The sequence below is a fragment of the Amycolatopsis sp. NPDC006131 genome, from assembly GCF_040614175.1.
Lineage (GTDB): Bacteria > Actinomycetota > Actinomycetes > Mycobacteriales > Pseudonocardiaceae > Amycolatopsis_E > Amycolatopsis_E tucumanensis.
Map to the genome: position 1 here is coordinate 1 of NZ_JBEXTX010000061.1, position 47,766 is coordinate 47,766.

At 71.6% G+C, this 47,766-nt stretch carries 45 protein-coding genes; 17 read left to right on the forward strand and 28 right to left on the reverse strand.

The features are described 5' to 3' along the window. Positions 1-91: 91 nt before the first annotated feature. From ABZ215_RS27005 to ABZ215_RS27035, 7 genes are all read right to left on the reverse strand, one after another. A complete protein-coding gene (locus tag ABZ215_RS27005) occupies positions 92-622 on the reverse strand; it encodes an NUDIX domain-containing protein (protein WP_354952574.1) in 531 nt (176 codons plus the stop codon). 10 nt (positions 623-632) lie between these two features. Next, positions 633-932, reverse strand: a complete 300-nt coding sequence (locus ABZ215_RS27010; protein ID WP_354952576.1) for a hypothetical protein — start codon at positions 930-932, stop codon at positions 633-635. A 142-nt stretch (positions 933-1,074) separates the two neighbouring features. Then, positions 1,075-1,866 carry a hypothetical protein gene (locus tag ABZ215_RS27015; protein ID WP_354952631.1) on the reverse strand — a complete coding sequence of 264 codons (792 nt, stop codon included), beginning with the start codon at positions 1,864-1,866 and terminating at the stop codon, positions 1,075-1,077. A 14-nt stretch (positions 1,867-1,880) separates the two neighbouring features. Then, positions 1,881-2,339 (reverse strand): hypothetical protein, encoded by a 459-nt coding sequence (locus tag ABZ215_RS27020; RefSeq protein ID WP_354952578.1) that lies wholly within the window; start codon positions 2,337-2,339, stop codon positions 1,881-1,883. A gap of 292 nt (positions 2,340-2,631) precedes the next feature. Next, positions 2,632-2,880 (reverse strand): YciI family protein, encoded by a 249-nt coding sequence (locus ABZ215_RS27025; protein WP_354952580.1) that lies wholly within the window; start codon positions 2,878-2,880, stop codon positions 2,632-2,634. 146 nt (positions 2,881-3,026) lie between these two features. Continuing rightward, on the reverse strand, positions 3,027-3,365 hold the full coding sequence (locus tag ABZ215_RS27030) for a DUF6204 family protein (protein WP_354952582.1): 339 nt from the start codon (positions 3,363-3,365) through the stop codon (positions 3,027-3,029). After that, entirely contained in the window at positions 3,365-3,982 is a 618-nt protein-coding gene (locus tag ABZ215_RS27035; RefSeq protein ID WP_354952584.1) for a TetR/AcrR family transcriptional regulator, read from the reverse strand. Before ABZ215_RS27035 ends, ABZ215_RS27030 begins: the two co-directional genes overlap by 1 nt. A 113-nt stretch (positions 3,983-4,095) precedes the next feature. Between ABZ215_RS27035 and ABZ215_RS27040 the strand changes: the two genes are divergently transcribed. Beyond that, positions 4,096-5,034, forward strand: coding sequence for an ATP-binding cassette domain-containing protein (locus ABZ215_RS27040; protein ID WP_354952586.1), 939 nt, complete (start codon positions 4,096-4,098; stop codon positions 5,032-5,034). Next, positions 5,031-5,774, forward strand: coding sequence for an ABC transporter permease (locus ABZ215_RS27045; RefSeq protein WP_020421596.1), 744 nt, complete (start codon positions 5,031-5,033; stop codon positions 5,772-5,774). The genes ABZ215_RS27040 and ABZ215_RS27045 overlap by 4 nt, the downstream gene beginning before the upstream one ends. On the opposite strand, the gene ABZ215_RS27050 is transcribed toward ABZ215_RS27045, so the two are convergent. Beyond that, positions 5,758-8,889 carry a BTAD domain-containing putative transcriptional regulator gene (locus ABZ215_RS27050; protein ID WP_354952589.1) on the reverse strand — a complete coding sequence of 1,044 codons (3,132 nt, stop codon included), beginning with the start codon at positions 8,887-8,889 and terminating at the stop codon, positions 5,758-5,760. The two genes, ABZ215_RS27045 and ABZ215_RS27050, sit on opposite strands and share 17 nt — an antisense overlap. 69 nt (positions 8,890-8,958) lie before the next feature. On the opposite strand from ABZ215_RS27050, the gene ABZ215_RS27055 reads away from it, so the two are divergent. The 4 genes from ABZ215_RS27055 to ABZ215_RS27070 are packed head-to-tail and all read left to right on the forward strand — an operon-like array spanning position 8,959 to position 12,182. After that, a complete protein-coding gene (locus tag ABZ215_RS27055; RefSeq protein WP_354952591.1) occupies positions 8,959-9,639 on the forward strand; it encodes an AraC family transcriptional regulator in 681 nt (226 codons plus the stop codon). A gap of 48 nt (positions 9,640-9,687) precedes the next feature. Then, complete coding sequence (locus tag ABZ215_RS27060) at positions 9,688-10,560, forward strand: sterol desaturase family protein (protein ID WP_237339192.1); 873 nt, start codon at positions 9,688-9,690, stop codon at positions 10,558-10,560. Positions 10,561-10,572: 12 nt separating this feature from the next. Continuing rightward, positions 10,573-10,998 (forward strand): MarR family transcriptional regulator, encoded by a 426-nt coding sequence (locus ABZ215_RS27065; RefSeq protein WP_202961471.1) that lies wholly within the window; start codon positions 10,573-10,575, stop codon positions 10,996-10,998. Continuing rightward, positions 10,995-12,182 carry an epoxide hydrolase gene (locus ABZ215_RS27070; RefSeq protein WP_354952593.1) on the forward strand — a complete coding sequence of 396 codons (1,188 nt, stop codon included), beginning with the start codon at positions 10,995-10,997 and terminating at the stop codon, positions 12,180-12,182. The genes ABZ215_RS27065 and ABZ215_RS27070 overlap by 4 nt, the downstream gene beginning before the upstream one ends. Here the strand turns inward: ABZ215_RS27070 and ABZ215_RS27075 are convergent. From ABZ215_RS27075 to ABZ215_RS27090, 4 genes are all read right to left on the reverse strand, one after another. Continuing rightward, entirely contained in the window at positions 12,154-12,834 is a 681-nt protein-coding gene (locus ABZ215_RS27075; protein WP_354952595.1) for a DUF2306 domain-containing protein, read from the reverse strand. The two genes, ABZ215_RS27070 and ABZ215_RS27075, sit on opposite strands and share 29 nt — an antisense overlap. A 70-nt stretch (positions 12,835-12,904) precedes the next feature. Further along, the gene (locus tag ABZ215_RS27080; protein WP_354952597.1) at positions 12,905-14,350 is read right to left on the reverse strand and encodes a PH domain-containing protein; all 1,446 of its coding nucleotides are present in this window, start codon (positions 14,348-14,350) and stop codon (positions 12,905-12,907) included. Continuing rightward, positions 14,347-14,838, reverse strand: coding sequence for a PH domain-containing protein (locus tag ABZ215_RS27085; RefSeq protein WP_235716256.1), 492 nt, complete (start codon positions 14,836-14,838; stop codon positions 14,347-14,349). Before ABZ215_RS27085 ends, ABZ215_RS27080 begins: the two co-directional genes overlap by 4 nt. Positions 14,839-14,854: 16 nt before the next feature. Then, entirely contained in the window at positions 14,855-15,211 is a 357-nt protein-coding gene (locus tag ABZ215_RS27090) for a metalloregulator ArsR/SmtB family transcription factor (RefSeq protein ID WP_020421587.1), read from the reverse strand. A 71-nt stretch (positions 15,212-15,282) separates the two neighbouring features. Here ABZ215_RS27090 and ABZ215_RS27095 point away from each other — a divergent pair, with 71 nt between their 5' ends. Together ABZ215_RS27095 and ABZ215_RS27100 are read left to right on the forward strand one after the other, a co-directional pair. Continuing rightward, positions 15,283-17,082 carry a heavy metal translocating P-type ATPase gene (locus ABZ215_RS27095; protein ID WP_354952633.1) on the forward strand — a complete coding sequence of 600 codons (1,800 nt, stop codon included), beginning with the start codon at positions 15,283-15,285 and terminating at the stop codon, positions 17,080-17,082. A gap of 21 nt (positions 17,083-17,103) precedes the next feature. Beyond that, complete coding sequence (locus tag ABZ215_RS27100; protein WP_354952635.1) at positions 17,104-18,540, forward strand: aminotransferase class V-fold PLP-dependent enzyme; 1,437 nt, start codon at positions 17,104-17,106, stop codon at positions 18,538-18,540. On the opposite strand, the gene ABZ215_RS27105 is transcribed toward ABZ215_RS27100, so the two are convergent. Both ABZ215_RS27105 and ABZ215_RS27110 read right to left on the reverse strand, forming a co-directional pair. Beyond that, positions 18,525-19,091, reverse strand: a complete 567-nt coding sequence (locus ABZ215_RS27105; protein ID WP_237339187.1) for a TetR/AcrR family transcriptional regulator — start codon at positions 19,089-19,091, stop codon at positions 18,525-18,527. The two genes, ABZ215_RS27100 and ABZ215_RS27105, sit on opposite strands and share 16 nt — an antisense overlap. Then, entirely contained in the window at positions 19,064-19,873 is an 810-nt protein-coding gene (locus ABZ215_RS27110) for an SGNH/GDSL hydrolase family protein (RefSeq protein ID WP_354952599.1), read from the reverse strand. Before ABZ215_RS27110 ends, ABZ215_RS27105 begins: the two co-directional genes overlap by 28 nt. Positions 19,874-20,015: 142 nt before the next feature. Between ABZ215_RS27110 and ABZ215_RS27115 the strand changes: the two genes are divergently transcribed. Together ABZ215_RS27115 and ABZ215_RS27120 are read left to right on the forward strand one after the other, a co-directional pair. Next, positions 20,016-20,759 carry an SDR family NAD(P)-dependent oxidoreductase gene (locus ABZ215_RS27115; protein ID WP_354952637.1) on the forward strand — a complete coding sequence of 248 codons (744 nt, stop codon included), beginning with the start codon at positions 20,016-20,018 and terminating at the stop codon, positions 20,757-20,759. Continuing rightward, positions 20,753-21,676 (forward strand): RNA polymerase sigma-70 factor, encoded by a 924-nt coding sequence (locus tag ABZ215_RS27120; protein WP_354952601.1) that lies wholly within the window; start codon positions 20,753-20,755, stop codon positions 21,674-21,676. Before ABZ215_RS27115 ends, ABZ215_RS27120 begins: the two co-directional genes overlap by 7 nt. A 43-nt stretch (positions 21,677-21,719) precedes the next feature. On the opposite strand, the gene ABZ215_RS27125 is transcribed toward ABZ215_RS27120, so the two are convergent. The 5 genes from ABZ215_RS27125 to ABZ215_RS27145 form a co-directional block, all read right to left on the reverse strand. Next, positions 21,720-23,288: a beta-N-acetylhexosaminidase gene (locus ABZ215_RS27125; RefSeq protein ID WP_354952603.1), complete on the reverse strand. Its 1,569-nt coding sequence runs from the start codon at positions 23,286-23,288 to the stop codon at positions 21,720-21,722. Between the two features lie 242 nt (positions 23,289-23,530). Further along, positions 23,531-25,408, reverse strand: coding sequence for a propionyl-CoA synthetase (locus ABZ215_RS27130; protein WP_354952639.1), 1,878 nt, complete (start codon positions 25,406-25,408; stop codon positions 23,531-23,533). A gap of 1,341 nt (positions 25,409-26,749) precedes the next feature. Then, the gene (locus ABZ215_RS27135; protein WP_237339182.1) at positions 26,750-27,112 is read right to left on the reverse strand and encodes a hypothetical protein; all 363 of its coding nucleotides are present in this window, start codon (positions 27,110-27,112) and stop codon (positions 26,750-26,752) included. Positions 27,113-27,116: 4 nt separating this feature from the next. Next, positions 27,117-28,829 (reverse strand): hypothetical protein, encoded by a 1,713-nt coding sequence (locus ABZ215_RS27140; protein WP_354952605.1) that lies wholly within the window; start codon positions 28,827-28,829, stop codon positions 27,117-27,119. Next, positions 28,826-29,494 (reverse strand): hypothetical protein, encoded by a 669-nt coding sequence (locus ABZ215_RS27145; RefSeq protein ID WP_354952607.1) that lies wholly within the window; start codon positions 29,492-29,494, stop codon positions 28,826-28,828. The genes ABZ215_RS27140 and ABZ215_RS27145 overlap by 4 nt, the downstream gene beginning before the upstream one ends. A gap of 90 nt (positions 29,495-29,584) precedes the next feature. Between ABZ215_RS27145 and ABZ215_RS27150 the strand changes: the two genes are divergently transcribed. After that, complete coding sequence (locus tag ABZ215_RS27150; protein ID WP_354952609.1) at positions 29,585-30,091, forward strand: hypothetical protein; 507 nt, start codon at positions 29,585-29,587, stop codon at positions 30,089-30,091. 109 nt (positions 30,092-30,200) lie between these two features. Further along, positions 30,201-31,925, forward strand: coding sequence for a serine/threonine-protein kinase (locus tag ABZ215_RS27155; RefSeq protein WP_354952611.1), 1,725 nt, complete (start codon positions 30,201-30,203; stop codon positions 31,923-31,925). Between the two features lie 524 nt (positions 31,926-32,449). Here ABZ215_RS27155 and ABZ215_RS27160 read toward each other — a convergent pair. Both ABZ215_RS27160 and ABZ215_RS27165 read right to left on the reverse strand, forming a co-directional pair. Then, entirely contained in the window at positions 32,450-33,097 is a 648-nt protein-coding gene (locus ABZ215_RS27160) for a class I SAM-dependent methyltransferase (RefSeq protein ID WP_354952613.1), read from the reverse strand. Next, entirely contained in the window at positions 33,094-34,641 is a 1,548-nt protein-coding gene (locus tag ABZ215_RS27165) for a phospholipid carrier-dependent glycosyltransferase (protein WP_354952615.1), read from the reverse strand. Before ABZ215_RS27165 ends, ABZ215_RS27160 begins: the two co-directional genes overlap by 4 nt. A 64-nt stretch (positions 34,642-34,705) precedes the next feature. Here ABZ215_RS27165 and rsmI point away from each other — a divergent pair, with 64 nt between their 5' ends. Then, positions 34,706-35,533 carry a 16S rRNA (cytidine(1402)-2'-O)-methyltransferase gene (gene rsmI / locus ABZ215_RS27170; protein ID WP_354952617.1) on the forward strand — a complete coding sequence of 276 codons (828 nt, stop codon included), beginning with the start codon at positions 34,706-34,708 and terminating at the stop codon, positions 35,531-35,533. Positions 35,534-35,536: 3 nt separating this feature from the next. Here the strand turns inward: rsmI and ABZ215_RS27175 are convergent, their stop codons facing one another. Both ABZ215_RS27175 and ABZ215_RS27180 read right to left on the reverse strand, forming a co-directional pair. Continuing rightward, positions 35,537-36,151, reverse strand: a complete 615-nt coding sequence (locus tag ABZ215_RS27175) for a GNAT family N-acetyltransferase (RefSeq protein WP_354952619.1) — start codon at positions 36,149-36,151, stop codon at positions 35,537-35,539. After that, a complete protein-coding gene (locus ABZ215_RS27180; protein ID WP_354952620.1) occupies positions 36,109-37,302 on the reverse strand; it encodes an aminodeoxychorismate synthase component I in 1,194 nt (397 codons plus the stop codon). The genes ABZ215_RS27175 and ABZ215_RS27180 overlap by 43 nt, the downstream gene beginning before the upstream one ends. A gap of 75 nt (positions 37,303-37,377) precedes the next feature. Here ABZ215_RS27180 and ABZ215_RS27185 point away from each other — a divergent pair, with 75 nt between their 5' ends. Continuing rightward, positions 37,378-38,364, forward strand: coding sequence for a DUF4185 domain-containing protein (locus tag ABZ215_RS27185; RefSeq protein ID WP_354952622.1), 987 nt, complete (start codon positions 37,378-37,380; stop codon positions 38,362-38,364). On the opposite strand, the gene ABZ215_RS27190 is transcribed toward ABZ215_RS27185, so the two are convergent. The 5 genes from ABZ215_RS27190 to ABZ215_RS27210 form a co-directional block, all read right to left on the reverse strand. Continuing rightward, positions 38,353-38,967, reverse strand: a complete 615-nt coding sequence (locus ABZ215_RS27190; RefSeq protein WP_020419450.1) for a GH25 family lysozyme — start codon at positions 38,965-38,967, stop codon at positions 38,353-38,355. The two genes, ABZ215_RS27185 and ABZ215_RS27190, sit on opposite strands and share 12 nt — an antisense overlap. A gap of 230 nt (positions 38,968-39,197) precedes the next feature. Continuing rightward, positions 39,198-40,676 (reverse strand): alpha/beta hydrolase domain-containing protein, encoded by a 1,479-nt coding sequence (locus ABZ215_RS27195; RefSeq protein WP_354952624.1) that lies wholly within the window; start codon positions 40,674-40,676, stop codon positions 39,198-39,200. A gap of 96 nt (positions 40,677-40,772) precedes the next feature. Beyond that, entirely contained in the window at positions 40,773-41,540 is a 768-nt protein-coding gene (locus ABZ215_RS27200; protein ID WP_020419448.1) for an ABC transporter permease, read from the reverse strand. Further along, complete coding sequence (locus ABZ215_RS27205; RefSeq protein ID WP_020419447.1) at positions 41,530-42,516, reverse strand: daunorubicin resistance protein DrrA family ABC transporter ATP-binding protein; 987 nt, start codon at positions 42,514-42,516, stop codon at positions 41,530-41,532. The genes ABZ215_RS27200 and ABZ215_RS27205 overlap by 11 nt, the downstream gene beginning before the upstream one ends. An 85-nt stretch (positions 42,517-42,601) precedes the next feature. Beyond that, positions 42,602-43,207 (reverse strand): PadR family transcriptional regulator, encoded by a 606-nt coding sequence (locus ABZ215_RS27210; RefSeq protein ID WP_020419446.1) that lies wholly within the window; start codon positions 43,205-43,207, stop codon positions 42,602-42,604. A gap of 62 nt (positions 43,208-43,269) precedes the next feature. Between ABZ215_RS27210 and metG the strand changes: the two genes are divergently transcribed. The 3 genes from metG (at position 43,270) to ABZ215_RS27225 (ending at position 47,564) form a co-directional block, all read left to right on the forward strand. After that, complete coding sequence (gene metG / locus ABZ215_RS27215; RefSeq protein ID WP_354952627.1) at positions 43,270-45,063, forward strand: methionine--tRNA ligase; 1,794 nt, start codon at positions 43,270-43,272, stop codon at positions 45,061-45,063. Continuing rightward, positions 45,060-45,890: a TatD family hydrolase gene (locus ABZ215_RS27220; RefSeq protein WP_354952629.1), complete on the forward strand. Its 831-nt coding sequence runs from the start codon at positions 45,060-45,062 to the stop codon at positions 45,888-45,890. Before metG ends, ABZ215_RS27220 begins: the two co-directional genes overlap by 4 nt. A gap of 273 nt (positions 45,891-46,163) precedes the next feature. Beyond that, a complete protein-coding gene (locus ABZ215_RS27225; protein ID WP_020419443.1) occupies positions 46,164-47,564 on the forward strand; it encodes a resuscitation-promoting factor in 1,401 nt (466 codons plus the stop codon). Positions 47,565-47,766: the final 202 nt, after the last annotated feature.

Genomic DNA, 47,766 nt, shown 5'->3' on the forward strand with positions numbered 1-47,766 from the left:
CTCGATCCTCGTCACTGATCATCAACCCCGACGACGGCACGAACCAATCATCGCAAGCTCACCACCGTAAACTGATTAACGACGCGCGACACTAGGTGGGACTGTCACCGACGTCGCCGTGATCGGTGACGAGTCCGGCTTCGGCGAAGGCGCGCCGGTGCAGCGGGCGTAGCCCGGCCGGGAGCGCCAGGCACGCGAACGCCTCGGCGGCCGGCACGAGCCGCCGGTGCGTGATCTCGAACTGCGGCTCCCAGGGCTCGACCGTCACCTCGGCCCGCCACAGTGACCGGACCAGTACCAGTCCCTGCTCATGCCCGCGCACGCAGGTGCCGCGGCTGAACCCCAGCAAGCGGCAGGACGTCACGGTGGCGCAGGCTTCCTCACGCATCTCGCGTCGCAGCATGTCGATCATGCTTTCGCCCGGTTCGGGACGGCCGCCGGGCAGGCCCCAGGTCTCGCCGTCGGTGCCGACCAGCACGACCCGCTCGCCAGCCACGCAGATCGCCGCAGCCCCGTGCGGGGTTCCCGGCGGCGGGCTCGGTGGCGGGAACCAGGCCACCTTCCAGTCCTGCCCGTTCTGGGAGAACGTGACGTCGACGCCGTCTACGGCGATCTGATCCATGCACGGCCTGCTAGGGAAGGTGGCGGTCGATCCAGCGCAACACCACGCCCAGGGTGCCCCGCTGGTGCCAGCCCTTGCGGATCACCGCGTCCCGGACGGTCTGGATCCCGCCGCGCAGCCGGCCAGCCGGCGAGGGATGCTGTTCGTCGTGGCGCTGGACGGCGCGGCGTTGCAGCCACCGCGCGCACCGCAGGCACACCCCGACCTCCGGATGGCTACCCAGCCGGACCAGTTGTGCCTCCGGGTACTCGCCGCCGCAACACCAGCATCCCGTCTCCGAGACCCGCTCCTGCTCCGGCTGGACCGACACCAGAATCACCTCCACACGACGACCGAGGATGCGTTGCCACCACCATGCCACCCCTGGTCGGGTCAGTCCGCAGCGACGACATCCACACACGGCTTTGACTTCGAGCAACATTGCGACCGCAGCCGATACCCGAGGTTCAGCATCACGCAGCAGCAGGGTCGACTCGCTTCGCATCCCGCGGAACACCGGCCAGCCGCTGACCGCCGTCGGCCCGCACCTGGAACTCGGAGCGCACGGCCTTGACCAGGCGCCGTGCCTGAGCCGCGCCTATTCCCAACCGAACCCGAAGCGTGTCTGCCGAGATCGGCTTCTGGTAAGCAGCACGATGCGCCGCGTCTTCTCCTCGCGCCAGCTCCAGGAGTTTCTCCGGCGAGCGCTTCTGCCGTGTCAATCGAGGTTCGTTCTTGTCATCGGCCTCGTCCAGGTCGATCTCGCGGTCCACCGCGCTGGGTGCCGACTGTTCCCGTACGAGCCCCGGCGACCGCCGTCCGGCAACCGAGCTGTGCGCCGTCGAGGAAGTGCATTCGCCGATCGCCTGTAGGAAGCTGGGGCCGACTTCAGCCCAGCCGATCAAGAGGAGCGGCCCGACGGCGTCGAAGGCTGCTTTTCCGTACTCACCTGCCACTATCGGGTCGGCCACGTTCAACGCCAACGTGACCACGCTCGCGAAGATCAGGAGTCGACGAGCTGGCCGCAGTACGTCCGCCGACGCGCCAGCGAGTGCCAGGTGCCGAGTGCCCAGCAGTAGACCAAGGATCGACAGATCGACCGCAGGTGCGACGAGCGGTGCGACCCAGACCGGGACTCCGAGCCGGAGGGCGAGGTTGAGGACGTTGCCGAAGCCGAAGAGGAAGGTGAGGCCGACGACGACGCCCATGATCACAGTGACGGCATGCACGACAGCGGCCCCGTCGGAAGCTGATCGAGTCGACATCGCTGCACGACGGGTCATCGAGGACCACCTGCTTCGACGCGTGGGCGCCCGTGTGTGTCTCGGGTGGGGATGCCGCGTTCGCGCAGTTTGTTCAGCACGGTGGTGTGGTTGACGCCGAGGTGTTCGCCGACTCGGGCCAGGGACCAGCCGAGGTTGTAGAGGTGGATGGCGTGGTCGACCTGGTCTGGCGTGAGGCCGCGGCGGCGCATCGGCACGCCGTGTCGGTGGAGGATGTTGCTGACCGTTCGCCGTTCGATGCCGAACTGGTCACCGAGTTCGTACACCGTCGCGCCGGACCGGTAGCCGGCGATCAGCTGCTCGATCTGCTCGGCACGGAGTTGCCGGGCCCGGCCGGGGCGGTCGTGCTTGATCGACGACGGCTCGGGGGTATCGAGGCTGGGGAGCTTCTCGCGGAGCTCTTCCAGTGCCCTGACCTGGGCTTTTATGTTCGAGTAAGGTCCCCTAACCTCCACTCGATCGAAGGCGCATCCTGCTCGGCGGGATGCGCCTTCGCTGTTTTCGATCCTCGTATTTTCTTCTGGGGGCGCAGCCCCCAGACCCCGCCCGGGGCGATCCCCGGACCCCCATCGCTGTCGTTCCGTGTTCGAGTAAGGCCACTAACCCCCGCCGTGGTTGCGTTGGTCGGGCGACCGGGCAGTTGGTCTGGTCAACAGTAAAAAGGGCCACCCGTGTCGCGGGTGGCCCTTTTGGTTGTGTGGCGAGAGTTGTGTGACGCTCTCCACTTTGGATGGCTGGGAGGGCGCTCTACTCCGCGGCCTCCTGTAGGGCGCGGACCTCGATTCGTGAGCTCAGGGCGGCGGAGACCTGCTCGGCCCACGTCAGCGCTTTCTCCTCGTCCGGTGCGTCGATGATCCAGAACCCGCCGACGTACTCGGCGGCCTCCACGAACGGCCCCGGTGTGCGCTTAGGCTCCTCGCCGCTGGCGTCGACCGTGATCGCGGTCGACGGTGGCTGCAGGCTGCCTGCGGTGACGAACGCGCCGGCCTCCTTCAAGTCGCTGTTGATTGTCGACGGCGGCCATCACGGCCTCCAGCTCGGCCGGATCGAACTCCTGCATCGACTCCATCGTCGGCTCCTCGACCGACTCGTGCGGAACGGTGAGGAAGTACTGCGGCCTCGGGCAACTCGCTTTCGGTTCGTCATCGTCGGCTCTTGCGGATCTTCACGTCGTCGAGACAGGTCAGGCTGATTTTGACGATCCGGCCCTGCAGGCCCCGTGCGCGCATCCCGGCCTCGGCCAGCTCCTGGGCTTCCAGCTGGGCGGCGAGGTCGGCGTCCTCGGGGCTGTCCTCCTCGACGTGGAGCAGGTAGCGGAACTGGTAGCCGATGAGCTGCGGCGTGTAGAGGAACGTCCCTTCCGGGGTGAAGCGGGAAGCGAAGACGTCGTGGGCTTCCTGCTCGTCGAGCAGCCGCTCCCGTTGCGGGGCGGTGAGGTTCTCGAACCGGCCCCGGACCGTGACCCGATACGTGCGGCTCATCACCGCTCCTTCCGGGTCGCAGCGTCGAACAGCGCCACGATCTCCGGCGTCAGCACCTCGATGTCCGCGTCGCCCCCGAGGAGGTGGGCGGCCGTGTTGTCCAGCACAGTGCGCAGCGCGAACGCCATCGTGGTGGTGTCGAAGGCGCGCATCTCGCCGCGGCGCTGACCGTCTTCGAACAGCTCGATCAGATCACCCAGCGACGCGGCCACCCGATCGCCGTAGTGCCGCCGATCCTCCCGGCTGAGGTACTCGACCACGGCGATCAAGGCGCCGGCCGAGTCCGGGTGCTGGGCGCAGTACTCCAGGAAGGCGCGGATGTACGCGGCCAGCCGTTCGCGGCTCGACCCGGGCCCCGTCAGGATCTGCCCGAGCTGCGGGGCGAGCTCTCCCGCGACCGTCTCGGCGACCGCCGCGACCAGCTCGTCCTTGCCGGAGTAGTTGCCGTGCACTGCTCCCCTGCTGAACCCGGCGTGCTCGGCGACCGCGTTGAGCGAGGTCGCGGACACCCCGGACCGCGCGAACAGCCTGATCGCCGACGCGATCAGCCGTCGGCGGGTCTCCTCCTGGCGCTCCTTGCGCGTCATCCGGACCGCGGGCGCGTCTGCCGTCTCCACGAATTCAGGATACAGGTCGGTATCTGAATGTCGACCTGTATCCGAATCGGTGTCAGGAGTCGTGTCAGTGCGGTGACCGGCCCGTGTCAGGGCGGCCGTCGAAAGTGGTCGTCATGACAGAGGCGATCACGGCTTCCGGGCTCCGGAAGTCCTACCAAGACAAAGTCGTGCTCGACGGGATCGATCTCAGCGTTCCGGCGGGCACGATCTTCTCCCTGCTCGGGCCCAACGGGGCCGGCAAGACCACCACCGTCAACGTCCTGACCACGCTGATCAAGGCCGACGGCGGCACCGTCCGCGTCGCCGGGCACGACATCGCCACCGAGGCCAAGGCGGTGCGCTCGGCGATCGGCGTGACCGGCCAGTTCGCGGCCGTCGACGAGCTGCTCACCGGCCAGGAGAACCTCCAGCTGATGGTGGACCTGAACCGGGTCCCCGCCAAGGACGGCAAGCGCGTCGTCGCCGAGTTGCTCGACCGGTTCGACCTGAGCGGCGCCGCCCAGAAACCCGCGTCGACCTACTCGGGTGGCATGCGCCGGAAGCTCGACCTGGCCATGACGCTCGTCGGCAACCCGCGGGTCATCTTCCTCGACGAGCCGACGACCGGTCTGGACCCGCGCAGCCGCCGCACGATGTGGGACATCATCCGCGACCTGGTGGCCGACGGCGTGACCATCTTCCTCACCACCCAGTACCTCGAGGAAGCCGACCAGCTGGCCGACCGCGTCGCGGTGCTGGACAAGGGCCGCCTGGTCGCGCAGGGCACCCCCGACGAACTCAAGCGCCAGATCCCCGGCACCCACGTGCGGCTCCGGTTCGCCACGGCCACCGAGCTCGACTCGGCTGCCCGGATCCTGCCCGACGCCACCCGCGACGACGACGCGCTGACCCTCCGCATGCCCAGCGACGGCGGCACGAAGTCGTTGCGCGCCTTGCTCGACCGGCTCGACGAGCACTCGCTCAGCGCCGAAACCTTCACCGTCCACACACCCGACCTCGATGACGTCTTCCTCGCCCTCACGGGCCACACCACGGAGGTGGTCGCGAAATGAACAACCAGTCGCTCGTAATGTTGCGCCGCAACTTCAAGCACATCGCGCGGAACCCGGTCACCGTCTTCAACGCGGTCCTGATGCCGATCGTGGTCATGGTGATGTTCGTGTACATGCTCGGCGACGCGTTCAGCGTCGGCGTCGACTACGTCGACTACGCCACACCGGGCCTGATGCTCCTGGCTGTCTGTTATGGACTCGGCGGTGTCGCGACCGCGGTGAGCTCCGACATGACCAAGGGCATCATCAACCGGTTCAAGGTCATGGACGTCTCCCGTGGCGCGGTGCTGAACGGGCACGTCATCGCCAGCGTGCTGACCAACCTGCTCGCCATCGCGGCGCTCGTCGGCGTGGCGTTCCTGCTCGGGTTCAGCCCGTCGGCGGACTTCCTCGACTGGCTGGGCGTGCTCGGCGTGGTCGTGCTGCTCGGTCTCGCGACCGGCTGGCTGACCGTCGCGCTGGGACTGGCGGCCAAGTCGGTGGAATCCGCGGGGATGGCGTCGGTGCCGCTGGTCATGCTGCCGTTCTTCAGCAGCGCGATCGTCCCCGCCGACAAGATGGGGCCGGGCCTGCGCGAGTTCGCGGAGTACCAGCCGTTCACGCCGATCATCGAAACCCTGCGCGGCCTGCTCAACGGCTCGCCTGCCACCGGTGACCTGATCGCCGCCCTCGCCTGGTGCGCCGGCATCGCGCTCGTCGGCTACCTGTGGGCGTCCGCCACGTTCAAGAAGCGAGCGTGACCGCGATCAGCTCGCGCCAGCTCGTCTCCCGCCCCTCCTGAACCGCCTCGGTGAACCGCGTGTCACCGAGGCGGTTCCGCGTTTCCTGCTCGATCCGCGCCACGTCCGGCTGCGAGCGGTCCGGCAGGCCGCGCAGCGCGTCGCTCGCCGCGAGCAACCGGACGGCCTGCTCGGGTTGTCCGCCGCGCAGCGCCAGATCCGCGGCGCCGACCAGCGTCTGGGCGATCATGAGCGGGTGCCCCGCCTCGGCCGCCGCTTCGACGGCCGCCGCGCGGTGCTCCCTGGCCTCGTCGAGGTCCTCGGCGAGGTAGCCCAGCAGATCGTGCGTCATCACGCGGACGGCCGCCCGTTCCGCGTTGTCGCTCAGCATCTCCGTCACGATGCCGAGTTCCCGGCGCGCCTGCTCGGTGTCGCCGCGCCAGCGCGCGAGCTCCGCCTTCGCCAGCGCCAGCTCGGCCAGCGCTTCCGGCCAGGCGATCCGGTCCGCGTACCGCTGCGCCTCGGCCATGGCCGACGCGCTGCGCTCCGCGTCGCCGAGCACCCAGTACAGCTGGGCCTGCCGCGACCGCATCCGCACGACGTCCTCGACGGCGCCGACCTCCTTGACGACCGCGATCGCCTGCTCGTAGTGCTCGCAGGCGCGGGTGAACTCACCGCGCGTGGCGATCCGCTCCGCCAGCTCGGTCTGGGCGAACGAAATGCCCCAGCGTTCGCCGATCGCGCGGAACTCGGTGAGCGCCGCCTCCAGGTAGGTGTCCGCCTCTCGGCCGCCGTGGCCGAGCTGCACCCGCATCTTCCCGAGTTGCAGCCGGGCCAGCGCGCGCACCCACGGGTCGTCGTCGGTGATCTGGGGCTCGAACGCGGTCAGCATCGCGTCCGGCCCCTCCAGCAGGCGCTCCATCGCGCCGGCGAACCGCAGCGACGGCGGCGGGTTCGGCACGCGCCGGCTGATCTCGTACGCCTTGTGAATCCACTCCACCGCGTCGAACTGGTCGCTGCCGCGCCCGGAGGTCATGAACCCCGACACGAACGCGTACACCACGCCGCGGATCTCGTCCGCCACCTCGCCGGGCATCGTGGCCGCCGCCAGGATCAGCTCGTTGCCCTCCGCCTTGTGCCCGGCGAGCCACCAGTACCAGCCCGCGGCCGCGGCGAGCCGCATCGCGCCCGCCGCTTCGCCCGCCGCGATCGCGCCGCGCATCGCCGCGGCGATGTTGTCGTGCTCGGCCTTGAGCACGCCGAGCCATTCCAGTTGTTCGGCGCGCAGGAGGTGCGGCTCCGCGGTTTCCGCGAGTTCGGTGAAGTACGCCAGATGCGCGCGGCGCGCCGCCTCGGAATCGCCGGCTTCGGCGAGCCGTTCGTCGGCGTACTCCTTGATGGTGCCGAGCATCCGGTAGCGCGGGGCGCCGTCGTCATCGGTGACCACCAGCGACTTCTCGGTCAGCGCGGTCAGCAGCTCCAGCACCTCCCACGATTCGATCTCGTCGGTGGCGCAGACGCGCTCGGCCGCTTCCAGGCTCGCGCCGCCGGAGAACACCGAGAGCCGGCACAGCACCGTCCGTTCGGCGTCGCTGAGCAGCTCCCAGCTCCAGTCGATCAGCGCGCGCAGCGTCCGCTGCCGGGGCAGCGCGGTGCGGCTGCCGCCGGTGAGCAGGCGGAACCGGTCGTCGAGCCGGTTGGCGAGCTGGTCGAGCGACATGGTGCGCAGGCGGGCCGCGGCGAGTTCGATAGCCAGCGGGATCCCGTCCACCGCCCGGCAGATGCGTGCCATGGCCGACAACGTCTGCGCGTCGTTGCCGAGGTCCTTACGCACCGCGGCGGCCCGGTCGCGCAGCAGCTGGACGGCCGGGGCGGCTTCGATCTTGCCCGGGTCAGCGTCGTCCGCGGGCAGCGCCAGCGGCGCGACCGGCCACAGCGCCTCACCGGTGATGCCGAGGGGTTCCCGGCTCGTGGCGAGGATCCGCAGCCGGCGGCACTCGCCGAGCACCCGGTGGGCGAACTCCGCGGCGGACCCGACCACGTGCTCGCAGTTGTCCAGGACCAGCAGCACCGTCCGCTCGCGGAGGGCGGCGATGACGCGGTCGGCCGGGTCCGCGTCCGGCGCGTCGCCGAGCAGCGCGTCGCGTAGTTTCAGCGCGGCCAGCGCCGCCTGCGCGACGTCCCCGTCCGCGCCGAGCGGGGCGAGTTCGACCAGCCAGGTCCCGTCGGGGAAATCGCCGAGCAGCGTGCGCGCGGTTTCCGTGGCCAGCCGGGTCTTCCCCGCGCCGCCGGGGCCGATCAGCGTGGTGAGCCGGTGTTCGCCGATCAGGTCGCGGACCGCGGTGACCTCGGCGTCCTTGCCGACGAAGCTGGTCAGCTCGGCGCGCAGGTTGGTCTTCTGCTTCTCCGCGGGCCGCTCCACCTCGCCCCGCAGCAGCGCGACGTGCAACGCGGACAGCTCCGGCGAGGGGTCGACGCCCAGCTCGTCGGCCAGGGTTTCCCGGGTGCGCTCGTAGACGAGCAGCGCGTCGGTGTCGCGGCCGGTCGCGACCAGTGCGCGCATCAGCGCGGCGACCAGCCGTTCCCGCACCGGGTGCGCGGCCACCAGATCGGTCAGCTCGGTGACCAGATCGGCGCCGTTGCCGAGGCGGATCTCCGCGTCGAACCGGTCTTCCAGCGCGGTCAGGCGCAGCCCCTCGAGCCGGGTGACCGCGGCGTCGAAGGCGCCGCTGTCGGTCAGGCCGACGTCCTGCATGGCCGGACCGCGCCACAACGCGAGGGCCTCGCGCAGCCGCTGCGGATCTTCGTCCTCGCGCGCCTTGCCGACGAGGCGTTCGAACCTGACGGCGTCCACCGCGTCGGGCTCGATCCGGAGCCGGTAGCCGTCCGTCTGCCCCTCGACCGACCCGGCGGGCAGCGCCTTCCGCAGCCGGGAAACGAGGCGCTGCAGGGCGTTCACCGCGTCCGACGGCGGCTGCTCACCCCAGATCCAGTCGATGAGCGCCGCCTTCGGGACGACGCGGCCCGGCTGCAGCGCGAGGGCGACCAGCAGCCCGCGCAACCGGGCGCCGGGCACGTCGGCGAAGCGGCCGTCGTCCGTGCGAACTTCGAATGGACCAAGCATTCCGACCTGCACCCGGCCGATTCTGCCAGTCGACCGGCGCCGGGCTCGGCGATCGGCGGTTTTTCGTGTTGGGTGGGAGCCGTGACTTGGCGGGGAACCGCGACGCTGCGCCCTGGCCGGCTCGGCTACCGCGGGACGGTGGGGGACGCGCACCGGCACCGGCACGCCGCCGTGCAGGTGGTGCTCGCCGACGAGCCGGTGCGCCTGCGTGGCGCGGACGGCGGCGAGTGGTGCCGCTCGGCCGTGATCCCGGCTGGCGCCGAACACGAGATGCACGGTGGCGCGGCCGGGCAGCTGATCTGGGTCGACGCCACCGGCGTGCTCGGCCGGTCGCTCCTCGCCCGGGTCCGCGGCACTGGCCTGCCCGCCGGATCACCCGCGGCGTGGCGGGCGGCAGGCGAATCCCTGGCCGAAGGCTGGGCGGACGAGCCCACCAGCCTGCACCCCGCGTTGCGCAGGGCGGTCGAGGCCGTGCCCGCGATGCTCGACTCCACCGTCCCGCTGGCGGAAGTGGCCGGCGTGGCCGGGATCTCCGCGTCGCGCCTCGGGCACCTGTTCCGCGACGAGATCGGCCTGCCGTTCCGCGCGTACGTGCGGTGGGCCCGCCTGCAGCGCGCGATCGAGCACGCCCGCGCCGGCGCGACGCTGACCGACGCGGCCCACGCCGCGGGCTTCGCGGACAGCGCGCACCTGACGCGCGTCTGCCACGACATGTTCGGGCTCGCCCCGTCCGCCCTGACCCGCGGCGTGCGGTGGGAGTAGCCAGTTCGTTCAAGCCGGATCGGTCCGCCTGCGGGCAGGGTCGGCGGCATGCGAACCCTCGTCCGGTACGGCTACGTGCCGTTCATGCTCCTCGTCGTCGACGGCGCGGCCATCGCCCTGGCGGCCGGCGGTCATCCGAAGCTCTGGCTGCTCGGCCTGCTGTTCGTCGCGGTGGGCGCGTCCTTCGCCGCCGAACGCGTCCTGCCCTACCGCGACGACTGGAACGTCCCGCACGGCGACGACCGGCGCGATGTCGCCCACGCCGTGGTGAACGAAACGCTGACGCTGGCCGGTCTGGCCGTGCTCCCGGCGCTCACCGCGGTCGCGTCGATCGACGGAATCTGGCCCGGCTCGCTGCCGTTCGCGGTGCAGGTGCTGATCGCCGTCCTCGTCGCCGACCTCGGGATCACGCTGGTGCACCTGGCCAGCCACAAGGTCCCGGCGCTGTGGCGGCTGCACGCCGTGCACCACAGCGTCAAACGCGCGTACGGGTTCAACGGGCTGATGAAGCACCCGCTGCACCAGACCCTGGAAACCGCCGCCGGTGTCGCGCCGCTGGTCCTGCTCGGCATGCCGTCCGCCGTCGCGAGCGTGCTCGCGCTGTGCGTCGCGGTCCAGCTGCTCCTGCAGCACTCCAATGTGGACTACCGGGTGGGGCCGCTGCGCGCGGTGCTCGCGCTGAACCAGGCGCACCGGTTCCACCACCTCAAGTGGGCCGGGGCCGGCGACGTCAACTTCGGGCTGTTCACGCTGCTGTGGGACCACTGCCTCGGCACCTACTCCTACGACCCGGAGCGGCGGTTCCGCAGCGACGACCTCGGCATGGCGGCGAAGCCGCACTACCCGGACGGGTACCTGGCGCAGCTCGCCGAGCCGTTCCGGCCGAGCGGAGCGTGCACGACGAAAAATATTAGTAACTGATATAACTGGGTGGTGCGCGAGCTGGACATCACCGAGCTGACGGTCGTGATGGAGCGCTTCACGCGCATGAACATCCGCCTGCCCGCGGTGCAGCGGCTGAGCTTCACCACGTTGTCCGTGCTGCACACGCTCGCCACCCGCGGGCCGAAGCGGCTGGGCGAGCTGACCGCCGACGAGCAGGTCACGCAGTCCGCGATCACGCAGATGGTGACCAAACTGGAGCGTGAGGGACTCGTCGAGCGGCTGCCGGACCCCTCCGACGGGCGGGCCGTGATCGTGCGGATCACGCCCGACGGCGCGGCGATCGTCGAGGGGCGGCGCGCCGAGCGGATCAAGCACCTGGAGCGGCTCGCCGCTCAGTTGCCGCGTGCGGAACGGACCGCGATCGCCGCCGCCCTGCCCGCCCTCCTGCACCTCGTAGAACTGGGGGAACAGTGAAACCGACGCCCATCCACGTGCCCGGCGAGGTGCTCGACGACCTCCGGCGGCGGCTGGAGCTGACCCGCTGGCCGGACGACCTCGGCAACGAGGACTCCGCCTACGGTGTGAACCGCGCGCTGCTCCAGGAACTCGTCGAGCACTGGCGGTCCGGTTACGACTGGCGGGCGGCCGAGGCGGCGATGAACGCCTATGACCACTACCGCGTCGAGGTCGGCGGCGTGCCCGTGCACTTCATGCGCAAACCCGGCGCCGGGCCGTCCCCGACGCCGCTGATCCTGCTCCACGGGTGGCCGTGGACGTTCTGGCACTGGTCGAAAGTGGTCGACTCGCTCGCCGAACCCGACGGCGACGGGGAGGCGTTCGACGTGATCGTGCCGTCGCTTCCCGGCTTCGGGTTCTCGTCGCCGTTGCCGCGCGCGGACCTGAACTACTGGAAGATCGCCGACATCTTCCACGAGCTGATGAGCGGGGTGCTGGGGTTCGGCAAGTACGCCGTCGGGGGTTGCGACGTCGGCGCCCTGATCGCCGGGCAGCTCGGGCACAAGCACGCGGATTCACTGCACGGCATCCACATCGGATCCGGGCAGAAGCTGAGCATGTTCAACGGCGAGCGCGCGTGGGACATCACCGGCGGGCAGCCGATCCCGCCGGGGCTGCCCGCCGACGCGCACGCGCGGGTGCTGGAGCTGGAGCGGCGGTTCGCGGTGCACCTGACCGCGCACGTGCTGGAGCCGAGCACGCTGTCGTTCGGGCTGACGGACTCGCCTGCCGGGATGCTCGCGTGGATCCTGCAGCGGTGGGTCAAGTGGAGTTCCCCGGAGACCGTCTACCGCAAGGACGACCTGCTCACCCACGCGACGATCTACTGGGTGACGAACACGATCGGCACCTCGATCCGCACGTATGCCAACAACAACCGCTACCCGTGGACGCCGTCGCACGACCGGCAGCCGGTGGTCGAGGCGCCGACCGGGCTCACCCTGGTGAACCACGAAAACCCGCCGGGCGTGTCGACGCCCGGCGAGCGGGTGCGGAACTTCGTGGCGAGCGAGCGGGGTGGCTGGTACAACCTGGTCAACGTGCGCGCCCACGAGCGTGGCGGGCACTTCATCCCGTGGGAGATCCCGGCGGAGTGGGTCGCGGACCTGCGCCTCACGTTCCGGCTGGCACGGGAGAGCTGAGCGGCGCGCGGCGGGTCTTGCGGCGGTGCCGCGTGTGCTGCAGCCACCACTCCGCGATCAGCAGGTTCACCAGCCAGCTCATCCACGTGCCGACGCCGATCGCCTGCTGGAGGGCCAACGCGTCGGACGGGTCGGGCACGAACGCGGCCACGCACACCGTCGTCCACAGGCGGTTGACCACGATGGAGAAGCACAGCGCGAAGCTGCGCACCATCCACTCGCGGTGCTGCGCGTACCGGCGCCGCCGGGCCATCACATAACCCGTCACCGTCGTGCCGAGCCACAGCAGCGCCAGCATCGTGTTCGCCGCGCGCTGGTTCAGCCCGGCCGCCCCCAGCGGCGCCACGGCGAGCGCGGCGAGCCCGCCCGGGATGGCCGCGAACACGTAAATCCGGCCGCTCCACCGGTGCACCTCGGGGTGCTTCTGCCGCAGCCACGGCCACAGTTGCAGCACGGCGGTCACCAGCACCGCCGTGCCCAGGAAGATGTGCGTCACCAGCAGCGGGTAGTGGAACCACGTGCCGGACCGGGTCGGCACGCGGGACTGCGCCGGGTCCAGCCCGAGGTAGGGCGGCAGCGCGTAGGCGAGGAAGGCGACAGTGACGAGCCCGAGTCCGACGAGCGGCGGGCGGATCCGCGTCGAAGCAGTCATGCCACGAGTTTTCGCCCGCGCGACAACGAGATCACTGCGGTGCACCGGTCGATCGCCGGTCGGGTTGTCCCTACCGCCGGACCAGGAACGGCTCCAGCAGACCGGGTTCCGCGGCGTCGGCGAGCGCGATGGCTTCCGCGGCCGGGACGTCGACGCCGGTGTAGTGCTGACGCCCGGCGGCCGTGGTCGCGGTCAGCGAGATCAGCCCGGCCCGCCGCTGGAAGAACGACCGGTGGAACACCCAGCCGATCACACCCTCGGTCGCGAGCACCTGCCGCCGCCGCACCAGGCTGCCCTGCCGGAACACCAGTTTGCCGCCGCTCAAGGCGTGCCCCAGGTTGCGGTAGCGGTCCTCGGCCAGCAACGCGCCGATCGGGAACAGCGCCAGCGCGACCTGCCACAGCCACGACGGCCAGTCCGCGAACCACCACAACAGCGCGCACAGCCCGGTCACGGCCGCCGCGAACAGGAACGCCCGCGTGTGCCGTCGCAGGTGGGCGCGCGGACCGTGCTGGACCAGTTCGGCAGTGGCGGCCGCCGGATCTTCGAGGACATCGCCGGCCACGCGGTGCGCCACCGCGCGCGGGGCGGGCGGCAGCAGCACGGAACCGCTGTGCTCGCCACGCAACCCGGTGGTGATCGCCGAGCAGCGTGCGCCCCGGGCGGCGCGCAGCAGCAGCGGTTCGCTGATCTCGGCCCCGCGCAGGCGGCGCAGCTCGATCGTGGTCTGGCGGGTGGTCAGCAGGCCGCGCGTCACGCGCAGCGTGCCTTCGCCGCGGGCCAGCCGGAAGTTCCAGAACGCCAGCACGTACGCGATCACCGACAGCACGGACACCAGCACGACGGTCAGCACCAGCAGCACGATCACGATGAGCCACGCCGGAGTCGACGCGACCCGGCCGACGAGCGACTGCAGCATCCCGAAGTCGTCCTCGTCGATGCGCACCTCGTTGAACAGGTTGGCCAGCGAGCCGACGACCACACCGATCGCGGCGATGCCGGACAGCGTGAACGGCCCGAACCGCACCCAGGCCGGCCGCAGTTCGGCCAGCACGTCCACCAGGCCCTCGGTCTGCTCGGTGCGGCGGTGCAGCAGCTCTTCGCGCAACCGTGCGGCATCCGCGGTCGCCAGCGAGTCCAGCGTGACGCCCATCGCGCCCTGCCAGTCGCCGCGGCCGGTGCCGATCACGACCCGGCTCAGCCCGAGGATCCTTTGCAGCGGACGGGAAGTGAGGTCGACCGTCCGGATCCGGTCGCGTGGCACGGACAGTTCCTTGCGGCTGAGCAGCCCGCGCCGCACGCGTACGTGCTCGGCGGTGATCTGGTAGGTCGTGGTGAACCAGCGCAGCAGCCCGGCCGCGATCGCCAGCCCGAGACCGACGAGGCTCCAGATCTGGCCCTGGCCGCCGCGGCCGATGAACAGCACGCCGATCAGCACCGGCAGCAGCCGCACGACCTCCTGCACCGGGTGGACCGCGAGCATGCGCGCGCTGAGCCGCTGCCAGTCGTCGCTCACGTCGCGTCCCCCGGCGTGGCCTGCGTCTGCGTGGCGAGCTCCTGGGTCAGCCGCTGCGCGACCTCGATGTCGAGGCCGTGGATCTGGACCGGTCCGCGCGCCGAGGCCGTCGTCACGGTCAGGTTCGCCAGCCCGAACAACCGCTCCAGCGGGCCGCGTTCGGTGTCGACGGTCTGGATCCGGGACACCGGCGCGATGCGGCGCTCCTGGTTGATCCAGCCGGACTGCGTGTAGACGACCTGGGGCGTGGTCTCCCAGCGGTGCACGCGGAAGCGCCACTGCGGCATGACGGCGAGGTGCGCGATCGCCACCACCGCGGTCACGGCGAGCGCGACGACCAGCGGGAACCAGCCGGTCAGCCCCAGCCACACGCCCTCGCCGGCGAGCACGACGACCCAGCCGATCGCCGCACGCGTGGCCCAGAACAGCACGGCCTTTCGGCTGACCAGGTTCGCGGGCGGCCGCAGATCCACCACGGGATTCGTCACGCCACCACTTTGCCAGTCAGGCGGTGGTGCTGTCCGGAACTCCGAGCCGGAGGTGCTCGATGTGGTAGACGGCCTCGTCGAGCAGTTGGGCGACGTGGTTGTCGTAGAGGCTGTAGACGATGCTGCGGCCCGAGCGCTGCCCGGTGACCAGGCCGAGGTTGCGCAGCAGCCGGAGCTGGTGGCTGACCGCGGACTGCTCCATGCCGACCGCCTCGGCCAGCTCGCCGACCGCGCACGGCCCCTGCCGCAGCCGGGAGAGCATCAGCAGGCGGCTGGGGGTGGCCAGAGCCTGCAGGGTGGCGGCGACGGTCGCCGCGCTCTGCGCGTCCAGCGACGCTGCCCGCCTGTCCTTGCTGTCGACTCCGTGACCCACGAGACGATTCTAGTCGAAGAACACATGTAGACGTCTTCATGTGTTCGGGTATGCTTCGGCACGTGGTGCAAATGATCGACAGAGCGGCCGCGGTCCGTCCCGCGCGCCGGCTGCTGCTGCCCGAGGTCCGGTGGGCGCTGGCCGCGCTGGTGTTGTTCCTGGCCGGGCTCGCGGCCGACCTCGGTGGCGGCCCCGCCTGGCTGTACTGGGCCCTCTACCTGGGCTGTTACGCCGCGGGCGGGTGGGAGCCGCTGCTGGCGGGGCTGCGGGCGCTGCGCGAGCGGACGCTGGACGTCGACCTGCTGATGGTCGTGGCCGCCGTCGGCGCCGCGGCGATCGGGCAGGTCCTCGACGGCGGCCTGCTGATCGTCATCTTCGCGACCTCCGGCGCGCTGGAGGCCGTCGCCACGCAACGCACCGCGGATTCGGTGCGCAGCCTCCTCGACCTGACCGGCGAGGCGGACAGCTACGAAGTGGGCGACGAGTTCGTGGTCCGGCCGGGGGAGCGCATCGGCGGGGACGGCGTCGTGCTGGACGGCGCGAGCGAGGTGGACCAGTCGTCGATCACCGGCGAGTCGATGCCGGTGCCGAAGGCCGTCGGCGACGAGGTGTTCGCGGGCACCCTGAACGGCACCGGCGTGCTGCGGGTGCGGGTCACGCGCGACTCCTCGGACACGGTGCTGGCGCGGATCGTCGCGATGGTCGAGGAGGCGTCGGCGACCAAGGCGAAGACCCAGCTGTTCATCGAGAAGATCGAGCAGCGGTACTCGGTCGGCGTGGTGGTGGCGACGCTGGCGTTGTTCCTGGTGCCGCTGGTTTTCGGCGCCGGCCTGCAGGAAACGCTGCTGCGCGCCATGACGTTCATGATCGTCGCCTCGCCGTGCGCGGTGGTGCTCGCGACCATGCCGCCGCTGCTGTCCGCCATCGCCAACGCCGGGCGGCACGGTGTGCTGGTCAAGTCGGCCGTGGTGCTCGAACGGCTCGGCACGACGGAGCGCGTCGCGTTCGACAAGACCGGCACCCTGACCGAGGGGTCGCCGCGCGTGGTCGAGGTCCGTCCACTCGGGATGTCCGAAAAGGATGTTTTGCGCCTCGCGGCCGCTGCGGAGCAGGCGAGTGAGCACCCGCTGGGGCGGGCGATCGTCGCGGCCGCGGACCGGGTGCCGCCGGCGCGGGACTTCCGCGCCGAGCCCGGCCGGGGCGTGCACGCGGTGGTCGACGGGCGGCAGGTGTTCGTCGGCCGGGACGACAGCGAGGCGGTGCGCGAGGCCGAGGCGGACGGGCGGACCGCGGTGCTGGTCCGGGTGGACGGCGAACCGGCGGGCGTGCTCGGGCTCGCCGACCACGTGCGCCCGGACGCGCGCGCCGCCGTGACCGCGCTGAGCTGGGCTTCCCCCGTGCTGCTGACCGGGGACAACCCGCGGGCGGCGGCGCGGGTGGCGGACGAGGTCGGCATCACCGACGTGCGGGCCGGGCTGCTGCCGCAGGACAAGGTCGCCGCCGTCCGGGAGCTCGGCGAGCGGGTCCTGCTGGTCGGCGACGGCGTCAACGACGCGCCCGCCCTGGCCGCGGCCAACACCGGCATCGCGATGGGACGAGCCGGATCGGACCTGGCGCTGGAGACCGCCGACGCGGTCGTCGTGCGGGACGAGCTGACGGCGATCCCCGCGGTCGTCGCACTGGCCCGCCGCGCGCGGCGGCTGGTGCTCGCCAACCTCGCGATCGCGGGCGGGTTCATCGTCGGGCTGGTGCTCTGGGACCTGTTCGGCGAGCTGCCGCTGCCGCTCGGCGTCGCCGGTCACGAGGGCTCGACGGTGCTGGTGGCGCTCAACGGCCTGCGGTTGCTGCGCGAAAAGGCGTGGCGCGGTTGACTCGGGGACATGACGGGGCACATGACACCGGAGGAGTTCCGGCGCTACGGCAAGCAGGTCGTCGACTGGGTGGCCGACTACCTGAGCACGATCGAGGACCGGCCGGTGCGCTCGCCGCTCGCGCCGGGGGAGGTGCGCGACCGGCTGGCGGCGCACCCGCCGGAGCGGGGTGAGCCGTTCGAGGACCTCCTCGGCGACCTGGACCGCGTGATCCTGCCGGGCATCACCCACTGGCAGCACCCGGACTTCTTCGCCTACTTCCCGGCCAACGCGTCCGGCCCGGCGATCCTCGGTGACCTGCTGTCCAGCGGCCTCGGCGTGCAGGGGATGGTGTGGGCGACGAGCCCGGCGTGCACCGAGCTGGAGACCGTCGTGGTCGACTGGCTCGCCGAGCTGCTCGGGCTGCCCGCCGAGTTCCGCACCGACGGCGCGGGTGGCGGGGTCATCCAGGACTCGGCGTCGAGCGCGGCGCTGGTGGCGTTGCTCGCCGCGCTGCACCGGGCGAGCGGCGGGAAGATCCGCGACCACGGCGTGACGGGCACCTACCGGATCTACGTCTCCACCGAGACGCACTCGTCACTGCAGCGGGCCGGCCGCATCGCGGGTCTCGGTGGGGAGAACGTCCGGATGGTGCCGGTGGATCCGGTGACGCTCGCGATGGACGTCGCCGAGCTGCGGCGCATGATCGCCGAGGACGTGGCCGGGGGCGTGGTCCCGGCGCTGGTCTGCGCGACGATCGGGACGACGTCCACCACGGCGATCGACCCGGTCGCGGAGATCGGTGCGGTGTGCCGCGAGGCCGGGGTGTGGCTGCACGTGGACGCGGCATACGCCGGATCGGCCGCGGTGTGCCCGGAGCTGCGGTGGATCAACGACGGCGTGGCCGAGTACGCGGACTCGTACGCGACCAACCCGCACAAGTGGCTGCTCACCAACTTCGACTGCGGTGTGCTGTGGGTGCGGGACCGGCGGCCGATGATCGACGCGTTGTCGATCCTGCCGGAGTACCTGCGCAACACGGCGACGGAGTCGGGCGAGGTGATCGACTACCGGGACTGGCAGGTCCCGCTCGGGCGGCGGTTCCGCGCGCTGAAGCTGTGGTCGGTGATCCGCTGGTACGGCGCGGAGGGGCTGCGCGCGCACATCCGGAACTGCGTCGAACTGGCCGCGCGGTTCGCCCGCCTGATCGACGCCGACGACGGGTTCGAGCTGCACCCGGGGCACCCGTTCGGGCTGGTGTGCTTCCGGCCCCGGTGGCCTGCGTCCGTTCCCGACCCGGACACGGAGACCCTCGCCGCGATGGAACGGCTCAACGCGTCGGGCGAGCTGTTCCTGAGCCACACCAAGGTGAACGGGCACGTGCTGCTGCGGCTCGCGGTCGGCTCACCGGCCACCCGCGCCGAGCACGTGGAGGCGGCGTACCGGCGGATCGCCGCCGCGTGTCAGGAGCGGAGGTAGGTGTTGAGCGTGACGGCCAGCGTCTGCTCGACGTCGGAGGACTCGGCGGCCGACGGCAACCCGCCGCGCAGCCACAGCGCGGCGAGCCCGTGCAGCGACGCCCACAGCGACGCGGCGAGCGGACGCGAAGCGGTGCCCCGCCGCCAGCCGACCGCCTGCGCTTGAGTCACCAGGTCCAGGAACTGCTCGAACACCGCGCTGGACAGGCGGGCCAGCGCGGGTTCGCGCACGTCGATCAGGTCCGGCCGGAACATCAGCTCGAACATGGCCGGGTTCGCCAGCGCGAAGTCGAGGTAGCGGCGGCACGCCGTCAGCAGCCGTTGCTGCGGGTTGCCCTCCGGCAGGGCGGCCGCGCGGTCGTGCAGCTCCGCGAACCCGGACGCGGCGACCGCGGCGAGCAGTTCGGCCCGCCCGGCGAAGTGCCGCAGCGGCGCGCCGTGCGAAACGCCCGCCTCACGTGCGATCCGTCGCAGGGTGACGGCCTCGACACCCTCGCTGGTCAGGACGGCGACGGCGCTGTCGATCAGGCGCTGCCGGGGATCGTTTTCCACGACGCCAGCTCGTCGGCGATGACGGGGAGCAGATCGGGGCGCTTCGGCGCGAAACCGTCGCCGGGCGACCGGCCGGTGAACCAGTTGCGGGTGCGGGTGACCATCACCGGCAGGACCTCGCGCCACACCCAGCCGGCGTGCGCGCGCAGGCCGGGGCGCACCGGGTCGCCGGGCAGCGGCTCCAGCCAGGCCGGGTCGTAGTCGACGCCGAGGGTCGTGAGCAGGTGCGCGGCCAGGCGGCGGTGGCCGTACTCGGACAGGTGCAGCCGGTCCGGGCCGAAGTAGCGCAGGTCGTGCACGGCTTCCTCGCCCCACAGGTCGACCACCTCGGCGCCGTGTTTCGCCGCGGACGCGTGGATCGCCTCGTTGAGGGCTTCCAGGCGGTGGCGGATGCGCAGCAGGCCGGGCACGCGGCCGGAGACGTCGCTGAGCGTGAAGACGACGACGGTGGGCGCGGCGCGGGTGAGCATGCGGATGGCCGCGTCCACCCGCTTCGCGACGACCTCGGCGCGGTAGGTGCGGGTCATGACGTCGTTCGCGCCGCCGAAGAGCGTGACGAGGTCGGGCTTGAGGTCCAGTGCCGCGGGGATCTGCTCGACGATGATCTGGTCGAGGCGGCGGCCGCGGACGGCCAGGTTGGCGTACCGGAAGGCGGGGTCGTGCTGGGCCAGCGTGGCCGCGGCCAGATCGGCCCAGCCCCGGTAGATGTTGGTGCCCGGGTACGGGTCGTGCAGGCCTTCCGCGCAACTGTCGCCGAGGGCGACGAACCTCTGATAGCCCATTCAGCTCTCCGACATCCGGTGTTCACCTGGTAGACACCTGTGTACCAAGATCTGTAGACGCTGTCTACTCGGCCGGATGTCACAGGGGGAGCGGCTGTCTCGTCTCGGGTGCCGAACACCCACCCGGAACGAGGAGCTGATGATGGGCGAACAGCAGAAGGTCGCGCTGGTCACCGGAGCGAACAAGGGGATCGGGCGTGGCGTGGCCGAACAACTGGCCGCGCTCGGCATGACCGTCCTGGTCGGTGGCCGCGACCCGCGGCGCGCCGAGGAGGCCGCCGCGGCGGTCGGCGGCCACGCGATCACCTTGGACGTCACCGACGCGGCCGGGGTGCGGCGGGCCGCGCGGCAGATCGAAGACCGCTTCGGGCGGCTCGACGTGCTGGTCAACAACGCCGGGATCACCGGATCCGGGCAGGTCGACCCGGCGGATGCGCGCGACCAGATCCCGAGCACGGTCGACCTGGACATGGTCCGTGCGGTGTTCGAGACCAACGTGTTCGGCGTGATCGCGGTGACCAACGCGGTGCTGCCGCTGCTGCGGCGGTCACCGGCGCCGCGCATCGTCAACGTCAGCAGCCACGCCGCCTCGCTGACCCTGACCAGCGACCCGGACGGCCCCTTCGCGGCGCTGCTGCCGTCCGCGGCGTACAGCCCGTCCAAGACCGCCCTGTGTGCGCTGACCGTCCAGTACGCCAACGAGCTGCGCAAGGACGGTGTCCTGGTCAACGCGGTCGCTCCCGGGTTCGTGGACACGGACAGCAACAACCACACCGGGTTCCTGACCGTCGCGCAGGGCGCCGCGGTCGTGGTGCGGCTGGCCACGCTCGGCCCGGACGGGCCGACGGCCGGGTTCTTCGCCGAGGACGGGCCGGTGCCGTGGTAGACCGGGGCGTGATGGACCGGGCCGAGGAGTTCCAGGAGCTGCGGCCGCTGCTGTTCTCCATCGCCTACCGGCTGCTGGGCAGCGTGAGCGAAGCCGAGGACGCGGTGCAGGAGACCTGGCTGCGCTTCGCGACGTCGCCGACCCGGCCGGAGTCGGTCAAGGCGTTCCTGTCCGCGACGGTGAGCCGGGTCGCGATCGACGTGTTGCGCTCGGCCCGGGTCCGGCGGGAGGAGTACGTCGGGCCGTGGTTCCCGGAGCCGCTGCTGGCCGATCCGTACGAGGACCCGCAGCGCGCGGCGGAGCTGGCCGACTCGTTGTCGATGGCGGCGCTGCTCCTGCTGGAGCGGCTCAGCCCGCTGGAGCGCGCGGTCTTCGTGCTGCGCGAGGTGTTCGGGTTCGGCTTCCCCGAGATCGCCTCCGCCGTGGGGCGTTCGGAGGCGGCGTGCCGTCAGCTCGCGGTGCGGGCCCGGCGGCACGTCGATGCCGGCCGCCCCCGGTTCGAGGCCGACCGGGCCAAGCGGGACGAGCTCGCCGGGCGGTTCCTCGACGCGTTCCGGAACGGGGACGTCGGCGCGCTGACCTCGCTGCTGGCCGCCGACGTGCAGATGATCGGCGACGCCGGCGGCAAGGCGCCGCAGTGGGCGGAGCGGTTCACCGGGGCGGGCGCGGTGGCCGGCGTGCTGGCGACGCTCATGCCGATGTTCGCGCGGATCGGCGCCCAGGTGTCCGTCCACCCGGTCAACGGCCAGCCGGGCGCGATCTTCCGGGACCGCGACGGCGGGCTGATCAGCATCTGGGCGTTCGACATCGCCGACGGAGTGGTCCAGACGATCCGCACCGTCAACAACCCGGACAAGCTCGGGCACCTGGCGCCCGTGGCGGACGCGTGGGCTGCCCTCCGGGAAGCCGGGAACTGACCGCGGGCCCGGCGCGGGGGACGCGCCGGGCCCACGGCCCTGCTCACGGCCAGTCGACCTGCGGGGAGCGGTAGAAGTCGATCCCCTGGATCTCCCACCGCGGCGCCTGCTGCGCCAGCCGCTCGCGGTAGCCGTTCCAGTCGTGGGTCGACTTCGGCGACCACCCGATCTCCGCGATGCCGGGCAGCCGCGGGAAGGCCATGAACTCGATGTCGTCGCTGTCGGTCAGGGTCTCCGACCACAAGGGCGCCTCGACACCCGCTACGGACGCCTCGCCGACGCCCTGCACCGCCGTCGACGGGTCCCAGTCGTAGGCGTCGGCGACCTCGACGTACCCGGCCCAGTGCAGGCCGAGCGGGCTGTTCTCGTTGTACTGCATGTCGAGGTAGGCCTTGTTGGCCGGGGAAACCACGATCTTGTTGCCCGCCGCGGCGGCCGCCGCCGTGTCCGCGTCGACGCCGTCGGTGTCCCAGAACTGCGGCACCGCGGACACCGGCGGATCGGCCTTCGCGATCTCGTGCCAGCCCTGCGCCAGCTTGCCGTGCTTGGCGACGATCGGGAGCACCTGGCCCATGAACTTCTGGTAGTCCTCGGGGGTCGTGGCGTGGGCCTCGTCCCCGCCGATGTGCAGGTAGCGGCCCGGGGTCAGTGCGGCGAGCTCGCCGATCACGTCGTCGAGGAACTTGTAGGTGATGTCCTTGTCCACGCACAGCGAGCTGAACCCGACCTCGATGCCGGTGTACAGCGGCGGCGCGACGCCGTCGCAGTTCAGCTCCGCGTACGAGGCCAGCGCGGCGTTGGTGTGGCCCGGCATGTCGATCTCCGGGATCACCGTGATGTGCCGGGACGCGGCGTAGGCCACCAGGTCCTTGTACTGCTCCTGCGTGTAGTAGCCGCCCGGGCCGCCGCCGACCTCGGTGCTGCCGCCGTACGTCGCCAGGCGCGGCCAGCTCTTGATCTCGATCCGCCAGCCCTGGTCGTCCGACAGGTGCAGGTGCAGCCGGTTGACCTTGTACTGCGCGATCTGGTCGATGTAGCGCTTGACCTCGTCGACGGTGAAGAAGTGCCGTGCGACGTCGAGCATCGCGCCGCGATAGGCGAAGCGCGGGTAGTCCACGATCTTCCCGCCCGGCACGGTCCACGGGCCGCGCGCCACCTGCCGCGACTCGACCTGCGCGGGCAGCAGTTGACGCAGCGTCTGCACGCCGGCGAACAGGCCGTCGCCGCTGTTCGCGCGCAGCGTGACGCCCTTCTTCGTCACCGTGAGCTGGTAGCCCTGGTCGCCGACCCGCGCGGTCGGGCCGAGCTCCAGCGCGATGGACGGCGCCGAGGTGCGCTCGACGACCGGCAGGCGGTACCCGGTCGACGGGCGGAGCAGGCCGGCGAGGTAGTCGGCGACCTGACGGGCGCCGCGATCGGCCTCGATCGCGGTGGCCGGGGTCAGCCGGAAGTCGGCCTTGGGGTCGGCGATCGCCGACACCGGAGCGGGGATCACGTCCGCCAGGGCGCGGGTGCTCGGCGCGGTGGCGGGTTCGCTGGCGAGTGCGGGCTGGGTGAGGGCGGTCAGCGCGAGCGCGGTGGCGCCGAGCAGGCCGGCCAGGGATCTGCGCATGGGTCACTCTCCGCGGGGATCGGGAGCGGGTCCCCTAAAGGTATAGACCAGTGTTCCGGCGCGCGCAATGCCCCGGTTGCCGTCGCACTGCTCCGGCCGGGTGAACCGCCGCGTTCGACTCGTTCGGGTGGCGATTCCCCGGCCGGACAGTGCTTTCTGTCGGTGCTCGGGTCTAGCTTGTCGGTGTGAACATCAACGCCCTGCCGAACGTCCTCATCCGTCTCAAGTGGACTCTTTCGCGGTCAGTCCTCCCGCAGCACCGCGCGCAGCTTGTCGAGCACCGAAGGATCTTCGATGGTCGACGGCACCGGTTCGTCCCGGCCTTCCGCGAGTCCGCGCATGGTCTTGCGGAGGATCTTGCCCGATCGCGTCTTCGGCAGCGCGTCCACAACGGACACTTGCCGGAACGCCGCCACGGGGCCGATGTCCCGCCGGACGGCCGCGATCAGCTCCGCCTTCAGCGTTTCCTCGTCGACGTCCACACCGGACTTGAGCACCACCAGCCCGCGCGGCAGCTGGCCCTTGAGCGAGTCGTGCACGCCGATCACCGCGCACTCGGCGACCGCCGGGTGCGCCGCCAGCACGGCCTCCATCGACCCGGTCGACAACCGGTGACCGGCCACGTTGATGACGTCGTCGGTGCGGCCCATGACGAACAGGTACCCGTCCTCGTCGAAGTAGCCCGAGTCGCCGGTGAGGTAGTAGCCCTCGTAGCGCGACAGGTACGCCTCCACGTAGCGCTCGTCGTCGCCCCACAGCGTGGGCAGGGTGCCCGGCGGCATCGGGAGTTTGATGCAGATGGCGCCTTCCTGCCCGGCAGGCAGGGGGTCGCCGGCCTGGTCCAGGATCCGCACGTCGTAGCCGGACACCGGGACGGTGGCCGAGCCCGGTTTCACCGGCATCGGTTCCAGGCCGCGCGGGTTCGCCGCGATCGGCCAGCCGGTCTCGGTCTGCCACCAGTGGTCGATCACCGGCACGCCCAGCTTGTCGGCGGCCCAGTTCAGGGTCTCCGGGTCGAGCCGCTCACCGGCCATGAACAGGGTGCGGAACGACGACAGGTCGTACTTCGCGAGCTCGGTCGCGTCCGGGTCGACGCGCTTGATCGCCCGCAGCGCGGTCGGAGCGGTGAACAGGGCCTTCACCTTGTGCTCGCTGATGACGCGCCAGAAGGCGCCGGCGTCCGGGGTGCCGACCGGCTTGCCCTCGTACATCACGGTCGTGGCGCCGATCAGCAGTGGCGCGTAGACGATGTAGGAGTGGCCGACCACCCAGCCGACGTCGGAGGCGGTCCACCAGATGTCGCCGGGCTGGATGTCGTAGACCGCGTGCATCGAGTAGGCCAGCGCGACCGCGTGGCCGCCCGCGTCGCGCACGACGCCCTTCGGTTTCCCGGTGGTGCCGGAGGTGTAGAGGATGTAGAGCGGGTCGGTAGCCGCGACCGGCACCGGATCGACCGGGCTCGCCCCGGCGACCAGTTCCCGCCAGTCGACGTCCCGTTCGCCGAGCGTCGCCTGCGCCGCGTCGCGTTGCAGCACCACGACCTTGTCCGGCTGATGGGTGGTGGCGGCGAGGGCCTCGTCGATGATCGGCTTGTACTCGACCACGCGGTTCGGCTCGATGCCACAGGACGCGGCGACGATCACCTTCGGCTTGGCGTCCTCAATGCGGGCGGCCAGTTCCTTGGGCGCGAAGCCGCCGAACACCACGGAGTGCACGGCGCCGATCCGGGCGCACGCGAGCATCGCCACGGCGGCCTCGGGAACCATCGGCAGGTAGACGATGACGCGGTCGCCCTTGCCGACGCCGAGGGACCGCAGGGCCCCCGCGAACAGAGCGACTTCGTCCCGCAGCTGGGCGTAGGTGAAGGTCCGCTTGCCCCCAGTGACCGGGGAGTCCCAGATCAGGGCGGGCTGCTCCCCACGCCCACGTTCGACGTGCCGGTCGAGAGCGTTGTAGGCGGTGTTGAGCTCCCCGTCCGGGAACCAGCGGAACAAGGGAGCCCGCGAAGAGTCCAACGCCCGCGACGGCTCACGAGTCCAATCGATGGCCTTCGCCGCCGCGAGCCAGAACCCTTCCGGATCAGTAAGGCTGCGCTGGTGTTCCTCCACGTGACGGCCCATGGGGCAGACCTCCTCGTCGTCGAGCTCGTGCCCCACATCATGACGCAATCCCCGCCCCCTGACCGCCCCCGCGCCACTAGGCCGCCTCGCCGCCCCACGCCGCTCCGCCGCCCGACCACCCTGCGCCGCCCGACCACCCTGCGCCGCCCGGCCGTTCCATGCGGTCCGGCCGCTCTGCGTCGCCCGGCCACCTCGCCGCTCCGCCGCCCGGCCGCTCCACGCGGTCCGGCCGCCCCGCGCCACCTGGCCACCTCGCCGCTCCGCGCCGCCCGGCCGTTCCACGCGGTCCGACCGCTCTGCGTCGCTCCACGCGGTCCGGCCGCTCTGCGTCGCCCGGCCACCTCGCCGCTCCGCCGCCCGGCCGCTCCATGCGGTCCGACCGCCCCCACGCCACTCGGCCGCCTCGCCGCCCTGCGCCGCGCCGCTCCACGCGGTCCGACCGCCCCGCGCCGCCCGGCCACCTCGCCGCTCCGCGCCACCCGGCCGCTCCGCGCGGTCCGACGGCCCCGCGCCGCCCTCCAAACCCCCACGTGCCCACCGCGGCCCCTGGTGCGCCCGCGCGCGCACCGCCGCGCGGCCCCAGCGCTGGGCTCAGCCGCCACCGGCGCCCTGAATCACCAACCCGCCGCGCTCAGCCACCGACCGCGCTCAGCCACTGCCCAGCGCGCAGCCGCCACCTGCCGTGCGCTGCACCCGCTCACGCCCTGCCGTCCCGCAGCCACTTGCCGCGCCCAACCATCGCTCGCCGCGGCTCGTTAAGACTGCGCTCTTGTGCAGCTGCGGCCCGCCGCGCATCGACTGCCGCCTTTGCCGGGCCAACCACACCACGCACCCAGCGTGCCGCAGCGCGCAGTCACTGCGGGTCGTGCGCTACCACCACTGCTGCCCGTCGCCTTGCAGTCGCCGCCTTGCCGCGCCCGACCGTCGCCCGCCGCGCGTCACCACTGCCCGCCGCGGCTCGCCGCCTTGCCGCGCCCGACCGTCGCCCGCCGCGCGTCGCCACTGCCCGCCGCGGCTCGTTACGGCCGCGCCCGACCGTCGCCCGCCGCGCGTCACCACTGCCCGCCGCGGCTCGTTACGGCCGCGCCCCTGTGCAGCTACGGCCCGCCGCGGTTGATCGCCACTTTGCCGCGCCAGCCGTCGCCGCTCTCGGTTCGCTACCGCTGAACCCTTGGGCCAGCGGTCCGCCGCGTGTCTGATCGCCGTCTCGCCGCGCCGGGTCAAGTTTTTCGCGCGCAGCTCGCAACCACCACGCACTTGTGAAGCTGCGGCACACCCGCCCCCGGCACCCCGAACCCCCGTAGGCAGGCCAGGCACGAGAAACCCAAGAACCCTGACGAGTCAGAAAGCCCCGATGAGCTCCGAAACATGTCCACCGATCTGCGCCACCGTCCCGCTCACCTCGGACGCCTGGGACAGCAGAGCCTTCACCTTCTCCCAGCGGGTGCGGACCACCTCGGGCTCCACGTCCTCGGCCGTGTCCGGGTCCTGGGCCTTCCGCGCGTCTTCCAGCAGACCGGCCAAGTTCCGGTCCAGCGCCTTCCGGTCGGCGACCTCCAGCGCGGCTGTCTCGGCACGCAGCTGCTCCAGCAACGTGACCAGCGGCGCCTGCTGCTGGTTGATGTTCGCGCCGCTCATGGAGCCGCTGTTCGTTCCCGTGTTGATCGGGCCGAAGTTCCCGCCGCTGATGTTGATGCCGGTCATGTGCTCAGTCCCCCTTGGCCGTCTGCACGTTCGCGCCGTCCATCGAACCGGTGTTGGCGCCGGTGTTGATGGGGGCGTAGTTGTCGCCGTGGATGGTGATCTCCTTGTGGATCACGGTCGCGGCCTGGCGCTCGAAGCTCGCGGGCGAATAGCCGCAGTCGCGCAGGATGCGGCTTATCGCGGGCATCAGCCTGCTGTGCAGGATCTTCTCGTAGCGCTCCACGTCGACCAGCTGAAAATAGCTGTCCACGTCCTCGGCGGCCGCCATCTCGCGCAACGTCCGCAGCGAGCCGTAGGCGTCCGGGTTGATCAGGCCGCGGTCCTGCCGCAGCGGCTGGATCCACTCCAGCGTGTGCTTGGCGCGACCCCAGATCGTCACCGGCAACCGCAACAACCGCAGCAGCGCCTGCCCGATCGGCGCGGCCACCCCGGCAGGCAGCTTGTCCACCGCGCGGTACCGGTCCCGCACCGGCGGCAGCACGCACGGCGTCCACTCCAGGTACAGGGTGCTGGCGTCGACGGCCGCGTGCAGGTAGCTGGACATCACCAGGTCCCGGTCCCACGTCTCGACCTGGAAGCACAGGTAGTAGCGCGCCCACTCACGCGGCTGCCGGCGCAGCGCCGCCACCTCGCCCGGCGGCAGGTACCGCTCCGGCGCCCGGTCCAGGCCCCGCAGGTACACCACCGACTCCGGCTGGTAAACGTGGTCGATCAGCTCCGCCGACGACGCGAACACCGCCTCCCGGATCGACAGCTCACGCAACCGCCGGTCCGGCGACAGCGACTCGCTCTCCTGCAGCACAGCCATCGCCGCGCGGACCCGCTCGTACAGCAACGGCGTGGTCAGCTCGTCGAACGGCGTGCCGTCCGGCTTGTGGTCCTCCGGGAGTCGGTCCAGCGGCAACGCCATCGACCAGGACTCCCGGTGCGACCCGGCGCCGACGAACGGGTTGTAGCCGCGGTGCACGAACAACGGCACCGCGCCCTGCGGGCTCTCTTCGGCGTCCCGGTAGCGGTGCAGCTGCCGCACGAACCGCGGCGGGCACAGGCCGAGCAGCGGGCGCTCGGTGGTGAACGGGTCGGCGGGCGGCCGGTTGCGGGCGCGGTAGCCGAACCGGTCGACGAGCAGCGACCGCACCACCAGCCGGTCGGTCACCAGGATGGCGAACATCAGCACGACCAGCGCGATCGAGACGTAGAACCAGACCTCCTCGTCGCCGGCCGGCGGACCGTAGTAGTAGTCCCCGTAGTAGCCGCCGGTGAAGTCCTCGGTGGCCTCCGGATCGATCGCGCCGAGCAAGTAGATCAGCAGACCGGCCAGCGCGAACGTGCCGAGCACGACGACGATCGCCGCCTTGAGCGCCACGTTGATCGCCCTGCGCCAGATCGACGGGATCACCAGCGCCACCGCGAGCGCGAGCCACGTGAACAGCAACAGGCTCGGGCCCGAGGCCCAGACGAACAAGCCGAACAACACCGCCAGGATGCCGTCGCGCAGCTTGCGGCGGCCCCGCGAGGCGATCGCCTCCACCAGCACCCGCGCCGGGTCGAACCCTGGCGAGTGCGGCAGCGGGCGGGTCGGCTCGGTGAGGAACTCGCGGATCGCGCGGTCGGCGTATCCGGAGTCGAGGTGCGCGGCGGCGCACGGGTACCGCGTCGTGTCGTCCTGGGGCCGCACCTGGTGCGGGACGGTCCAGGCGGTCATCGTTCCGGTCACGGGATCGCGTTCTCCGTCATGGCGGTGAGGATCGGGACCATCTCGGGCCAGTCGGCGGCCTTCGACGAGGCGTACACGAAGTACTCGGTGCCGGAGGCGCGCCAGTACTCGGCCTTCACGTGCCGCCTGCCCTCCGGCGCGGTCCACTCGAACTCCCACACGATCGCCTCGTACCCGCGGAGTGTCGTCTGTGCGAGCTCCACCCGGGAGTAGCCGGGCCGGGCGGCGGCGAAGTCGCTTTCGGCCTCGAGGTGGGACTCCATGATCGAAGCGTTCGGCACGGCCGAGCCGCCGTAGCGGACGAAGCGGGAGCTGTCGGCGGGATCAGTGGCCTGCACGCTGCCCGCGGACTGGGTCGGCGCGACGGTCCAGCCCTCCGGGATGACCGTGCGGATCCCGGCCGGGCCGGTCACCTCGCTCCCCGGCGGCGCCGGACTGCTCGTCGTCGTCGTGGTGGTCGTCGTCGAGGTGCGGCGGCTGCTCGACGCGCTCGTGGTCGTCGCGGCCGAGCTCGACGTGGCCGTGGCCAGCTGGGTGGTCCCGCCGTCACCGCTGTCGCGGACGAGCAGCAGCGCGGTGCCGACCGCGCCGAGCACGACGAGGTTCGCCACACCCGCGAGCAGCGCCAGACGCGCCGAGCTCGGCTGGCCCCCAGGAGGCGGCATCACTGTCCCCTCGTCAACCGCTCGTGCAGAAGTGAGCACTGAGGGTAGCATCGAGCGTCCCGCCCGGGTTACTCCTTTTGGGAGATTCACGTGACCGAACAGACCGACCCGATGTCCGCTGTTCAAGTGCTCGAACAGCAGCTCGCCGCGGCTCCGGCGGACCTGGACCTGCGTCTACGGCTCGCGCACGCGCTCGAAGCGCTGACCGTGTCCGCACGCAGCGTGACCAGAGAGGGGCTGCCCGTGGTGACATCGGCGCGCCAGCGCGAGCTGTGCGCGTGGGCGGCCCGCCGCATTCTCGAACTGAAGGTGCCCGACGCCCGGCTCACCACCGGCGCGCAGGCCCTGCTGGCCGAGCTCGACGCGGGACGGCGGTGGGTGTGGCACGGCCAGGGACAGGTCGCCATCGCCGCGGTGGTGGTGCTGGGCCTGGTCGCGGTCGTGCTGGGCGGGCTGGCCGGCGTCGTCGCGGTCGTCGTCGCCGGCGCGGTGCTCAGCAGCGTCCTGCTGTCGGTGCTGGTCCTGCGCTTCCGGCGGGAGCGGTGGCGCGTCGAGGCGGAGCGGCTGGCACCGGTCATCTGGCGGCCCGGCATCTGAGAAGTCTCACTCCGCAGGGCGACCGCAACCCGCCCGTCCCCTGCCGCGTCCAAGGTGCGAATAGGGTGGGAGACCGGAAGAAGACCCCGAACACGAAGGGACCCGGGCGGTGAACGCGTTCGCGGACTGGCTGCTGTCCCTCGCGCATGCCCTGTTCAACCCGGGGTTCTGCCCCGGTGACTGGGTGTGGGCCACGGTGGCCGCGGGGGCGCTGACCGCGTTGTTCCCGGTGGCCGGCGCGGTCCTCGTCGCGCTCATGCGGAAGTTCACCGGCAACCGGTACGACACGGGCACGATCGCGGCCATCGGCGTGATCGCGTTCGTGTTCTCGTTCGGGCTGCCGTGGATGGCGTTCAACGGCATCTCGGGCATCTACCGAGCCGCCGCCGAGGGCACCTCGTCGCTGTCGAAGGCCGACCTGGCGACCCTGAACCGCGAGTACTGCTCGTTCATCGGCACGCAGAGCAAGTACCTCGGCGGTGGGCAGAACATCTTCGAGACGATCTTCTACCCCTCCGGCAACGTGCTCGCCTACGGCTACTACCTGGGCGCGCTCGTCGGGCTGCCGCTGCTCGCGCTGCTGTTCATGATCCTGCATGCGCGCACCGCGATGCGCCGCGGACCGAAGTGGCCGGGCCGCCTGCTGTGGGTCGGGTTCGTGATGTTCGTGGTGTTCTCGGTGGGCGTCTCGGCCAACGCGGGCGTGTTCCTGTGGCTCGGGTTCATCCCGATCGCGATGCTCGGGATCATCCCGATCGCCCTGGTCGGGCCGCCGCCGTGGTCGGTCATCAACAAGCCGGAACGGCCGCGCCCGGAACCGCGGCGCGAGCCCCCGCCGCAGGTGCCGCCGCCTCCGCCACCGCCGGAGCAGCAGCCGCCGAAGCAGTACGCGCCGACGGCCGTCGCGCCCGCAGCGCAGGAGCTCGCCGCGGCGCCCGGCCCGGTCCCGCTGCCGCCGGGGTCGACGGCCAACGGCGGCGGCCGGTACCGGCGGATCAAGCGCCTCGGCCACGGTGGGTTCGGCACGGTGTGGCAGGCTGTGGACAACCAGCTGGGCCGCACGGTCGCGCTGAAGATCGCCCACGCGCCGGACCGGGACACCGAGGAGCGCATGCGCCGCGAGGCCAGGGCGCTCGCGATGGTCGACCACCCGAACTGCGTGCGGGTCTACGACCTGGTCGAGGAGCCGGACGGGCTCGCGCTGGTCATGGAGTACCTGGAGGGCCAGTCGCTGGCCACCGCGGTGGACACGATGGGGCCCCTGGACGACGTCGCGGCGGGCCGCCTCTGGGCGACGATGGCAGGCGCGCTGGCGGCGGCGCACGAGAAGGGCGTCCTGCACCGCGATGTGAAGCCGTCGAACGTGATCCTGGACCCGCAGGGCATGCCGCACCTGATCGACTTCGGCATCGCCCGCAGCCGCGGCGACTCGACGATGACAGCGACCGGGATGATGATCGGCACACCCGACTTCGTCGCCCCGGAGCAGGCCGCGGGCGCGGCGGCCTCCCCGGCCTCGGACGCGTGGCAGCTGGCGGCGACGGTGAGCTACGCGCTGTCCGGCTACCCGCCGCGGGGCACCCGCGAGACGCCGATGGCGGCCCTGATGGCGGCGGCGCGCGCCGAGCCCGTCTCGAAGCTGCCGCAGCGCTCCGCGCACGCCCGGCTGCTGATCGCCTCGCTCGACAACGAACCCCGCCGCCGCCCGACGCTGCACACGGTGGTGCGTGAGGTGGAGGGCTTCCTGTCGCGGTCGGGCAAGTCGATGGACGGGCCGGTGACGCGGATCGTGCCACGGCACGGCGGTGCCACGCGGGCGATGCCGCCGCGCTGACGCCGTGGTCGGTGGCGGGTTGCGGTGGGTGGTGCGCTTGCGGCCGAGAGGATTGCTTGCGGGTGTTCCCGGACGGGCCGGTGAGGTGGGTCGTGCCGCGTCGGGCGGTGCCACGCGGGCGATGCCGCCGCGCTGACGCTGCGGTCGGTGGCGGGTTGCGGTGGGTGGTGCGCTTGCGGCCGAGAGGATTGCTTGCGGGTATTCCCGGACGGGCCGGTGACGCGGATCGTGCCGCCCATGGCGGTACCACGCGGGCGATGCCGCCGCGCTGAGGCCGTGGTCGGTGGTGGGGAGCGGTGGGTGGTGCGCTTGCGGCCCCGCACGAGTGCCTGGGGGCTGGACGGGCGGTGGGGCGGGTCGTGCCGCGTCGCGGTGGTGCGATGCCGCCGCGCTGACCCCACGGTTTGTTCCACGGGATGGGGCGTAGGGGCGTTTCCGGCCAAGGGGATTGCCTGCGGGGGCTTCTGCGCGGGCCAGCGCGGCGGATCGTGCTGCGTCGCGGTGGTGCGCCAGCGCGCTGCCCGCTAACGGTGGGGCAGCGCGGAACGCCGGGCGGTTCGCTTCCGGCCCAGCAGGATCGCCTGCGGGTGCTTCGCGCCTTCCAGTTCGACGCGGGCCGCGATGTCGAAGCCTGCCCGCTTCAGGAGTTTCGCGACGTGGTCGGGCGGCAGCAGGTACGCGTCGTAGTCCACCGGGTGGCCGTAGGCCGTCTTGGGCTGCAGCTGGGCGTTCCCGGCGTGGAAGCCGATCAGCACGTGGCCCTCGGGCGCCAGCGTGCGGGCGAAGCCGGCGAACACCGTCGGCAGCACGGCGGGCGGGACGTGGAAGATTGACCACCATGCGACGATCCCGCCGAGCGACCCGTCCGGCACGTCGAGCGCCGTCATCGAGCCCACCTCGAACCGCAGCCGCGGGTACGACCGGCGGGCGATCTCGACCATCCCGGGTGACAAGTCGACGCCAAACGCTTGCGTGCCGAGTTCCGCGAGGTGCGCCGTCACGTGGCCGGGTCCGCAGCCGACGTCGGCGACCGGTCCGGTGACCAGCTCGGCGAAGGCGCTCAGCATCCCGCGGCCCACCGCGTCCGCCGCGAACCGCGGGCGGACGAACTCGGCGTAGTCCTCCGCGACCCGGTCGTACGACTCCCGGGCGCGGTCCAGGTACCCGGTCATCGCCAGGACGGCAGCCAGAGCTCCGCCTGCCACCGGGCGTTGCTGATCGGGTCGCCGTTCAGGATCGGCCACAGCCACGCGAAGTTCGCGACCACCAGGCCGACGTACAGCGCCACCACCAGCAGCCCCGTCCCACGGCGTTCGAACCCGCGCCGCGCGCTGCCCAGGATCTGCCCCAGCGCGAGCGTCAGCCCGAGCACCAGGAACGGCGCCATCGGCGTCGCGTAGAAGAAGTACATCTGCCGGTCGATGTTCGTGAACCACGGCAGGAACCCGGCGAGGTAGCCGACCAGCACGGCGGCGTAGCGCCAGTCGAACCGGAACAGCCACCGCCACAGGCCCCACCCGAGCATCGGGATCGCGAGCCACCACATCGCGGGCGTGCCGATCAGCATCGTCGCCCGGATGCAGTCCGACGCGCCGCACGTGCCGTTGCCCGACTCGTAGTAGTAGAGCATCGGGCGCAGGCCCATCGGCCACGTCCACGGCTTCGACTCCCACGGGTGCGGGTCGTCCTTCGGCGTGACCAGGCTTTCGTGGAAGTGCAGCACGTTCATCGAGTAGTCGCCCAGCGACCGCAACGCGGGCGGCACCCAGCTCCAGAACCCGGGGTCGATGCCCTGCAGCTCGGTGTAGTGCCGGTCGGTCCCGGACTCGCTCGCGAACCACGCCCACCAGCTCGCCAGGTACATCAGCGCGGGGATGGCGACGATCGCCCACAACGCGGGCAGCACGTCCCGGCGCAGCGTCCCGACCCACGGCCGCGGCACCCCCGCCGCCCGGCGCGCGGCCACGTCGAACCCGACGCACAGCAGCCCGAAGAACGCCATGTAGTACAGGCCCGACCACTTCACCGCGAAGGTCAGGCCGAGGCACACCCCGGCCGCGAACCGCCACCAGCGGAAGCCCAGCCGCGGCCCCCACGGCGACTCGTCCGCCCAGCCCTCGGCGACCGCCACCGCCAGCCGCTGCCGCACCTGGTCGCGGTCGCACAGCAGGCACGCGAACGCGGACAGCGCGAACAGGGCGATGAAGATGTCCAGCATCCCCATCCTGGCCTGCAGGAACAGCACCCCGTCGCAGATCACGAGTATCCCGGCGATGCCGCCGAGCAGCGTCGAGCGGGTCAGCCGCCGCGCGATGCGGATGGTGAGCAGCACGATGATCGTGCCCGCCACGGCCGCGCTGAAGCGCCAGCCCCAGCCGTTGTACCCGAACATCCACTCGCCGAGCGCGATGAGCTGCTTGGCCAGCGGCGGGTGCACCACCAGCTCGTAGCCCGCGTTGTCCTCGAACCCGCCGTTGCGCAGCATCTGCCACGCCTGCGGCACGTAGTGCTTCTCGTCGAAGACCGGGGTGCCCTTGTCGGTGGGGGAGCCGAGGTTCTGGAAGCGGGTGACCGCCGCGACCAGCGTCAGGACGATCGTGACCACCCAGCCGCGCAGCCGGTCGGCCGGCATCGGCCGTCCGAGGAGGGTGGCGGCACGGTCCGTCGGCGGGCGGAGGTGGTCCACCTGGTCCGGTCGCGTCAGCAGAGCGGTCACGGGGGTGATCCTAGGGACCCACGGGTGAACTCGGAGTTCCCGCGCGGCTAATAGGGTGAAGGCCATGCCACTCGTCCTCGCCGCGACCCCCCTCGGTGACTCCCGCGACGCTTCGCCGCGCCTGGTCGCCGCACTGGCCGAGGCGGACGTGATCGCCGCCGAGGACACCCGTCGGCTGCGGTCGCTGGCCACCGCGCTGGACGTGACGCCGGGCGGGCGGGTGGTCAGCTTCTACGAGGACGTCGAGACGTCCCGGCTGCCGAAGCTGCTGGAGGCGCTGCGGGCCGGGGAGACCGTCGTGCTGGTCACCGACGCCGGCATGCCCAGCGTGTCCGATCCGGGGTACCGCCTGGTCGCGGCGTGCGTCGAGGAGGACCTGCCGGTCACCTGCCTGCCCGGGCCCTCGGCGGTGACGACCGCGCTGGCGCTGTCCGGGCTGCCCAGCGACCGGTTCTGCTTCGAGGGCTTCGCGCCGCGCAAGCCGGGTGAGAAGGGCCGCTGGTTCCGGGAGCTGGCGACCGAGCCGCGGACGGTCGTGTTCTTCGAGTCGCCGCACCGGCTGGCCGCGACGCTGACCGAAGCGGCCGCCGCGCTGGGTGACGAGCGGCGGGCGGCGGTGTGCCGGGAGCTGACGAAGACGTACGAGGAGGTCCGGCGCGGCACACTGCCCGAGCTGGCGGCCTGGGCGGCGGACGGCGTGCGCGGCGAGATCACGGTGGTGCTGGAGGGCGCCCGGCCGCGGGCGGTGTCGGTGACGGACCTGGTGGCGGAGGTGTCGGCACGCGTGGCGGCCGGTGAGCGGCTCAAGTCCGCGGCGGCCGAGGTCGCCGAGGCGACCGGGGTATCGAAGAAGGAGCTGTACGACGCGGTGCTGGCGGCGCGGCGCGCCTGAGCGTCAGGCCGGGTCCTTCCGCATCGCCCAGGTGACCGGGCCGCCGTCGGGGAGGGGGACCTGCGCGGTCACCTCGAAGCCCAGCCCCTGGTAGAAGCCCACATTCGACTCCAGCGAGGTCTCCAGGTAGGCCGGGTGGCCCTCCGCGGCGGCGGCACGCAGCCCGGGCGCGAGGACAGCCCGGCCGAGGCCCTCGCCCTGGCGGCCGGGCGCCACGCCGACCGTGGCGAGGAACCACGCGGGCCCGGTCGGCCGGTGCGGGGCCATCGCCTCCTCCGCGGCCGCCGCGGCGGCCGCCCGGTCACCGGCCAGCTCGCGCAGCCGCGGGCCCAGCGCGTCCAAGTCGGGCTCGCCGGAGGTGGGCGTCGTCCACACCGCCACCGCTGCCAGGTCGTCGCTCACCCAGACCCGCCCACAGGGCAGCCCGACGTGTTCCAGGAACAGCCGTTGCAGGCCGGTCACCCGCGTGACGTGGTCCGCCGCGGCGACGGTGTGCCGCGTGAACGGGTAGTCCGCGAAGGCCGCGCCCAGGGTCGCCGCCGCGTCGTCGAGGTCGGCTGCTGTGCCGAGGCGGATCAGGTGAGCAGTGCTTCCAGCGGGGCGGCTTTGTGCAGACATTCCTGCCATTCTGCCTCGGCGTCCGAATCCGCGGTGATGCCGCCGCCGACCCCGAGCGCGATCGAACCGCCGTGCACCTCGAACGTGCGGATCGCGACGTTCAGCTCCAGCCCGGCCACCGGCGACGCCAGCCCGACGGCGCCCGTGTAGACCCCGCGCGGCCGCGGCTCCAGCTCCGCGATCAGCTCCAGCGCCCGGATCTTCGGCGCGCCCGTCACCGAGCCGGGCGGGAAGGTCGCGGCCAGCAACTCCGCGTCCGAGGTGACCACCCGCCCCTCCACGGTCGACTCCAGGTGCCACACGCCGGGCGCCGGCCGCACCCGCAGCAGCTCGGGCACCCGCACGCTGCCCACCGCGCACACCCGGCCGAGGTCGTTGCGCACCAGGTCGGTGATCATCACGTTCTCGGCCACGTCCTTGACCGACTCACGCAGCCGTTGTGCCAGCACGTCGTCCGCCGGGCCGCGGCGGGGCAGCGTGCCCTTGATCGGCGTCGAGCGGACCCGGTCGCCGTGGCGGGCGAGGAACAGCTCGGGCGACAACGACACGACGCTGCCCCACTCGCCGGTGAGGAACGCGGCGCGGCGCGGCCGCAGCCCCCGCACCCCCTGCGCGAACAACGCGGCGGGCGAGCCCTCGAACGTGCCCTCGAAGCGCGTGCAGATGTTGGCCTGGAACAGCTCCCCGGCCTCGATCGCGTGCACGCACGCCTTGACCGCGTCGCCGTGTTCCGCGGGGATCGGGCGGTGCAACGGCCCCGCCTGCCAGGCCGGGCACGGCGCCGGCCGGGTCAGCAGCTCCGCGAACTCCGCCGCCAGGTCCGGGCCGCCGAGCGATTCGAACCACCACCAGCCGTCCGCGTCCAGCCGCAGGACGTGGTCGGCCCAGCCCCACACCGCCGCGGGCAGCGCGGTGCGCCGGCCGGACGGGTCGGTGAGGTCGTAGGACAGGTAGCCGAACCAGCCGCCGCCGACGACCCCCTCCGGAGCTTCGACCCGCGGTTGCCGGTCCGGGACCTCGAACGGATCGGTGACGGGGCGGAGCTGGACCTCGGGCGCCAGCACGGCCTGGGAGCCGAACCATTCGCCGCACAGGCCGGCCGCCGTGCCGATCCCCCGGGAGCGGGCGCGCTCGTCGAGGAGAAGCAGCACCTCATCCGGTGTTCTTCCCCGGCCAAGCCTCGTTCGCGTCGCCCGCACGGGAACATTGTGACCTACGGTCGGGGCATGGTTCGGATCGCGGAGACGGAGCAGATCTGCAAGGTGACCGGCGCCGATTCGATCAACCGGACCGACCGGTTCGCCATCCACGGCACGGATCTCGGCATCCTGTGGGACGGCGGCGACGGGCGGGTCTTCGTGTTGTTCGGCGACACCTTCGGCGAGGGCTGGGGCGGCGACGGCGGCGGCCCGAACAGCGCCGACTGGCGCAGCAACGTCCTCGCCTTCTCGACCAGCACGGACCTGGCCGCCGGCCTGCGCCTCGACGGCGTCGTCACCCGGCCGGACGGCACCGCCGCCCAGGTCATCCCGCGGGACGGCCGCCGCGACGAGGTGACCGTCATCCCGAACTCGGGCCTGGCGGTCGACGGGCTCCAGGTCGTGCACTACATGTCCGTGCGGCAGTGGGGCCCGCCCGGGAAGTGGACCACCAACTACTCCGGCCTCGCCGTGTCCGACGACGGCGGGGTCACCTGGGCCAAGCCGTGGAGCGCGCGCTGGATCAACCGCGCCGAGCGGGACGACCCGTTCCAGATGTGCGCGCTGGCCCGCGAGGGCGACCACGTCTACCTCTTCGGCACCACCAACGGGCGGCACGGCGACGCCCACCTGGCCCGCACGGCGATCCCGCACCTGCTGGACGCGTCGTCCTACGAGTACTTCGACGGCCGCGGCTGGACGCGGGACGAGTTCGCCGCCGCGCCGGTCATCCCGGGCCCGGTCGGTGAGCTGTCCGTGGCCTACGACGTCCACCTCGGACAGTGGCTGGCGATGCACCTGGACGACCCGGGCGGCGCGATCCTGCTGCGCTCCGCCGACCGGCTCGCCGGGCCGTGGTCACCCGGCCAGGTCGCCGTGCCTGGGCACCAGTACCCCGGCCTCTACGGCGGCTACCTGCACCCGTGGGCGCTGGACGGCCCGGACGTCTACTACCTGATGTCGCAGTGGGGCCCGTACAACGTCTTCCTGATGCGCAGCACGCTAGAGCAGTAGGTCGGCCAGCGTGAACGGGTAGACCAGGGCGTCCATGCCGATGGGGCCGGACACTCCGGGCATCGGCGGCACCGAGCTGTGCTCGTGCAGCGCCAGGCGCGGGTGGAACCAGCCGGGGCGGCCAGGGATGTCGTTGTGCCGCGCCACCCACAGCACGACTTCGCGGTCGGCCCACTTCTGCGGGTGCAACCGGCGCAACCAGAGCCCGTAATCGGCGTAGATCACGACCCGCTGGATGCCCGCGGACTGCCGCACGGTCTTGATCCACGCCTTCACGAACCGGTCGTCGACGCCCTCCGCCTCGACTTCGAGCGTCGGCGCGAGCGAACCCGGCCCGAACACCCCGAGCCCCCGCCCCGCGCGCACGCACAGCTCGGCTTGGTCGTGGGGCGCGCCGGGACGCGCGTAATGGCGGATGCCGGTGCGGATGCCGGCCCGCTGCGCCGCTTCGATTTGCTTCCCGGCGCCGCGGTCGAGCCAGTTGGTGTTCTCGGTGACCGTGATGGAGGCGAACGAGACCGCACCGGACCGGACCGCGTCCCAGTCCGCCACGGTCGCGTGCAGCGCGAGGTTGATCCCGCGCTCCGTGCTGCCCTCCGTCAAAATGCCGCCTTCATTCCACGCAAATGCGCTCGCCAGGACACCGCGTAGTCACCATAAGCGCGAAAAGCCCCGGTTGCCGTATCGACGCACCCCCCGGAAAGGGTGTGACTCACGGCAAGTACCGGGCGTGACGGCGCGCGGTGACGGCACGGTCACCGTCGGGGAGTCCACAGTGGAGGTGGCGGCGGGAGGAACCCGGCCGCCGGCCCGCGGACCGGCGGCCGGGTCCGCTAACCCCCGATGCCCGAATTCCGGGCGGCTTCGACGATCGTGGCGGCGTCCTCGGGCAGCAGGTGGCCCGCGGTGACCGAGGACTGGGCGGCGGCCTGCACCTTGGCCACGTAGCCGTCGTTCGTCGGGTACAGGCGGCTCAGCACCGGCTCCGCGGTGGGCGGGAACGACGGGTCGGACGGGTCGCCGTCGTCGTGCTGGTCCCACGGGTCCGCGTCGCCGTTCCACGGGTCCCGCGCGCCGTAGAGGCCGCAGAAGACGCCGCTGTCCGTGGTGTCCCGCTCGCCGCTCAGCGTGCGCGTCGGCACCGCGACGTCGGGCAGCCGGATACCGCCGGTGGCCAGGCCGGTGGCCGGGTCGCGGCGGTCGGCGTCGAGCAGCGCGCCGCTCGCCGGGCGCGGTCCGCCCTGCGCCCACGTGGACAGCGCCCGCAGCGCAGCGTTCATCGAGTAGTGGCCGGGCCCGTCGTTGTAGGGGGCGGACCCCGCGGCGCAGCTCGGTTGCGGCGCGGCCGATCCGGCGGACTTCTGCACCGTCGGGCCGCCGAGGTCGACGGCCCACTGGTCGCCGTGGGCGGTGCCGGCCAGCTCCCAGTGCACGATGCGGTCGGTGTCCGGCTGCCGTGCCGCCGCCGCGCCCGGCACGTCGGTCTCGGTGAGCACCACGAACACCGGAACCGCGGTGTCGGTCCGGATGCGGCTCGGGTTCGGCATCGTCAGCACGTCGGCGAGCCTGCCGCTGATCGGGGCCGCGACCGCGCTGTTGCTGTGGATCATCAGGCCGTCGTAGACGCGCGCGACCGGCTGGACGGCGTTGGCGTAGGTGGTCATGAACCCGGCCGACTGCGATTCCCCGTCGGCGAGCAGCGTCCGGATCTCCAGGCCGCCCAACGGGTCCGGCCCGTTCGGCGTGCGCAACGCCTGTCCCGCCTGGGAGAAGATGTCGTAGGAGTAGGCGTCACCGGGGTGCACGAGGCTGCCGTAGCGGGCCGGGTCCCAGCCGCGCAGGCCCGCGATGTCGCCGAGCCCGCCGTTGACACCAACGGACTGCGCCGACACGCCGACCCACGCGTAGCCCCGGCGCAGCAGCTCGTCCCGCATGAACCAGTAGTCCGGCGAGAGCTCCAGCTGGGCGCTGACGTTGAGCCACTCCACGACGACCGTGCCGTTGAAGCGCGCCGGGTCGCTCGGCCGCCGAACCAGCAGCCGGGTCCGGTACGCGGCCTGGGTGGTGGGCCGGACGTCCCAGCGGCCCGACGAGGTCCACAGCCCCGACTTGGCGTACGCGGTCGCGGTGCCCGAGATGAAGAACTCGCTCTCGGTGTAGCCGAACGAGCCGAGGTCCTCGGCCGCGGCGAGGAACGGGAACCCGCGGCTGCCCGCGGGTGGCGTGGTGATCGTCGGGTTCGCGGCCGCCGCCGTGGCGGGCAGCACCGCGGCGAACACCGCCAGTAGCGTTGCGAGGACGGCTGTGCGCACTGGTCACCTCCGTGGTCTGGGGATGGCCAGTGTGGGGCGGCCGCGGTCGCCGGGGCATCGGCGAAATCACCGGTGTGGCGAGCGCGGCCGCGTGGACTAGGCGTTCTCCTTCTGGAAGGTGCGCGTGCCCCAGAACACGGCCAGCACCGTCATCACCACGAGGATGATCGAGCCGGTCATCAGGGCGTCCATCGTGAGGTCGCCGCGGAAGGTGGCTCGCTCGGCGTCGACGACGTGGGTGAACGGGTTGATCCGCGAGATGGCGTAGAGCCAGTCCGGCGCGAGGACACTCGTGATCGGCAGCAGGATGCCGGACAGCAGCAGCACCGGCATCAGCACGGCGTTCAGCAGCGCCGGGAAGGCCTGCTCGCTCTTCAGCGTCAGCGCCACCGCGTACGACGCCGAAGCCAGCGTCGCCGCGACCAGTCCGACGATCACCAGGCTCAGCAGCACCCCGCCGACCGGCGCGTCGAGTCCGAACGCGACATACGCGAGCACCGTGATCAGCACGGCCTGGATGACCGCCTGGATCACGTTGTTGGCCACCTTGCCCAGCAGCAGCCCGACCCGGCTGGCCGGCGTCACCCGCAGCCGTTCCAGCACGCCGCTGCGGTAGTCCATCAGCAGCGCGAACCCGGCGAACGACGAGCTGAACAGCGCCAGCTGGATGATCAGCGCCGGGGTCAGGATGGTCCAGCTGGTGCCCGGCGGGAAGCCGGGCGTGCTGCTGACGACCTTTTCCATCAGCGGCCCGAACAGCACCAGGTACAGCACCGGCTGCATGATGCCGATCATGATCCACGCGGGGTTGCGCATGGACAACGTCCAGTCCCGCTTGAAGATCAGCCACGTGTCACGCAACATGGGCGGCCTCCTCGTGCTGCTGGGACTGCTCGGCGTCGCGCAGCGACCGGCCGGTGAGCGTGAGGAACACGTCGTCCAGCGTCGGCCGGTTCACCTGCATCGAGGTCATCGCGATGCCGTCGGCGTCCAGGCGCCGCAACAGTTCCGGCAGCGCGGTGTCCCCGCGCGGCACGCGGAACCGCACCTCGGCTTCACCGGTGGTCACCTCGTGCGCGCCGTCCAGGCGGCCGGCGACCTCGGCCGCGGCGTCCACGAACTCCGGGGCCACCCCGATGGTCACGCCGTCGCCGGACACGCGCGCCTTGAGCGAGTCCGGCGACCCCTCGGCCACGATCTCACCGTTGTCGATCACCAGGATCCGGTCGCACAGCGAGTCGGCCTCGTCCAGGTAGTGCGTGGTGAGGAACAACGTCACGCCGTGGTCCGCGCGCAGCCGCCGGATGTGGTCCCACAGGTTGGCGCGGCTCTGCGGGTCCAGCCCGGTGGTCGGCTCGTCGAAGAAGATCAGCTTCGGGTCGTGGATCAGGCTCAGCGCGATGTCCAGCCGCCGCCGCTGGCCGCCGGACAGCGTCTTCGTCAGCCGGTCGTCCAGCCCCACGAGGTCGAGCTGGTCGATCAGCTCCCGGCCCCGCCGCAGCGAGTCCTCCTTCGACATGCCGTAGAGCCGGCCCTGCAGCTCGATCTCCTCGAGCACCTTCATCTCCGGGGTGACGCCGCCGCCCTGGGCGACGTACCCGATCTGCCTGCGCACGCCGACCGGGTCGGCCAGCAGGTCACGCCCCGCGACCTGCGCTTCGCCCGCGGTCGGGCGCAGCAGCGTGGTCAGCATCCGCAGCGTCGTGGTCTTGCCGGCGCCGTTCGGGCCGAGGAACCCCACCAGTTCACCCTCGGCGACGTCGATGTCGACGCCCTTCACGGCCTCGACGCTGCGGCCGCGCGCGGTGAACGTCCGCGCGAGGCCGCGTGCCTTGATCATGAGAAATCCCCCTTGATTCAGTAGTCAAATTTGACTAGTGATGGCGGCCACTCTGCCCCAACTATCGCGCCGTAGTCAAATTTGATTACTTGATCTCCGGGGGTGCGCCGAAGTGGCGCCCCGGGTCGTCGGCCATGACGTACTCGCCGTCCTGCAGGCGCTTGATCAGGCCGCGCAGCCACTCGATGGTCGCCTCGACGTTCGTGCCCCACAGCCGGTACAGCTCGCCGACGTGCTCCGGGTGGCCCCAGTTGACTCCGCCGTCCAGCACGCTGCGGGTGGTCGCGAGCTGGCCCTCCAGCCACGTCAGGCGGTGCCGCAACAGCGACAGGGCCCGGTCGCGGGGCAGGGAGGGCAGGAAGGTCAGCGCGGCGGCGAAGGCGAACGCGTCCTGGGCCCCGTCGCCCTCGGTCTCCGCGATCATCTGGGCCAGCCGGACCTGGAACTCGGTCTCGCCGTCGTCGGTCAGCCGGTAGGCGATCCGGTCCGGGCCGCGTCCCTCCGGTTCGTCCGGCACCGCCTCCAGCAGGCCTTCGGCCGCCATCTTCTTCAGCGCGTGGTAGATCGACCCGGGCTGGACGTTCGCCCAGCGGTCGGCCGACCAGGCCAGCAGCTCACGCCGCACCTGATAGCCGTGCGCCCGGCCGTACATCCGTACGACGCCCAGCACCAGCAGCCGCGTCGGCGACACCCGACCTCCTTAAGCCTTCCCAGGTAACAATGCACGAGACGGCATCCGTACGCTAAACAGGCATGAGCATCCCTGTGTTGACGGCGGTGGCCTGGCCTTATGCCAACGGGCCCCGTCACATCGGCCACGTCTCCGGCTTCGGCGTCCCGTCGGACGTGTTCTCGCGCTACCAGCGAATGGCCGGCAACCGGGTGCTCATGGTGTCCGGGACCGACGAGCACGGCACGCCGATCACGGTCCAGGCGGACAAGGAGGGCCTCACCTCCCAGCAGACCGCCGACAAGTACACCCGCCAGATCGGCCAGGACCTGCAGGGCCTCGGGCTGACCTACGACCTGTTCACCCGCACCAGCACCGGCAACCACGCCGAGGTCACGCAGCAGATCTTCCTCGCGCTGCACCGCAACGGCTACGTCGTGCCCAAGACCACGACCGGCGCGATCAGCCCGTCCACCGGCCGCACGCTGCCGGACCGCTACATCGAGGGCACCTGCCCGATCTGCGGTTACGACGGCGCGCGCGGCGACCAGTGCGACAACTGCGGCAACCAGCTGGACGCCGCGGAGCTGATCAACCCGAAGTCGCGGATCAACGGTGAGACGCCGAAGTTCGTCGAGACCGAGCACCTGTTCCTCGACCTGCCCGCGTTCACCGAGAGCCTCGGCAAGTGGCTGTCGACGAAGACCGACTGGCGGCCCAACGTCGTCAACTTCACCAAGAACCTGCTCGACGACATGCGGCCCCGCCCGATCACCCGCGACCTGGACTGGGGCGTGAAGATCCCGCTGGACGGCTGGCGCGACCAGCCGCTGAAGCGGTTCTACGTGTGGTTCGACGCGGTGATCGGCTACTTCTCGGCCAGCGTCGAGTGGGCCCGCCGCAGCGGGAACCCGGACGCGTGGCAGGAGTTCTGGACCAACCCGGACGCGCGCGGCTACTACTTCATGGGCAAGGACAACATCACCTTCCACGCCCAGATCTGGCCCGCGCTGCTGCTCGGCCACAACGGCGCGGGTGACAAGGGCGGCCAGGTCGGCCCGTACGGCAAGCTGAACCTGCCGGACGAGATCGTGTCGTCGGAGTTCCTGACCATGAGCGGGTCGAAGTTCTCCACTTCGCGCGGCACGGTCATCTACGTCAACGACTTCCTGCGCGAGTTCGGCCCGGACACCATGCGCTACTTCATCGCGGTGGCCGGCCCGGAGACCCAGGACACCGACTTCACCTGGGACGAGTTCGTCCGCCGGACCAACTTCGAGCTGGCCAACGAGTGGGGCAACCTGGTCAACCGCTCGATCTCGATGGCGCACAAGAACAACGGCGCGATCCCGGCCCCGGTCAAGCCGGCGCCCGCGGACGAGGAGCTGAAGGCGCTGTCCCGCAAGGCGTTCGAGACCGTCGGCGGGCACCTGCAGCGGTCGAGGTTCAAGTTGGCGGCCACCGAGGCGATGCGCGTCGTGTCGGCCGCGAACCGGTACCTGTCGGACCAGGAGCCGTGGAAGCTCAAGGGCGATCCGGAGCGCCGGGACGCGGTGCTGCACACCGCGCTGCAGGTGGTGTCGGACGCGAACACGCTGCTCACCCCGTTCCTGCCGCACTCGGCGCAGAAGGTGCACGAGGCGCTGGGCGGCACCGGCGTGTGGGCCGCGCAGCCGGAGCTGCAGGACGTCGAGGACCTGGACATCCCCGGCCGGATCAACCCGATCCTGACCGGCGACTACGCGGCCGAGCAGGCGCGCTGGGAGTCCATCCCGATCGAGGTCGGCCGCCCGCTGGCCAAGCCGACGCCGCTGTTCGCCAAGCTCGACCCGAAGCTCGGCGAGACCGGTCCGGAGTGGGCCCCGATCGCGCAGTGAGCAAGAAGGAACGGCCACCGGTGCCGGAGCGCCTGCCGGCGTCGGTGGTCGACTCGCACACGCACCTGGACGCCTGCGGCGCGGTCACGGCGACCGACGTGGCCGAGCTGGCCGACCGCGCCGCGGCGGCCGGGGTGACCCGGATGGTGACCGTCGCCGACGACCTGGACGCCGCCCGCTGGGCCGCGGAAGCGTCCACTTGGGACGAGCGGGTGTGGGCCGCGGTGGCCATCCACCCCACGCGCACCAAGGACTTCGGCGAGGCGGAACAGTCCGAAATAGAGCGTCTGGCGCGCCAGGACCGGGTGGTCGCGGTCGGCGAGACCGGTCTGGACTACTACTGGGACTACTCGCCGCCGGACGCCCAGCAGGAGGCGTTCCGCTGGCACATCGACCTCGCCAAGCGGGTCGGCAAGCCGCTGATGATCCACGACCGGGACGCGCACTCCGACGTGTTGCGGATCCTGGACGAGGAGGGCGCGCCGGAGACCGTGGTGTTCCACTGCTTCTCCGGGGACGAGGACATCGCACGCCGGTGCGTGGACGCCGGGTACGTGCTGTCGTTCGCCGGCACGGTCACGTTCCGCAACGCCCGGGCGCTGCAGGCCGCGGCGCGGCTAGTGCCGTCCGGGCAGTTCCTCGTCGAGACCGACGCGCCGTTCCTGACGCCGCACCCGTTCCGCGGACGGCCGAACGAGCCGTACTGCACCGCTTATACGGTCGCGTTCCTCGCCGACCTCCGTTCGGAGGGGCTGGAACAGGTCTGTTCGGCGGTGTCGGAGACGGCCGAACGCGTGTTCCGGCTGCCGTCCGTCACAGCGGGTTGAACGGACTGCGACATCCGTGGAAATCAACCATCCACCTGGAGGAGTGACGAACGCCACGACATTCCGCCCGGTGTTTGCGCAACCTCGCGGGGTCCGTTACTGTCCCGTGACCGTGCCGCATGATCGCTCCAACCGGGCGAAGAGCGGGACACCCGGAGTCAAGCCAGTGCAGGTCGGGATCGGGGATGGCGAAGACTTCGGGAGCCGTAGTGCGAAAGGGATCGACCTGCTGTGACTGGTAGTAGATGGGCCGACGCGCGTCCGACTGAGGCGATGGACTGGTTCGAGTCCAGCCGTGGTGGCGCGGTGGGCACCCTCGACTGGCCCGACGCCGACGCGTTCTCGGACGACCTGGCTGTCACCGAGCACGACATCCGCACGGTGCTGGGCAACGACGCGGACGATCTCATGGCCGAGGCCGAGATCGACGTCGACGAGCTGATCCGGCTGATCAACGCCGAGACCACGATGCTCCCGGCCCTCGCCATCCCGGACGCGGCCGCACAGGACCGCACGGCCGCCGTGGAGGCCGAGGAGGAGCCGGAGAAGGCCCTCGTCTCCGCGGTCAAGACCTGGAAGCGGCGGTTCCTCCGCGGCTCGGTCCTGGCCCTCCTGATCAGCCTCACCGGTGGCGGCGCCGCCGCGCTGGCCATGAACAAGAGCGTGACCGTCGACGTCGACGGCCACACGCAGACCGTGCACAGCTTCGGCAAGACGGTCGGCGAGGTCCTCGAGGACGCCGGTCTCACCGTCGGTGAGCACGACGCGCTGTCCCCCTCGCCGCAGGCGCCGGTCGGTGACGGTGGCGTCATCAAGCTGGAGCGCGGCCGCAAGCTGAACCTGGTCGTCGACGGGGTCGCCCGCGAGTCCTGGGTTCGCGCGACGAGCCTGCAGGAAGCCATCACGCAGCTGGGCCTGAGCGGCCAGTTCGGCCCGGGCACCGCGTACTCGATGCCGCTGGACGCGGAGCTGCCCCTCGACGGCGCGACCGTCGAGGTCAAGACCCTCAAGAACATCACCGTCTACGACGGCGACGCCGCCCCCCGGCAGATCAGCACCACCGCGATCACCGCGGAGGAGTTCCTGGCGGAGCAGGGCATGTCGCTCGGCCCGGACGACGAGATCGAGGGCGGCCTGGCCCTCAAGCTGACCAACGGCGCCGAGGTGCACATCTCGCGCACCGGGGTCACCGTGATCAACCAGGAAGAGGACATCGATCCTCCGGTCCAGGAGATCAAGGACGCGACCCTCGACGCGGGCGACGAGGTCGTCCAGGACCCGGGCACGGCGGGCAAGAAGCTGGTGACCTACCGGATCACCAAGCGCAACGGCAAGGAGACCGCCCGCGAGGAGCTCTCGACGAAGGTGATCGTCGAGGCCAAGCCGAAGATCGTCCGGGTCGGCACCAAGCAGCCGGTGATCAGCGACAGCGCCATCTGGGACGCCATCGCGAAGTGCGAGTCCGGCGGCAACTGGTCGATCAACACCGGCAACGGCTACTACGGCGGCCTGCAGTTCAACAAGAGCACGTGGGACGCCTACGGCGGCGACCAGTACGCGGCCTACCCGCACCAGGCCACGCGCGAGCAGCAAATCGCGGTGGCGACCAAGGTGCGCGACGACCGCGGCGGCTACGGCGCCTGGCCCGTCTGCGGCGCCAAGGCCACCAGCTGATCCCCGACAGCACACACATGATGACCCCGGCCGGTGGCCGGGGTCATTTCATTTTTCGGCGTACTGGAACCCGGCAACCCCACGCACCAACCCCACGAACCACCCCTCTCCCGCAACCCGATCCCCAGCCAAATCGGTTGCCGAGCCACCGGGTCAAGCCACGCTTTCCCGGCTTGACGCGGTGTCTCGGCAACCGAACACT

Coding starts and splice junctions, on each gene's coding strand:
- ABZ215_RS27005 (WP_354952574.1), bottom strand. CDS start 622: ATGGATCAGATCGCCGTAGACGGCGTCGACGTCACGTTCTCCCAGAAC.
- ABZ215_RS27015 (WP_354952631.1), bottom strand. CDS start 1,866: ATGTCGACTCGATCAGCTTCCGACGGGGCCGCTGTCGTGCATGCCGTC.
- ABZ215_RS27030 (WP_354952582.1), bottom strand. CDS start 3,365: ATGAGCCGCACGTATCGGGTCACGGTCCGGGGCCGGTTCGAGAACCTC.
- ABZ215_RS27040 (WP_354952586.1), top strand. CDS start 4,096: ATGACAGAGGCGATCACGGCTTCCGGGCTCCGGAAGTCCTACCAAGAC.
- ABZ215_RS27045 (WP_020421596.1), top strand. CDS start 5,031: ATGAACAACCAGTCGCTCGTAATGTTGCGCCGCAACTTCAAGCACATC.
- ABZ215_RS27060 (WP_237339192.1), top strand. CDS start 9,688: ATGCGAACCCTCGTCCGGTACGGCTACGTGCCGTTCATGCTCCTCGTC.
- ABZ215_RS27075 (WP_354952595.1), bottom strand. CDS start 12,834: ATGACTGCTTCGACGCGGATCCGCCCGCCGCTCGTCGGACTCGGGCTC.
- ABZ215_RS27095 (WP_354952633.1), top strand. CDS start 15,283: ATGATCGACAGAGCGGCCGCGGTCCGTCCCGCGCGCCGGCTGCTGCTG.
- ABZ215_RS27100 (WP_354952635.1), top strand. CDS start 17,104: ATGACACCGGAGGAGTTCCGGCGCTACGGCAAGCAGGTCGTCGACTGG.
- ABZ215_RS27110 (WP_354952599.1), bottom strand. CDS start 19,873: ATGGGCTATCAGAGGTTCGTCGCCCTCGGCGACAGTTGCGCGGAAGGC.
- ABZ215_RS27115 (WP_354952637.1), top strand. CDS start 20,016: ATGGGCGAACAGCAGAAGGTCGCGCTGGTCACCGGAGCGAACAAGGGG.
- ABZ215_RS27125 (WP_354952603.1), bottom strand. CDS start 23,288: ATGCGCAGATCCCTGGCCGGCCTGCTCGGCGCCACCGCGCTCGCGCTG.
- ABZ215_RS27130 (WP_354952639.1), bottom strand. CDS start 25,408: ATGGGCCGTCACGTGGAGGAACACCAGCGCAGCCTTACTGATCCGGAA.
- ABZ215_RS27135 (WP_237339182.1), bottom strand. CDS start 27,112: ATGACCGGCATCAACATCAGCGGCGGGAACTTCGGCCCGATCAACACG.
- ABZ215_RS27145 (WP_354952607.1), bottom strand. CDS start 29,494: ATGCCGCCTCCTGGGGGCCAGCCGAGCTCGGCGCGTCTGGCGCTGCTC.
- ABZ215_RS27160 (WP_354952613.1), bottom strand. CDS start 33,097: ATGACCGGGTACCTGGACCGCGCCCGGGAGTCGTACGACCGGGTCGCG.
- rsmI (WP_354952617.1), top strand. CDS start 34,706: ATGCCACTCGTCCTCGCCGCGACCCCCCTCGGTGACTCCCGCGACGCT.
- ABZ215_RS27175 (WP_354952619.1), bottom strand. CDS start 36,151: ATGTCTGCACAAAGCCGCCCCGCTGGAAGCACTGCTCACCTGATCCGC.
- ABZ215_RS27185 (WP_354952622.1), top strand. CDS start 37,378: ATGGTTCGGATCGCGGAGACGGAGCAGATCTGCAAGGTGACCGGCGCC.
- ABZ215_RS27200 (WP_020419448.1), bottom strand. CDS start 41,540: ATGTTGCGTGACACGTGGCTGATCTTCAAGCGGGACTGGACGTTGTCC.
- ABZ215_RS27205 (WP_020419447.1), bottom strand. CDS start 42,516: ATGATCAAGGCACGCGGCCTCGCGCGGACGTTCACCGCGCGCGGCCGC.
- metG (WP_354952627.1), top strand. CDS start 43,270: ATGAGCATCCCTGTGTTGACGGCGGTGGCCTGGCCTTATGCCAACGGG.
- ABZ215_RS27225 (WP_020419443.1), top strand. CDS start 46,164: ATGGACTGGTTCGAGTCCAGCCGTGGTGGCGCGGTGGGCACCCTCGAC.